The following is a 57,671-nucleotide window of genomic DNA, read 5'->3' as shown; positions in this document are numbered from 1 at the left end:
GATCTATCAACGCACGATTTGCCTGTTTTTGGCGTTAAGGGAAAAGAATCTAATCCAGAGCAAAAACCAGAAATGGAGCAACAGTTTCTGGTTTTTGCTGGTGGGATTGTGAGATCAGTTATCAAGGAGTTTTTGGAGCAACTCCCCATTGAGCATAGCGCGTTTTGTTAAGGCGAAGGCGCCGATTGCTGAGGTATGCACTAATTGTGAGGTAACTACCGGTAAGTTTTCACGGAACTCTTTGAGTGTTTGGGTATCGATACAACTTTGGATAGCTGGCAGTAAGACTTGCTCGGCTTCCGTAATATCACCTGCAATAACCACCTTTTCAGGGTTAAACAGGTTGATTGCGATAGCAATGGCTTTACCGATTTGGCGGCCGACATGCTGTATCACCTCTGTCGCCAGAGGGTCATTTTTATTTGCAGCTTGGCAGATATGCTGTATAGAGCAACGTTCTAGTGTGAGTGAGCTAGTAAAACCTTGTTCTAGGCGCTGTTGAACACGGTTTTCAATAGCTTGATTTGAGGCGATAGTTTCGAGGCAACCAAAATTACCGCAATGGCACAAATCACCTAGAGGGTCCACTTGGATATGACCGATTTCACCGAGGTTACCACGGTGATTTAGTAAGATTTCATTATCAATGACCAGTCCGGCACCTGCACCGCGGTGGATCCGAACAAGTAGTGAATCTTTGCAATCTTTTGTGGCTCCAAAGTAGCTTTCTGCTAAGGCAAGGCTACGGATGTCGTGCCCAACATAGCAGGTAATTTTGAAATGAGCCTGCAAATTATCAATAAGGTGCCAGTTATCCACTTTAATGTGTGGCATATAGTGAACAATGCCGCTGTGTGGGCTAACAAGGCCGGGTAAAATGACTGAGATGGCTATAAGCTCTTTAAGACGGCGTTGATTGAGCGCAATAAAGTCTTCTATCGCTTCAATCAGTTTTTGCTCTACCGCTTGCTGAGAAGGCGCTGAGATTGGATAGTGGGCATCGACAAGTAGCTTGCCGCTTAAATCATAAAGGGCGATAGTGGCATCATAACGACCTAAGCGCACACCTATCGTATGAAAGTTTTTATGCTCTGATACGATAGATATGGCACGTCGCCCCCCTGTAGAGGCTTGCTGGTCGACTTCTTTAATGAGGCCGCGCTCGAGTAGCTGACGAGTAATTTTAGTGACACTTGCGGGGGCAAGTTGGCTCTGCTCTGCAATTTGGATGCGAGATATAGGACCATGTTGGTCAATGAGGCTATATACCACGGCACCGTTGAGTTGTTTTACCAGATCAATATTACCAATTTGCTTTAGCGAGTGACTATGGTTCATCAGCTATATACTCATTTTTTGTAGACTTCCTCTCCGTTGACATAGGTTGAAAGGATTTGGAAGTCGTGGTTAAACGCAGTTAAGTTCGCAACTTTACCCGGCGCGATAGACCCTAAGTGGGATTCGACGCCAATCGCTCTAGCGGGGTAAAGTGTTGCCATTCTTAATGTTTCATCTAATGCGATACCGACATGTTCTACCGTATTTTTAACTGCTTCAATCATGGTTAGTGACGATCCACTGAGGGTTCCGTTCTCATCAACACATAATCCATTCCGGTAGTATATGGTTTTGCCTGCAAAGATAAAATGATCCATTTCACCAGTTTGAGGATCAATACCAGCAGGCGCGGTAGCGTCCGTAACTAAAACTAATTTATCACCTTTCAACCGTTTACTGTTACGAATATTTGCCCATTGTACATGAAGACCATCTGCGATAATGCCAGCGTACACTTCTGGAGTATCATAAATTGCCCCTACTAAACCAGGTCCGCGACCTGAAATATATGGCATGGCATTAAAGAGATGGGTTGAGAAACGGATACCCGCTTTAAAGCCGAGGCGCGCTTCTTCGTAAGTTGAATTTGAATGGCCCGCAGAAACGATAATGCCAGCATTGGTCAATTGGCGAATATAAGACTCACCCACGATTTCCGGTGCTAAGGTGACCTTGGTAATCGCATCTGCATGAGCGGCTAAATAATCAATCATTTGCGCAGAAGGCTGACGAATGAATTCAGGATTATGCGTGCCTTTTTTCACGATGTTGATGTAAGGGCCTTCTAAGTGTAGGCCGAGCGCTTGATGACGATGTGTTTTTAAGTACTCCATCATCACTTCTACCCCATGCTTCATCAGTTCATCGGAACAGGTAATTAAGGTTGGTAGAAAACTTGTGCACCCAGAACGCTCATTGGCTTTTTGCATTATCTCCAGATGCTTCAATGTCACATTTTCTTTGTTATCATTGAATTGGACGCCACCACAGCCATTGACTTGTAAATCAATAAAGCCGGGAGAAAGAATAGCACCTTGTAAATCGTGCTGCTCGATATCAGAGGGAAGTTCATCTAATGGGCAGATATCTTTAATAAGAGCACCATCTATGATGACAGCATGGTTATCTAATCTTTCATGACCTGTATAAATAATACAATGGGTTAATGCGTACATGGTATTTGGCTCCTGACTTCTGGAGAGATAAAACATCGGGTCACCGACCTGCTTCCACAGGTCGGGTGATCGAATGATTATGAGTTAAATTTTTCGATAATGTCAGATTCTAGCTGCGTAAAATATTTGAGTGTTTTTACTTTTAGCTCAAGCGTTGCGGGTTCATCACAGACGATCAATGCTTTTTGGTGCATTTGCACACAACTGATAGTCCATAAATGATTAACTGAACCTTCAACCGCAGCTTGAACGGCGTTGGCTTTGTTGGCGCCCGTTGCCAATACCATCAGCTCTTCCGCATCCATTAATGTTGCGACACCTACAGTAAGGGCAAACTTCGGTACTTGATTGACATCATTATCAAAGAAACGTGAGTTAGCGATGCGCGTCTCGGGGGTTAATGTTTTGATACGAGTACGAGAGCGTAATGATGAGCCGGGTTCATTAAAGGCAATATGACCATCATTACCGACACCACCCATAAATAGATTAATTTTGCCATAAGACTTAATTTTATCTTCGTAGCGTTGGCATTCAGCATCCACATCCGATGCGTTACCATTTAGCAAATTGATATTTTCTTTTTGAATATCAATATGGTTAAAGAAGTTTTCATGCATAAAAGTATGGTAACTTTGCGGATGATCTTCTGGGATACCCACATATTCGTCCATGTTGAACGTTACAACATGTTTAAAGCTCACTTTGCCTGCTTGATACAACGCGATAAGCGCTTTGTATGTCGCAAGCGGAGTTCCACCGGTCGGCAAACCTAAAACAAAAGGGCGCTCGGCTGTTGGGTTAAAAGCGTTGATTTTATCTGCAATATATTGTGCAGACCAAATCCCAACGTCGTGAGCAGTTTTTAGTGGGAGAAGCCTCATGATACTTTACCTCTAGTAACAGTCTGTTAATTCTATGAAATCTGAAAGATCGCCATACTCTTTATGGCTTAAGTTACATGACATTTGTTGCAAATCAGCGATTGTACTCAATCGCCAGCATGTAACTTTGCTATTTTGAGTTGCTATGCCCCTGACTTTTTATTAACTAACTATAGGAAATTTCAGGGAGTATCGATTCTCTATTAGCTATACAGCTAAATCCAGTAGATAAGTTATTTTTAATCATAAAATAAGTTTTCAATAATAGCCACTAATTTAGGTGGATAATGAAAATTATCATTGACATTTATCACAAATCGAACCTATTTATTTTGTATCGCGAAAAAATTCATCTAGACTATGAAATTGCTACACTCAGACACCTAAATTATTATTATGGTGTATGAACAATAAGATCCTGTGAATGGGGCAATAATAGGGCTTTAAAGGGGGAGTTCGTGAATATTCTTAGCTACTTACAGCGGATCGGCAGGGCATTGATGGTGCCTGTGGCTGTACTGCCAGCCGCCGCAATCCTTATGGGGATTGGATATTGGATTGACCCAGATGGGTGGGGCGCCAATAGTGCAATCGCAGCGTTACTTATTAAATCAGGCGCAGCTATTATTGATAATATGTCTGTGCTGTTTGCCATTGGTATTGCCTATGGTATGTCGAAAGATAAAGATGGTGCAGCGGCGCTGACAGGGTTTGTGGGGTTCTTAGTGGTGACAACGCTGTGTTCACCAGCTTCTTACTCCATGATTATGAATGTTCCGCTTGAAAACGTTCCTGCTGCCTTCAATAAGATTAATAACCAGTTTGTGGGTATTCTGGTCGGTGTGCTCTCGGCTGAGCTGTATAACCGTTATAGCGGGGTGGAATTACCTAAAGCGTTATCATTCTTTAGTGGACGTCGTCTGGTTCCAATCCTGACTTCTTTCTTAATGATTATCCTTGCTTTCATTCTAATGTACGTATGGCCAGTCGTTTATAATGCATTAGTCTCATTCGGTGAAAGTATCAAAGATTTAGGTTCAGTGGGCGCAGGTATCTATGCCTTCTTTAACCGTTTATTAATCCCAGTTGGTCTGCACCATGCCTTGAACTCTGTATTCTGGTTTGACGTTGCAGGTATTAACGATATTCCTAACTTCCTCGGTGGCGCGAAGTCAATTGAAGAAGGTTTAGCGACGCCAGGCATCACAGGACGTTATCAAGCTGGTTTCTTCCCTATTATGATGTTTGGTCTACCAGGCGCTGCTTTGGCTATCTACCATTGCGCTCGTCCTGAAAATAAAGCCAAAGTTGCAGGTATTATGCTTGCGGGTGCTTTTGCTGCCTTCTTTACAGGTATTACAGAGCCACTTGAATTCTCATTCATGTTTGTGGCGCCTGTACTGTATGTGATCCACGCCTTATTAACCGGTATTTCTATCTATATCTCTGCCACAATGGAGTGGATCTCAGGATTCGGCTTTAGTGCAGGTTTAGTGGATATGTTACTGCAATCACGTAACCCTCTTGCGCTGCAATGGTGGATGTTGATTGTTCAAGGTCTCGTTTTCTTCTGTATTTACTATGTTGTTTTCCGTTTTATGATCACCAAGTTCAAACTGTTAACGCCAGGTCGCGAAGTGAGTGCAGGTGATGAAACAATTGACGGTTATGATGAAAACTTGAGCTCAGCTGATAGCACAGATAGTGATATTCAGAAAGAAGCCCGTCAATATGTCGCAGCTGTCGGCGGAAGTGACAATATTACAGGTATCGACGCATGTATTACTCGTCTTCGCTTGAATGTGAAAGATTCCAGTATTGTTAATGATGCGATGGCTAAACGCCTTGGTGCCTCAGGGGTTATTCGTTTGAATAAACAAAGCGTGCAAGTCATTGTAGGTACACGTGCTGAACTGGTCGCATCGGCGATGAAAGAAGTGATTGCGAAAGGCCCAATTGCAGCTTCTGCTTCAGCAACAGAAACTGAAAAAGCCAAGATAGCCGAGCCTGTGAAAACAAAAGGTGAAACAATTCTTTCACTGGTAGCACCTGTCAGTGGTGAAGTGTACTCCCTTGATGATGTGCCAGATGAAGCTTTTTCTAGTCGTATCGTTGGCGATGGTATTGCCATTAAACCAACCAGTGATGAGGTGCTTGCACCAGCATCAGGAACCGTCGTGAAAATTTTCGAAACTAATCATGCGTTCTGTTTAGAAACAGAAAATGGTGTTGAGTTAATTGTTCACATGGGTATCGATACTGTCGCTCTAAAAGGTGAAGGTTGTGCGCGTTTAGTGGAAGAAGGCAGTGAAGTGAAAGCCGGTACACCGATTCTGAAGTTGGATATCGCTTTCCTAGAAGCTAACGCTAAATCGATGATCAGCCCTGTTATTATCAGCAATATCGATGATTTTGCTGGTGTTGAAATTTTAGCTAACGGAAATGTGACCGCGGGTGAAACCGTGATCTACAACGTGCTAAAATAGTGGTTTGCTAATCAGTTATTGACAGAGTCAAAGGGAGGCGTAAGTCTCCCTTTTTTATTTATATACTCAGGGCTATATAAGGGTTGCCATTATACTTCGTCGTTGTCTTACTGAAGGGGCGATACTCACCGCGCAAAGTCGCTATTATGCGTATGCGATTTCGGATTTAAAGAAAAGTTTTGATTACAGTATCGCAATAAACACAGAAGAATCGATAACAGAAGCATTGAGCTATTTTTCAATGCTCCATGCAAAACATCATCGCAAAGTGGCCTTATGGTCATTAATTCAAGATAAAATCACTAAGTTATGGATAATTAAAAACTAATTTATCTATAACAATAAAGTATAGCCGAAACCATACTGCAAATTGGCGGCTTGATTTGGCATAAGAATAATATCCCAACTATTCTTATGCTCTTCACGTGACAATGAGACTACTCATGACAGTCAGCATCGCAGTGACAAACCGGAAAGAAACATTTTTCACATATAAAATAGGTATCAACCATTAAATTTCCTTATGTTACCTTTCTAATTGATAACATACAACACAGCCTTGAATGCGCCAACATGGCTTCTTAAGTCCGTCTTCACTCCAAATTATTTCATTCTGTTACCTTACAATATATTTTATGTCTAATTCGGCTAGTGAATAATGCTCATTATGCGTATTTGTGACTACATAAGAGAAATTGATGAAAATAATTGCTGACTTAATCCTTAATTCCTATAATTTGAGCACTATATTTAGGATATGGACGTTTAGATTCAAGCGGTCCATCAATTGCATTCATCATTTGATGGGCCACGGGTTATTTTTAAGTGCCATTTTTTATTAATTTGGATTGATTTGTCAGGACAGTATTAGCGTATTTTAACCTTATGAGCCTTGGGTGACGGCTAAGGGCGGTAGCGTATCAAAACATCAGAAATGCTTTACTTTCCAAATTTGAGTGAATACATCACCTCGCCGCCGAATTGTTTCGGGAAAATGAATCATAATGCCAATTGCCTTTGCTTAAATAAAAGGCTCATCGAATGAAAATTTACCGCCCATTATGGAATGAAGGCGCATTGCTCTCTCCGCAACAATTTCAACAGCAAGCGCAATGGGAGGCTTTCACTAACCAAGGTGTTTCCGGTTTATTCTCTCCCTTTAACTGGGGAGTGAAAAGTTGAACTGGATGAGTCATTTTTGTCGTCCGGTCGTTTACAAGTTCATCAACTAAGGGCATGGTTGCCGGATGGGGCGTTAATAGATACCCAAGTCAGTGATATCACTCCAGAGCCCCGAGAGTTAAATTCCACCGCGTTATCTCAAACTGACAGCATTGTGCTGGTGCTGGCCTTGCCACTCCTTCAACAAGGGATCATCAATGTTCAGAAAAAAGGGGGCTTTTCTGAACGTTCCCTTCGTTATCAGGAAGAGTGGGTGAATGTGCCGGATGTGTTTGGTTAGGATGATGAATCCATGGCAGTTGCCCGTTTTAATATTGCTGTCCGTTTTCAGCATGAAAATAATGATGCGTGGCAAACGAGTCCTATTGCACGCCTAACTCGTGATGGTCAAGGTGGCTGGGCAATAGATAGAACATTTATTCCCCTCCATGACGCAATTTTCAGCAAGCCGAGAATTACAGGAACGGTTAGCGTTGCTGAATCGCCAAATACGCTCCCGTTGCCAACGACTGATGTCCATGCGCCGTGAGAGCAATGAACGTTTAGCTGATTTTGCCGTCGCCGATGTTTCCTTATTTTGGTTGTTAAACGCCTTAAACTCCCATGCTAATGTCCTCATGAGTTATGAACGCTACCCACAGCGCCACCCTGAAATCATTTGGGCTGAGTTGACGCGTCTGGCGGGGAGTTTATTAACCTTTTCGTTAGAGCATGATCTCGCGACCATTCCTGCCTATGTCCATGACGACCTCGAAAATACGTTTCCACCGTTGTTTGACTTGCTGAGCACCTTGTTAGAAACCAGCTTGCCGTCTCGTGTGATTGCACTTGAAATGACGCGCCCAGATCCACAAACTTGGCGAGCTTCATTGCATGACCTCCGACTCAGAGAGGAAGCGGACTTTTACCTGTCTGTCCGTTCAGATAAAACGGCGTGGGAAATTGCCGAAAAATTCCCAACGCTATGCAAAATTGGTGCGCCCGATACTGTTAACACACTTTACAGCAAAGCCTTAAATGGTATCCCACTCACCCCAGTTGATCGCGTGCCTGCGGCACTGCCTGTGCGCATGGAAAACCAATACTTTGCGCTGGATATGGAGGCGCCGGAGATGCGTGAAATGTTGGAAGAAGGCGTCTGTATGCTGTATGTGCCATCTTTATTTGGTTTCTTAGAGTTAGAACTGTTTGCGGTATTACGCTCATGAGCCAATACATTGATATCGATAAACTCATGGCAAAAACCTGGCTGATGGTGACCCAGCTAAAATACGGTCGGTATGACCACGATTCAGAGTCCCTTTACGATACGTGTTGTCAACAAATTGAGGTCGTAAAAAGTGCATTGGGACAAACAAAGTTGGCTCCCGAAGATGTTGAACACATTATTTACGCGCAATGTGCATTATTGGATAAAACGGCGATGGAACTATTGGCTCAAGGTGATGAAGAGGGGGAAGCATTCTACGCTTGGCGAGTTGCGCCCTTGCAAACGCGCTATTTTTCATCGCTGGATGCAGGGGAAGCGTTATGGGATCGTATCCGGTCAGTGTTGGGACAGTCTCAACCGGACGATACCGTATTAACCTGTTTTCACCGCGTCTTGATGCTCGGTTTTAGCGCCCATGAGGCAACAACTGAAACGCTAAGTTCCGAGCAGAAAGTATTGATGGATAAACTCTTTGCACAGATTTCACCGCCGGAGTCTACTTTGCCATTAGTTATCCAACATCAGCAAAAATCCAGCCTGAAATTAATACGCTCTTTCGGGTTTTGGAGCGCGTTGTTGCTTATTGGTATTGCCGTCATCACTTGGGGCGGTCAAACATGGCTCAATCAATTGCTTTCTGTGATGTAACCGCTTCGTCCATCGATTTCACTTCTTATCCATTTCTGAGGGAATAGAATATGCCTAATTCAGTCATCAATGCATTAACACAAACTGTGAAGAACGCAGTTTCTCATGCCCGTTATCACTTAACGGTTCAAGACTGTCCTGATTTCTTAGATGTACTCAGCTTTGAGTCTGAAGAGGCCCTCAGCCAACCTTGGCGATATGAAGTGACATTAACGTGTATAAATGCGCATATCACTCCCGAGCAGATGCTACTGAAGTCGGGAACATTTACCTATCAAACGCCATTATTGCCCGGTTTTCCTAATCAATCGATACGAACGGTGTATGGAGTTATCTGTGAATTCAAACACTTGAAAACGTCTGCGGATGAAACTTGGTACAGCTTGATATTAGTTCCGCGTGTTGCCTTACTTCAGTACACCAAACGCAGTGAAGTGTATTTAAATCAATCGGTGACAGAAGTGGTTGAAAAGGTACTGCGCCGTCATGGTTTGGAAGGGGCCGACTTTGAGTTTCAGCTTTCTCGTGAATATCCAGTTAGAGAACTGATTACGCAGTGGCGGGAAACGGATTTAGCCTTTATTCAACGGCTTCTCGCCGAAATTGGTATCTATTGGCGAATGGAAATGGACACTCAATTAGAGTTGGATAAAGTGATATTCCATGACGCACAAGAGCACTATCAGTTTGGGGTCTCACTTCCTTATCGCCATGAGTCTGGCATGAGTGACAGTGGTCAAGATAGTGTGTGGGGATTGCAAATTTCGCATCAGGTGGTCAGTAAGGGCGTCGCAACCCGTGATTATAACTACCGTCAGGCATTAACACCACAGGACAGTACCGAAGCGATTTCAGGGTTTGAAGGAGTCACTACAGGGGAAGTGTACCACTACGCGGAACCTTTCTTGAATGTCGGTGATATTGATACCCCAGAGAGTGGGGCCTTTTTTGCCCAGCTACGCCATGAACGCCTACTCAATAGCCAATCTTTGGTATCTGGGCAATCGACCTGCCCGATACTGGGTCCAGGGCAAGTCTTAGAAATGAGTGGAGGTTTTCCTCAGCTGGCGAAAGGCGGTGTGTTAATCACCCATGTTCACCATCGTGGCGCTCGGGATTCTAGCCTTCAGGTGCAATTTACCGGGCAACTCTACCGTGAAACCTTCTGTTTCAGACCCCCTTTACTCCCTCGACCTATCATTGCCGGTACGTTGCCCGCACGAGTGGAAAGCAGTGAAAAAGGCGATACCTATGCGTGGCTCGATGAATTCGGACGCTATCGTGTGAAGTTGGATTTTGATAGAGAGTCGTCTGAGGCCGGTTTCGCCTATTTATGGCTACGTTTAGCAAAGCCCTATGCCGGGGAGACTTACGGTTGGCATGCACCACTGCTGGATGGAACTGAAGTTTCGGTGCAATTTGACGGTGGTGACCTTGACCGACCATATATTGCTTATGCGCAGCATGACTCTGAACATCCCGATCACGTGACACGAGATAACCATACCCGAAATGTGTTGCGTACGCCTGCCAATAATAAGCTGCGCATGGAAGATAAGCGTCAGGAAGAGCACATCAAGTTAGCGACGGAGTATGGCAAAACTCAACTCAATCTAGGTCACTTGGTTAACGCACAACGAGAACAGCGTGGCGCAGGGTTTGAATTGCGGACGGATGAGCATGGGGCTATTCGAGCAGGAAAAGGTTTGTTTATCAGTGCTGATGAACAACTAAAAGCGCAAGGCGAGGTATTAGATATGGCTCCAGCCGTGCAGCAAATCCAGCAAGCTAACCAACAGATGCAAACGCTGTCTCAAACGGCGGAAAAAGCCGGTGCACTCGCAGCTGATATTCAATCGCAAATTGAGCTCTTAGACTTTCGCTTACAGCAGTTGCAATCTGCCGTGTTACTTGCCAGTGCGCCGCAAGGGATTGCATTAACGTCCGGTGAACACCTTCAATTAAATAGTTTAGGTAACACGATGGTTAACGCAGGGCAACATCTTGATATGGGCGCGATGCAAAACTTATCCGTCGCTGTTGAAAAAGCCTTAGGGTTATTTGCACACAAAGACGAAGTGAAAGTGATAGCGAATCAAGGTGCTGTCGAAATCAGTGCTCAACATAATACGATGGATTTATTTGCCCAGCAGCAAATCACTATCACCAGCAGCGAAGATGAAATTGTGATATCAACACCCCACACGCTGACCCTTAACGGCGGCGGCTCATACCTAAAACTGAGCGGACAAGGTGTTGAACATGGTTCATCAGGCGATTACATCATCAAAGCCGCAAATTATGTGGTGCCAGGCTCGGGGGCCGATATCGCATGCGAAACGTTGCAGTTCGATGTGACGGATATTGAAACACAGAAGTTAGTGTCTAATCGTGCATTGCATGATTAAAGATAGGAATATTAATGTGAACAAACATATCAGCAACTTATTGATAATAATGATTTCTATTTTCTTTGTTTCTACCGTGCAAGGAAAAAGCAGTACGTCTCCAGAGAGTACAGTTTTTGAGTTTTACTCTAAATATCTAGCAGGTAATAGTGGTAGCCTATTCAAACTACAAAAAGAATATATGACATCAGAGTTGGAAATGAAACTGACGGATTCGACTGATTGTAATTATGATTCAGATAGATCTAAAGATGAATTAAAAAAAATATGTAAAAAAGACAGAGAATGTAAGGTGAATAATGGAAATACTATTTGTAACTGGCAGGGAACGTGGATTGAAACTGATGTTAACTATTTTTTAAAGTCACAGGACGATTCTTTATCGTGGCAGAAGAATATTAATGTGTTCCCTATTTCAGAAAATAAAAATCTAGCTTATGTTTTCTCTATTTTAGGCGATGGTTCAGATGAGAATAGATACCTTCTTATTGAACTAAAGAAGGATAAAAATGAATGGAAAATAAATAAAGTAATAAATACATATGATCAGGGGGATAAGTAATTGCTATGTGGGATCAAAATAAATCAGTTGAGTACATCAAGAATAATGCAGAACCCTCAAGCCTTGGCCAATGCGCATCTTATGTAAAAAAAGCACTAATTCATGGAGGGGCATCAATAAAAAATTCAGGTATAAACTCAGCTAAAGACTACGGCCCTTGGTTAATTGAAAATGGGTTTACCCCTGTTCCCGGCGCTGAAGCACAAAAAGAAGGCATAAGTTATTCAGTTTTAGGTCAGCAAAAAGGTGATGTTGTTATTATTGAGCGGCTTAAAAACCCAAAAAATGCTAGAAGCATCCATGGACACATGGCTATGTTTGATGGAAAACATTGGGTTTCTGATTTTGTGCAACAAAGAGGCTTTTATCCAAACCAAGAGTATCGAGATGAGAGTACTCCATTTGTATTATATCGCTACGCTGGCAATCAACCCGCAGACGAAAAAAAAGAAGAAAAAACAGGTGCCAAGTTAATTAAAATTGTGTATCCCATTCCTAAAAATGAGCGTGGTCAAGAATTCTCAAATTTAGATGACATTATGGCGCATCTCAATGGTGAATCAACGGGGAGTTATTTACTGGGCCGTAATGGAATGTGGCATAGCGGTATCCATATTACCAATGCGACGACCCCTTGGTGTGCCTTAAGTGCTAAAAAATTTGAAGAACGCAGTGTGTTTGCGGGAGCCTATACAGGAGAACAATCGATACGTTGTATGGCTGACGGTGAAATTATTGCTTATCGAATCAATAAAGAGTATCAAACAATCCCATGGAAAAACTTTATACTTCAATTATCTGCTTCGTTTGTACTGGTTCGTCATACGCTTCAGTTAGGGGATAGTGAACGTAGCCGATTGCGATTTTATACGTTGTATATGCACTTAGCGCCTCATAGTGCGTATCAAAAAGAAGAAACAACGCCAGTTTGGAAGCTACAAAATACTCTTAATGCCTACCCAGCTGTCTGGCGAGAACAACCTAAAACACCGCGTTCAACTACGTTAGCGAAAGGCTCACTGGTAGAGTGGTCGCCAGAAAAAAGTGAAACCAAATTAACCATTACGAAAAAAAATCAATCACGAGAGTATGGACTCGTTACCGTTAAATCGAATGAAGGCAGTCGTCAGCAAGTCTGGATTTTAGTGGATAACAACAACATTGCTCGTCATGATGAAAATGATATTACGCCGTCTTGGTGGAAGGGTTTTCGTTTGGCACCCGCACAGGATGTGATGGAATTTGATAAAGTCGTCAGTTTGAACACACCGATAGCAATTAAAGCGGGGGACAGTATCGGTCATATGGGCTTTTATCAAGCACCCAAAGAGCAGGGGATTGAGTCACGCTATCAAGTGCATATTGAATGTATTAGTCATGATGACAATCTCCCGCAGTTTTTAAAAAATCCTGACGCCGTTGGTATTAATGACCCATACTATTTAAAATGCTTACCTGGATTAATGTTGTGGGAAAAAAAAGGTGAAAATGAATTTGTTAAAACAGAACGGATAACAAAATGGGAAAGTCTGCATAAATTAAGTGAATTAAAAATAGAAACAGACAAACAACAGCAAAAATACTATTTTTTACCTGAGCATCTAGGGTATTTTCCCAAACAGATTGATATCAGTGACACAGATAAAGATAAAATCGGCTCACTGATAAAGCGTGTTGAAGAAATTCAAGCCGATGAAACAAAACGAGCGGAATACCAAAATATTACCCAACATGCGCTTTTTCTGTCGCGTTATGATTTAGAGAAAATAGGCTTTAGGGCCTTAACCAGTGAAACAACAACGTTTGATTATTTAAACGGGTACATTCAACCCAAAGCCACTTATATCAGTGCGATATTTGATACTATTTTGGCTGAAGCTAAAGTATCACCACGCCCTGAAAAAGGGATTATTGCCCATAATTATCAACGTTTAATTAATAAAATCAAAGGCAGTGCAACGGAGCACTACAATCCAGAAGAATACCGTCGCGCTTTCCATAACCCGATGTTTTCCCATATCGTCAATAAAACCATAGTCAAACACCCTAGTGATTGGTATTACAAAAAAAGCGATAGTGTATGGCAAAAATTTTTAAATATACTCAGTGAAGAAGCTCCATTATGGCGCTCTTACAGCGAAGAGTTTCTTGATGGTATGGTTTGGATGCAGGATGTAACTAGTGAAAAATTAGGTCCTGAAGTGTGGCATATGCATCCGCTGGTGTTTTTAGCACCTTTCCTAATGCAAAATTATCCTGTAACTCCAATTGAAAATACATTGACACCTTTAGAGTTTTTACATTTCTATAATGGCGATATTATTGATGACAATGATTACTTAGCTGCGGCTGAAATTTTGGAGTGTGAAGTCGCTGCAATCAAAGCGGTAGCAATGACAGAAACTGGAAGTTATGGCAGCTACTTTAAATTTCAAAATGACGATGATTACGTTCCTACAATCTTATTTGAAAGGCACCACTTTAGAAAATATACAGCAGGTAGATTTGATCAGTACGCAGATATCTCTAATGGCAAAGCTGGTGGCTATGGTGGTATATCAACACAATATTCTAAATTATTAAAAGCATATAATTTGGATAAAACTGCCGCTTTGAAATCAGCATCATGGGGAAAATTCCAAATATTGGGTTCAAATTATTCATCAGCGGGTTATTCAACACCGGAAGATTTTGTTTTTGCTATGTCTGAATCAGAAAAAAACCAATTAAATGCATTTGTTAATTTCATAAAATCAAATAATAAATTACTTAAATCAATAAGAGAGAAGGATTGGTTGACTTTTGCAAAAACATATAATGGCCCTTTGCAAAAAGGATATGATAAAAAAATGGAGAAAAATTATGAGATTTTTAAATGAACTTAAAGAAATAATTTTCATTACACTTATATCTTCAAACACTTTTGCAAGTAATCAGATGTTTTTTCATTGCACCACGAAGGATGGTGTAATTAGTGTGTATTCAATTGATGATGAACTAATGCTGACAATGAAAAAAAATGATTCCATTGTCATTAACTACTCTTCAAGCTTATCAAAAAATAGCAATTTTAAGTACAGTTATTACTCTAGATTTAACACTGAATACTATAGGGTTACTTATTCAAGTGGTGATGCTAATTATTCATTATATAAAAATATTGAAGGTGAAAATAATGACGGCGGCCTGCAAGTCACACATTTAACGAATAATAAAGAATATCAATATGAATGTATTAAAACACAGACTGATAAACTTGATGATTTACTCAACATCCTTGAGTGTGATAAAGGAAGTGCTCTAGGTTGCATAGATTAATTCATTAATATTACAGAGTAATAAAGAAAAAGTCGAATAATCATGATGAGCAATGCTATATACCATCACCAAAATTTACGCTAATAAAAAAGATTATATGATGATTGTTGATGAAAGTTAAATTATAACCAAGGAGTAATTGAAATTGTCTAATTAAGTGTGGAGGTGGAATACTTTTGATTTATTGTTAAAAAATTTTCTGATTATTTTTATATTAAATTTCCATTACAAGCTTTCGCTAATAATCATAATGTTGAAACAAAGCAACTTCAATCAAAGAATGCAACATTTTCATCCTATTGCCGACAGTTAGACGAAGGAAAGGAATATGACGGTACTTTAGAATATACCTATTATTTTCCTAGCCAAACCCTATCACAAGCTTATAACACATTAATAAACCTCGATGATTATCGACATGCTAGACTTAAAAATAAATTGCCCACTAAAAATCTAAGCTATCTAAATCGAGAGTAAAACGAAAGGCGATGAAACCTTCGATTATCAATGGATGACTGATAAGAGAGTTAAAATAGTTGCGGAAAAAGAGATGGAGTCATCAACCTATTTATTTGAAGAAATGAAGATACAAACGCACTTATTACTTATTGAAGAAACGGGCTATTAACCAGCTGAAATCTTAAAGGACTAAAACCATGCAACAAATTATTCGTAAAGGCGATAAAACCACCCACGGTGGCACCGTGCTGACAGGCTCTGATACCATGAAATTCGGGGGGATTGGGGTGGATCGCAAAGGTGATCAGGTTTCTTGCCCGAAAAAAGGGCACGGTCCGACCACCATCATTGAAGGTAATCCTAACTACCTCGATAACGGTATCCCTGTCGCTTTTCAGGGGCATAAATGCGGTTGTGGCTGTACCTTAATCAGCTCCTTTTCGCCCGCCAAGGTAGGCTGACATGCCTGTTTGGCTCAATACCATTCCGCCTGTTGCCGCAAAAGTGCCACGTCCCAATACGCGTCGCTGGTTAGTGGTGTTATTGATTATCTTGTTTATGGGGTTTGCGCTGACTTTATGGTTTTGGACAAAAGACAGAACGGGGTTTATTTTTTGATGGAGCTGGGCGAGTAAGGGTTTTCACTGAATGAAAAAGCAAATATTTATTATTTAGCTCAATATGAAATTATTGATTTAACTAACAAGCATATTGCAATAAAATTAAATATAGGAGAAAAACATGACATGGATTCAACAAAATCACGAAAGGCTACTGAGGTTCAAGTTGTATTTATTTGCATTTTTAATTGGGCTATCTGTTTTGTTTGCATCAAAGTCAAGTGCAAATGATGCATTAGATAATAAAGAGGTCGCTTTAGTTACTCATAATTGGCAAAACAGGCCCATTTCATGGTTTAGTTTAAATAACATTATGGGGGGGAATGCACCCGCTTATAAATACAATCCCTATGCCTATGGTTCAGGTGCAATGACATGCTGCGGAATAATAAAAGGAAAAATAGCTGTAATAAAGTGGCGATTAGGTGTCAAAGGTTCACAATATGACGCAGGAATGCGTTCTGAAAATTATCAAATTAAGGTACCATTACCTGAGCGTAAAGAAGGGGACGATACATTACATGTTCATTTTTTACCAGAAAATACAATTAAACTAGAATGGAATAATAAAAACTCATCTTCATATAACCCTTTTAGCTCAAGTAAAGAAATTGAGGGTACACATAATGAATAATGATAAACGAGCTAGTACTGATTCGATCATTGCAGCAACAAACAAAGCAAAGCAAGCACAAGAATGTAAATTGGGGAATTGTTCACGGACTTTACATATAGGCTTATTTTTTGATGGTGTTGGCCGGAACTTAGAAAAAGATAAATAAGATGAAAAATTGAGCAATATAGCAAAACTATATGCAATATATAAAAATAATGATTTCAATACAGAAACCGATACCTATAGTAGAATTTATATTTCCGGTCTAGGGACTCCTTATCAAGCTCTAGCGGGTAAAAAAGCCAGTCAAGTCGCATCGGAAATCTATAGTGATTTTAAAGATGAGGCATTGGATGAAATTATCAGTGCTGAGATTGATGCGTTTAAAGATATTGGCATTGATTCTTTATTTGGGGAAGGTGGTGTTAAAGATATTGAAGAATTATTGTCTCCCAAAGGTCAAATGAAATTGATGGGAGAGACTCTTATCGATTATACAGCCAAAATAAGCAAAAAAGGCATTGAGGAACACCTTTTTTAAGAGATAACGAGTTTATTGCTTATAATTTTGTGACTGGTGTTGAAACGCGGATTAATGATTTAAAAGAGGTCATAAAAAGGGCTTACCAAGAAGCGAAAAATACTGGTGACATTCCACTTCATCGCATATCAGTTTCTGTGTTTGGCTTTGATATGGGCGCGACATTAGCGCGATACTTTATTGGCGTTTTAATTAACCAAATTTGCCAAAAAGATTATGATACGGGTCTCTATTTTTACGGGGGCGTTCACGGTGGTGCTTGGGTTGACATTCCTTTTGTGGGACTATTCGATTGCTCTCGTGACACGCCTGAAAGTGAGGATAACGGATTAGATTATGGATTAAATATACTAACACTTCCGGCAAAAAGTAATAAGGTAACGGAAGTTGCTATTGACTCATTAATTACTATGGTTTCAGGGCGTAAATATATTGACCATATGACTCCACTTCCCACTCAGGTTAAAAAATCTTTACATTTGGTAGCTGCCCATGAAAAACGCAAATGGCGTTGTCTCTATTTAACGGGCAGAAGTGGGGAGCATCATCAAGAAGAACTATTACCTGGTTGTAGCGAGGATATTGGCGGGGGATTAAGAAATAATGAACAAAAGCCCAATGAAGAACTCGCTAAAGTCGCCTTAAATAAAATGCATTTAGCCGCATTTCCTGAACTCGATGCATTGCGCGAGATGGATTTTGATACGTGGCTTTATTTCCAAGATGAACAAAAGGTGGAAGGAAAAAAGGCAACAGAGTGGGTAGATTATTATCAATCAGGCATTCCATTAAAAAAATTGACATTTACGGCCTTGAATGCTCACCTCGACAGTTATTTTGCGTGGTTAGGTCAGAAGCATTATGAATATAAAAATGAGCTACGAAAATTAGAGGAGCAAGAGAAAGCCGAATTATTATCCGCAGGTTCACATCAAGGTGGTTTTAATATTTCAGCTAAGTCTAGACAAGCTGCGTTCGGTGCTTCTGAAAAAATGGCGTTATTGAAGAAAGATTGGGGGTGGTTATCTGAAGTAGCAAAAATGGCATGGCAAGTCAAAACACGAAAGCTTAGCCCTGTTCCACCTGAAATTTTTGATAAAATATACTGGCCCGCTAAACGTCGGGCACAATACTATATCGACTGTGGCACGGCGGGATATGATAATATGCCATTTCCGATATCATATGTTCCTGTTTCAAATGAGCTCTATAGTTGGTTTGTCCACGATATACAGCGCGCAGAGGGAATAAATTATCACTATTTTTATATTCGTTTAATGGAACCACTCTCTGGGGATTTTCCGCCAGATGAACCTGAAGTAAATACGCCTCCAGAGCCACCACTGTATGTTGGTAATGATTTTATATTCACTGGGTGGCCTAAATTTTAAAATTTCACACTCAATCAATATTATAAGGAAGTTATGACTGAAGGAAAAATAGGTACCGCATTTTTATATACTAAAAGAAAGTCACTTTCATTTTTTTGTTATTATATTTTAACTGCAATTTTATTGACATTATCAATTAAGGTGGTTAATTCTTTATTTGTAAGCGCTAATTATCGATACACTCATGAGGCCCTATCAAAAAGTATTGACTTGGATTTGGGGTTTTCTATTTCATTTGCCTATGGTTTGGTTATTCTGATCATTTATGGTCTCTCTTATTGTACTTTTTCATTACTGGAAATCCAGCGATTGCGCAGTATTGGCTATCGGTATCCTATCGCTATCTGTTTCATTATGTTCTTACTGAATAGAGTATCTAATTACTTTTATACACTAGTTGGATTAAATTGGATTTCGATTGTTATCGGTGTTATTTCATTCATTTATTTTATTGTATTGATTTTTCTTTCAGAAAAGGAAATGTATATAAACCAGAAAACCAATGTAACGAAGCCATAGTGTGAGTCTGAATCTAAAACCATTGAGGATTTTGGACTCACATAAAAACATTTAGAAGTATTCAAATTATTGTGAATTCTCAATTTTTGTAAATATCACAGTCAAATTTATTTCCTTTTAATGAATTAAGCGTATTCGCTACATTTGCCTGAATAAAATATTGTCCTGATATTCCGAGGTTACGCTTTACGCCAATTCCTTCTTGATAAATATATCCCAACCGTGAATAAGCTTGTGAAGTGACTTGCTTGGCATACGCAACAGGCGGCATATCGTTCAGTGAACTATGTGGGCGAACATGGTTGTAGTGTTCACGCCATAGCTCGATTTCGTATCTGGCTTCGTCTAAGGTTCTGAACCCATGCGGGTTCAGACATTTATTTCTGAATTTACCATTCAGGCTTTCCACAAAGGCGTTTTGCGTGGGGTTTTCTGGCTGGATAAAGCCCAATGTTATACCGGTTTCCTTGCTCCAAAAAAACATCGCTTTGCTGGTAAATTCGGTCCCATTATCGCAGGTAACCTTGTTGGGTTTGCCTCGTTCTTCCATCAATTGGTCCAAGGATCTGGCGACCTGCCTGCCACTGATGGCCACAGAGACTAATTGACCGACCATTTCCCGCGAATAATCATCCACGACATTCAGTACCCGAAAGCACCGACCATTGCTGAGTTGGTCTGAAACAAAGGCTATAGACCAACGTTAATTGGGAGCCGTTGGTACTTCCATGGGCTGCTTTGACTGGGTTAGCTTCTTGCGCTTCTTCGTCCTGACCTGCAAGCCTTCCTCGATGTAGAGGCGATATGTACGTTTACGGTTCTGGACTCGGCCTTCACCTCTGAGCAAACCATGCAGCATCAGATACCCATAGCGGGGATCTGGTATCCGCCATAATGTGCCATCGACAGCCATCAAGGTTAATCCGTTCCAGTGTGATAATGGCAGTTTATCAAGCCAGAGCTGGCTTGTTTTTTCAAATACTTTGCGAACGGCATCTTCCCCTAACCGTTGCCGAGCCTGAACAACGGCACTTGGTGCAACGTAAGGTCGGTTGCTCGGTAAAACAATATCGAGATGAAAAACGAGTTGAGCCATGGAAAGAGAACGAAAAAGAGACATTCGTCAATGAGTTCTGCGGAAAGGAGGTCAGAAAGGGCTGTAAATTCTTTTGGCGAGAAAGCCAGAACAGTCTCGAAAGCTTGGCTAAGTAACATAAAAAATCTGTAATCTTCGGATGATTACGTATTTTTGCAGAACTGTAGGATCATTCAATCCATTATTTAGTTCTTAACTGATCAACATTAAGGCGTAAGCCTCCCTTTTTTATTCCCTTAAATTTGGCGAAATTTCAAAACACATTGTCCGTTATGCGTAAGTTAATCACGGCTCTTCACAATAAGATAACAACGTTATCTTGAATGGAGATGTATTGGTGACTCTACTACTTTGTCTTTTTGGTTTTATTTCTGGGATCACGACAGCACTTTTTGGTTTCGGTGGGGGCTTTATTACGGTTCCTCTACTCTATGCGCTCATTACCTTGGTGTGGGGGCCAGAGAGCGAAGCAAGTGCAGTTGCGATGCAAATTGCCGTCGCAACTTCAACCTGCGTGATGATTTTCTCTGCCTCACTATCAAGTAGGGCGCATTATCGGAAAGGTCATTTAAATTGGAGCATTATTCGCCCGTTTATTATTCCTATCTCTTTAGGCGGTATTTTGGGGGCTTTTATTGCGCTCTCTGTTGATAGTGAATGGATCCGTTGGCTCTTTATTGGCTATCTTGTTATTACGATTTTAGATTGCCTGATAAGACCCGGGTTTATGAAAACACACACTGAGGGCATAACGCCTTCAGGCGGCGGTGTTTTTGCTGATATACCTATTGGTTTAGTCATAGGGGCGGTTGCTGCATTTCTCGGTGTGGGGGGGAGTGTGATGACGGTGCCACTAATGCGACGTCGTGGGGCGACGATGATCCAAGCTGCTGCGTTTGCGAACCCACTAACATTACCGATGGCGATAACAGGAACGTTGACCTACTTTTATTTTGCGTTAACGGAACATGTTCAATTAGGTGCTGGCTTTATTGGGATGGTTTATATCAAGGGGGCATTAATTCTGATTGTGACATCATGGCTAGGAATTCGTTTTGCCAGTTTATTGATGCCATACTTGAGCGATAAGCGCCATGCTCAAAGTTATCCACTGCTCCTTCTTATTGTGTTAAGTGTTATGCTATTAACCTAATGTATTGCTTTAATATCATTGTTTCAGGTGCGAAATACAGGGCAATATGTGTTTAATCAATACATAGTTGATCAAACGGTTGTTTCTTGACAGATTATGGTAGAATATATTTTGCTATTACGCGCTTTTGGCATTGAGGAATGATGACAATGAATGAGGCAGAGACTCGCCCAACAAATTTTATCCGTCAGATCATTGATGAAGATCTGGCGAGCGGGAAACACACTTCGGTGCATACACGTTTCCCACCTGAACCGAATGGCTATTTACACATTGGTCATGCAAAATCAATTTGCCTGAATTTTGGTATAGCGCAGGATTATCAGGGTCAGTGTAACTTACGTTTTGACGACACCAACCCAGTCAAAGAAGATGTTGAATATGTCAACTCGATTCAAGAAGACGTTCAGTGGCTAGGTTTCCAATGGAGCGGTAAGGTTCACTACTCTTCTGATTATTTCGATATTCTATATCAATATGCTATTGAGCTTATCAACAAAGGCTTAGCGTATGTGGATGAACTGAGCCCAGAGCAAATTCGTGAATATCGTGGCACTCTAAAAGAGCCGGGTAAAAATAGCCCTTATCGTGACCGTAGTATTGAAGAGAACTTAGCGCTATTTGAAAAAATGCGTGCGGGTGGCTTTGAAGAAGGTAAAGCTTGCTTACGTGCAAAAATCGATATGGCATCACCTTTTATCGTTATGCGTGATCCCGTTTTGTATCGTATTAAATTTGCAGAGCACCACCAGTCAGGTAATAAATGGTGTATTTACCCAATGTATGACTTCACGCATTGTATTTCCGATGCATTAGAAGGCATTACACATTCACTGTGTACATTGGAATTCCAAGACAACCGCCGTTTATATGATTGGGTGCTTGATAACATCACGATTGACTGTCATCCACGTCAATATGAGTTTTCACGCTTAAACCTTGAATATACGGTCATGTCTAAGCGTAAGTTGAACCAATTAGTGACAGATAAATTAGTTGATGGTTGGGATGACCCGCGTATGCCGACAATTTCGGGTTTGCGTCGCCGTGGTTACACCGCTGCATCTATTCGCGAATTCTGTCAGCGTATTGGCGTGACTAAGCAAGACAATAACGTGGAAATGGCGTCGCTGGAATCATGTATTCGTGATGATCTTAACGAAAACGCGCCGCGTGCGATGGCGGTGATCGATCCTGTACGCCTAGTCATTGAAAATATGCCAGAAGGCGAAGAGATCTTGACCGCACCTAACCATCCAAATAAACCTGAGATGGGAACTCGTGAAGTGCCGTTTAGCAACGAGTTATATATTGATCGCGCAGATTTTCGCGAAGAGGCTAACCGTCAATACAAACGTTTAGTGTTAGGTAAAGAAGTTCGCCTACGTAATGCTTATATTATTAAAGCAGAGCGCGTGGAAAAAGATGCAGAAGGGAACATCACAACGATTTACTGCACCTATGATCCACAAACCCTAAATAAAGACCCTGCCGATGGTCGTAAGGTGAAAGGCGTTATTCATTGGGTTAGCGCAGCGCACGCACTACCTGCTGAAATTCGTTTATATGACCGTTTATTCACCGTACCAAACCCAGCGGCGGAAGAAGATTTCTTATCGGTCATTAACCCAGAATCATTGGTTATTCGACACGGGTTTGTTGAGCCGAGCTTGCGTGAAGCTGCAACAGATAAGCCATATCAGTTTGAACGAGAAGGCTATTTCTGTGCAGATAACCGTTTAAGCAGCGCAGATAAACTGGTGTTTAACCGTACGGTAGGCTTGCGCGATACTTGGGCGAAGATAGAGAAACAATAATTGCCCCCTTGTGTGTGTCGAGTCTATAGGGTTTTCCTATGGCTCGATGCGAGAACACGTTAGGTATAATAAAAAAGCTTCAGGGCTATATTCAGCCACTGAAGCTTTTTTTATGGGAGAATAGCCGATATCACCAAGACTAAGGCTTTTGGGTATCCACTTTTTCTTTTAGTAATTGATGTAAATATTGATTCGCGGAAGTGACTTTCCCTTCGCTGTCTTTGACCTGATACTCTTCACCTGTGATAGAGGATTTGGACGCGACGTTATCAATAAATTGTTCAGTGGTGCTCAAGCGTTTGTGTGTTTTGCTTAACTTTAAGCGTAGATGAGACTCCGCATCGGTTGCACTGTGCTCAGAGCCATTACGGGTAAAGGTTAAATTCTGCTGTTTACCTAGTTCAGTTAACAGTGCTTCTGTGCGCGTGCGTTCTTCAGGGCTTAGTGCCAGTGCTTGTGTGGCCACAAACAGACCTAATAATAAAACGAAAACAGTAGAAAAACGGCGGACTAGATAAGTCATGTTTGATTGCAAAATTTGCTCTCCTTAATTTGATATAAGGAAGATTATAGCGAGTCACTTTACAGCAGCTAGAGGAAATAATCTGAGAATAAGAGGTTATGGCATAAATCGGTAGCCAATCCCCGTTTCCGTTAATAAATGAATAGGGCGAGCGGGATCATTTTCCAGTTTTTGGCGTAAATGCCCCATATAAATACGTAAGTAATGATTATGTTCAACATAATTAGGCCCCCAAACTTGTAACAATAGGTGGCGTTGCGTTAGAACTTTGCCACTGTTTGCTACGAGTTCACTGAGCAAGCGAAACTCAATAGGGGTGAGATGTAACTCTTCATTTTGTTTGGTGACGAGACGATTGATAAAATCAATTGTGACATCACCAAATTGGAATATTGCGTTTTCTTGAGTGACTTTACCGAAGCGACGTAAAGCGACTCTGACCCTTGCAAGTAATTCGCTAACACCAAAAGGTTTAGTCAGGTAATCATCTGCTCCGGCATCTAATGCCGCGACTTTCTGTGACTCCTCTTCGCGAGCGGAGAGAACGATGATCGGGATACTACTCCATTGGCGCAGATCACGGATCAGATCTAAGCCATCACCATCCGGTAAGCCAAGATCCAGTATTAACAGATCAGGTTGGCGAGTTCCCGCTTCAATTAACCCCCGATGACGGTTTTCCGCCTCAAAAACTTTCCAGCCTTCCCCCTCCAAAGCTAATCGGACAAAGCGACGGATCTCTTTTTCATCTTCAATGATCAGTATTTGATGGGGATTCACAATAATTATCTAGCTCTTCAATATCTGGAAGTTGTTTAAAAGGTAGAACAAAGTGGAAGCTAGCTCCACCTTTTTTATTATTTTCGGCCCAAATGTTGCCATCATGCAATTGAATAATGGCTCGACAAATTGCTAACCCAAGGCCTACACCGGGAATAGCCGACTCTTTTTGGGCGCGAGAAAATTTATCGAAAATGATTTTTTCCTGCCCATCAGGGATAGCGTTGCTCGCATCCCAAACTTCAATATGTACTTGATTATCCTCTATTTGAGCACAAATTCCCATCGGGGTATCTTTATCACTGTATTTAGTCGCATTCTCCAGTAAGTTAATTAATACGCGCTCGATTAAATTGCCATCGCAATAGAGCAATAAGTTGGCAGGAATATCAATAGATAGAGGGTGGCTATGCAAGGTGTAATCAAGGGTTCTAACCGCACTGCCTGTGATCTCTTGCAGTGATTGCCACTCAAAATTAGGTTGAATACTGCCGGATTGCAGCCGTGCCATATCTAATAAATTGTTAACTAAACGTGAGGTGCTCAGTATCTGCTGGCGCATTTGATTCACTTGCTCAGTATAAGGAGAATTTTCAGCGCTCAGATTCAAGGTCAAAATTTCCGCCTGGCCAAACAACACCGTCAAGGGGGTTTTAAGATCATGAGATAATGCGGCTAATAACGAATTTCGTAACTGCTCACGCTCAATATCTAATTTTGCACTTTCCGCTTGCTTTGACAATTGCAAACGCGCTAAAGCGCTAGCAATCAGCCCTGTAAAAGTTTGCAACATGCGCTGCTGTTCAGGGATCAGCAACTGACGGAGATTGTTGGGTTCAATGGCGAGTACAGCCAGTGTTTGATCGGCGGTTGTAATGGGTTGTAATTGATAAGGTACACTTGGGAGGGTATCTGTCCCCGCACCAGCAGGTTGCCGCTTCTCGAAACTCCATTTAGCAATAGCCTGATCAATTTGCATAGGGCTATGACCTTCACATAACAAAGGGGAGAGCTGATTGTTTTCATCTGGTAACAATAAACAGGTTTTTGCTTGAAAGGCGTTATTGATAAAGTGATAGCCAGTTTTACCAATATCTTGCTCTGTGAGTGCTCGGCTTAATTCTTTTGTCATTTCATATAGATGACGAGTTCGTTGCTCACGGTAGCGCGCGATCCTCGCTTGATATCGCATACCCGCAGTTAGATTCCCGACCACGACACCAACAATTAGCATGACGGTAAAGGTGACCAAGTACTGCATATCCATAATGGCGAGTGAAAAATGGGGTTGTACAAAAAAGAGGTCAAAGCTAATTACATTGATTAGCGCAGCAAAGATGGATGGGCGACGCCCATAAAAAAGCGCGACTAATACAACACCCAGTAAATACAGCGTAACAAGGTTGGCTTTATCGAGGGCCAGCAAAAAAGTACGTGAAAACAGGGTAATCACCGTACAGATAGCGATAGCCACTAAAAACCCATTAACATCACTCCGCCATTTTTCAGAAAAAGGCTTACGTTCAGGCTCCTTGACCCAATCATTTCTCTCCTCGAGTGCAACAATAACTAAATCAAGATCTGGGCCTAATGCGCCTAAACGTTCAGCAAAGTTTGTATGAGTACCAAAGTCTAGCCAGCGGCGACGCTTCGTGCGCCGACCTACCAATATTTTGCCTAGATTGTGTTCGCGCGCATAGCGTAAAACCGCTTTTTCTTCGTAAGGATCGGATAACGTTGCTGTCTCGGCTCCCAAGTCCTGAGCCAAGCGGAGCGCTTTAAGGATAGCCCTACGGTGCCCTTCAGGAAGGCGATGTAACTTTGGTGTTTCGACATAAATGGCGTGCCAAACAGAGCCTAGTTTTGCCGCTAACCTTGCCGCCGCTCGCACCAGTTTTTCGTTGCCATTATGGTGACCAATACATAACAGTAAACCATCTCGAGTATGCCAAACAGGAACGTGCCCTTTACCATCGCGAAACTCTCGCATTTGGTCATCGACTCGGTCGGCAGTACGGCGTAAAGCCAACTCTCTAAGGGCTATCAAATTACCTTTACGGAAAAAATGTTCGATCGCACGCTCGGCTTGTGCGGGGATATAGACTTTACCTTCTTTTAGGCGCTGGCGGAGATCGTCTGGGGGAAGGTCGACTAAAACGATTTCATCGGCGGCATCGAATATGTGATCGGGAACCGTTTCACGTACGTGGATCCCTGTAATGCTACCCACAATATCATTCAAACTTTCAATATGTTGCACATTGATAGTCGTTAAAACATCAATACCCGCATCAAGAAGCTCTTCAACGTCTTGCCACCGTTTCGGATGGCGGCTACCTGCTGGGTTACTAAATGCCAACTCATCCATCAAAATGATAGCAGGGTGCCTTGCAATAGCAGCATCAATATCAAAAGCACTCATACGACGGCCTCGATGATTTAAGCGGCGCGGCGGTAACTGAGATAAACCATCAAGGAGCGCGGCGGTTTCTTCCCTTTCATGGGTTTCGACGACCCCCACTAAGACATCTAGGCCTTGCGCCCGCAGGCGCTGTGCCTCTTGTAGCATCGCATAAGTTTTTCCGACGCCTGCACAGGCGCCGAAAAATATTTTGAGTTTGCCACGACCACTTTCATTGGCTTTTGCCAGCAATTCATCTGGATTTGGACGTACAGGATCTTGATTGTCCATAACTAACCTCAGTAAGTAGGGAGATTGGCCTGCTGCTTAAACTCATCCAATGCCACGTTCAGTTGCAACACGTTCACAACGGGTTCCCCCATAAAGGCAAGGAGTGGCTTTTCTGTTTGTGCCGCTATCAATGATTCTACTGCTTTTAGTGGGATCTGTCTGTTCTTTGCGATACGCGGTGCTTGATAGAGTGCTGCCGCAACAGAAATTTGTGGATCTAAACCACTGGCAGAGGCGGTAAGTAGATCGACAGGGATAGCTTGTCCCGCATCTGGGTTTTGCATCCTCAACTGTTGACTACGCTGTGCGAAATCTTCGTTTAAAAGTGGGTTACTTATTGCAAGATTACTCCCACTTGAGGCTAACGCATTGTAAGGATAATCAGCCGTCGCTGAAGGTCGGCCGAAAAAATAGCGGTCAGATTGGTAATTTTGACCAATCAAAGTAGATCCAATAACACGCTCTTCTTGCTGGATGAGCGAACCTTGGGCTTGCCAAGGAAATAGAACATTCGCGAGTCCAGTAACCAATAGAGGATAAGCGACACCCGTTATAATCGCCAATAAAATTAATACCACAATGGATGAACGGATCGTGTTCATAATTGATTCCTTATAAACCAAAGAGGCTAATGACCATGTCAATAAGTTTGATGCCAACAAAAGGAACGATCAGACCGCCAAGGCCGTAAATACCAAGGTTGCGTTGTAATAACGATTGTGAGCTCATAGGGCGATAATTGACCCCTTTTAATGCCAATGGGATCAGAAACACAATGATCAAGGCATTAAAGATCACCGCCGATAATAATGCGGAAGCTGGTGAATGGAGCTGCATGACGTTGAGGGCATTAAGTTGTGGCCAAGTTACCGCAAAGGCGGCTGGAATAATGGCAAAATATTTGGCAATGTCGTTTGCAATACTAAATGTGGTGAGCGATCCCCGAGTCATCAACATCTGTTTGCCTATGTGCACCACTTCAATCAGTTTGGTTGGGTTTGAATCTAAATCCACCATGTTACCCGCTTCTTTCGCGGCCTGTGTACCAGAGTTCATGGCAACGGCGACATCGGCTTGGGCAAGGGCAGGGGCATCATTGGTGCCGTCGCCTGTCATGGCAACCAAACGGCCTTCCGATTGATATTGTCGAATTAATGCTAATTTGGCTTCTGGCGTCGCTTCTGCTAAGAAATCATCAACACCCGCTTCTGCAGCGATAGCGGCTGCCGTTAGGTGGTTATCCCCAGTGATCATTACCGTTTTGATCCCCATGCTACGCATTTGAGCAAAACGCTCTTTGATGCCACCTTTTACAATATCTTTTAAGGCGACGACACCAAGAACAGTTTGGTTATCTACGACGACCAATGGAGTTCCCCCTTGATGAGCAACTTGTTCGACTAACTTGTCTGCTTCGAGTGGGAATTTACCATGATTAGCTTCAACATAACGGCGAATGGCATCGGCTGAACCTTTGCGGATCATCCTGTCACCAACATTGACGCCGCTCATACGGGTCATTGCCGAAAAAGGAACAAAAGTGGCATTTAAGGCGTGAATATCTCTTTCACGTAAATTAAATTTTTGTTTCGCGAGTACTACAATGCTGCGACCTTCAGGTGTTTCATCGGCTAACGATGAGAGTTGAGCTGCGTCAGCTAATTGTTGTTCAGTGACACCTGATAACGGTAAAAAGGCAGAGGCTTGGCGATTACCTAATGTGATTGTGCCTGTTTTATCCAGTAATAGCACATCAACATCCCCAGCAGCTTCAACCGCACGCCCGCTGGTGGCGATGACATTCGCACCTAACATGCGGCTCATCCCTGCAACACCAATAGAGGAGAGTAATCCACCAATGGTGGTTGGGATCAAACAAATTAATAGCGCAATCAGCACTAAAATAGAAACTGCATTGCCAGCACCTGCATATTCTGCTGCAAAGAGAGTAAAGGGATACAGGGTTGCGCAGGCGAGCAAGAAAATAATGGTAAGCGCGGTCAATAGAATAGTCAGTGCGATTTCATTAGGTGTTTTGCGACGTTGCGCTCCCTCAACCATGGAGATCATTCGGTCAAGAAAAGTTTCACCGGGATTAACGGTACACTCAACGATCAGCCAGTCTGACAATACACGGGTGCCCCCCGTCACTGAGGAGAAATCCCCACCAGATTCACGGATCACGGGTGCTGATTCCCCCGTAATTGCACTTTCATCGACGGAGGCACCGCCTTCAAGCACTTCACCGTCACAAGGAATGGTTTCACCCGCACGGATCAAAACGATATCACCTTTGCGTAGCTGGTCTGAATTGACGGTTTCTTGCGGGGCATCCAAGCTAGGGTTAGCAAGACGTACCGCACTGCTGAGTTTCTTAACCCCTTTGAGACTAGCCGCTTGTGCTTTGCTGCGCCCTTCTGCGAGCGCTTCAGCAAAATTAGCAAATAAGACAGTAAACCATAACCATAAGGTTATCATGCCACTAAACCAAGCATCCCCAGTACTATAATGGGTGAGCATCGCTAGCCATAACAGCGTGGTAATAAGACTACCGATATAGACCACAAACATGACGGGGTTTCGCCATTGAGCTTGCGGTGTACATTTTTTTATCGCATCAATAATCGATTGACGAACGAGTTTACGGTCAAAAAGCTGAGTTTTTTTACTGTTCATTTTATTTCCCTCATTATGCTGCTAACCCAATTTGCAAATGTTCTGCTATCGGACCCAGCGCAAGTGCGGGCACGAAAGTTAGAGCACCGATGAGTAAAATGGTTAAAATTAATAAGCCAATAAAAACAGGCCCATACGTCGGTAAACTGGCGGTACTTGCCATTTGAGGTTTTTTCATTGCTAATGAACCCGCGATAGCAAGAACAGGGAAGATGACACCAAAGCGGCCTAAGAACATGGTGATTGCCAGTGCAACATTGTAGAACGGTGTGTTTGCACTAAGCCCTGCAAAAGCACTTCCGTTGTTGTTGGCAGCAGAAGAGAAAGCGTATAGCACTTCACTAAAACCATGAGCACCAGGGTTAAAAATGGCAGCGCGGCCCACATCTGTCATTAAAGCGAGTGTAGTACCGCAAAGTACTAATGTCGGTGTAACTAAAATAGCAATAGCCACCATTTTCATTTCTCTCACTTCAATTTTTTTACCCAAATATTCGGGAGTACGGCCAATCATTAAACCGGCAATAAATACGGCAAGTAAAACAAAGAGCAACATGCCATACAGACCGGAGCCGACGCCACCAAATACCACTTCACCAATCTGCATTAGCCACATTGGCACCATACCACCTAACGCAGTAAAAGAGTCATGCATGGCATTGACGGCACCGCATGACGCTGCGGTAGTCACAACGGCGTATAATGCTGAGCCAAGGATCCCAAATCGGCTCTCTTTTCCTTCCATATTGATTGAGCTATTTGCCGCAAAATCAGCTAAAAAAGGGTTGCCAACATACTCGGCATAAATCACCGTTGTAGCCGCGATGACAAAAATAATCGCCATGACCCATAACAGGGCATTTCCTTGTTTGTTATCTCCCACGGAGCGACCAAAGGCAAAACATAAGGCTGTTGGGATCAAAAAGATCGCTAACATCTGTACGAAGTTAGTCAACGCCGTTGGATTCTCAAAGGGATGAGAAGAGTTTGCGGCGAAAAATCCGCCTCCATTTGTGCCCAAGAGTTTTATCGCTTCTTGAGATGCCACAGGCCCCATTGGAATGAGTTGAGCTGAACTATCTAGATTATTGCTTAAGACATAAGGCGAGAAATTCTGGATCACACCTTGGCTAACAAAAAAGAGCGCAAAAATAACCGCTAACGGTAAGAGTAAATAGAGCGTAATACGCGTGAGATCCACCCAAGCATTACCCAGCGTCTTACTGCTGTGGCGTGCAAAAGCACGGATCAGAGCGAACACGACTGCGATGCCTGTTGCTGCGGATAAGAAGTTTTGTACGGTTAATCCAGCCATTTGGCTCAGGTAACTTAAGCTGCTTTCACCACTGTAAGATTGCCAGTTGGTATTGGTTACAAAACTAATTGCAGTATTAAAAGCGAGATCCCAATTCATCCCTTGAAATTTTTGTGGGTTAAGAGGGAGGTTGCCTTGAAATAGCAGCAGAATAAAAAGTAACGCAAAGCCCAATGCGTTAAACAGCAAAATGGCGAATGCGTAACGTGACCAATTCATCTCTGCCATTTCTCGACCTGGCTGTTTTAGCCCACTGAAACGCCAAATGATCGTCTCAGTTTTGGCGATAAAGTGTGGCATATCGCCTTCTATTAATCGGGCAATAAATAGTCCGAGTGGTTTCGCGAGTACAAATAGCACCAGTAAAAAACTGGCAATAAGTAGTAATGCACTTGTGGCCATCTTAGAAATCCTCCGCGTTAAGCAGGGCATAAATGAGATAAACCAGCAGTAAAACAACGAAAACTGCCCCAATAATGGAAAGTAATGACACAGTCGTTTCTCCTTATTATTTCCATAGGAGTAGGGTAAGGATTACGTTGTAAAGAAGCTGATAAAAAGTCAGTTAGGGGTGTAAAAAAAGTATAAAAATCGCGATAAAAAGCGGCAGTGTGACGCTTTGTTAATCGATGTTGTTAATTTATTGTGATCGTTTTGTTGTTTTTATTCATTTTGCTGTTAATTATTGTAATAAACCTACATTTTTTCTCAAAATTGACGATTTTTTTATCTTTTAAGTGGTCAGATCAGTAGTAAAATTACCAATAGAAGAGTATTATTAAGGCAGTTAATTTATCTTTCATACTATCTGTACGATTTTGGTCACTCTTGAATGGGTACTATGTGTAAGTTAGGGGCAAACTAAAATCGGCAAATAATGTGGCTACTGACAGGAGGATATCGATGTCCGCATATCACGAATACTCCCGGAATCAGGTGCTTTTACGCCGCACAGCAGCGTTAACCGCTGGCATACTTGCATTTCCGGTTATGGTTTTTCATCCACAACGCGCAAAGTTTTATAGCTACCTTTATAAAGTGTGGGCTAAAACAAGTGATAAACCCGTTTGGCTTGAGCGCTCAGAAATGACCATGAATACTCATCGCTAATTGGTGATCCTGCTCCCCGCAACACTAGGTTGTGGGGGGAATATTAATTTCAAATGCTAGATTATTTAACCTGACCTATCTCCACCATTCCCTCTTTTTCTATGCCGATGAGGCGCTCATTAGCGCATAACTTTTCCTTTTTCATGGACCAAAGTATAATGCCGACTATGAAGCGACGGCGCGCCTTTAAATTTCAATTAAGACTCAATAGTCAGTAATGGCATGACATAGCGCACTTTGCAGGGCTTGTTGCTTTTTTCAACCACGCCTCCTTAGCGCTCCAAAATGAAAACCATGAGGCAGGAAAAACGATATCCTGTATACAAAAATGGCTTCATGGCTGATCCTCACGACCATTATGAATATAGTAGGGATCTTACCCTTTAGGGCGGGGAGGATGTCAAAAGCTAGACACTCTAGATAGCTTGTCACAAAACCAACCATTTTTGCTAGAACAGGCAAAACCGATGCAGTAAAAGGACAATATTATGCGTAACTTAGCGTTGGAAGAACTTATTAATAATGAGCTGAAAGTCAGCGAATTCCAAGACTATGCGCCGAACGGTTTACAAGTCGAAGGGCGTTCACATGTACAAAAGATTGTAACGGGAGTCACTGCCTGCCAAGCATTACTTGATAAAGCCGTTGAAATGAATGCGGATGCTGTCATTGTTCATCATGGTTACTTTTGGAAAAATGAACCCGTTGTGATCAAAGGGATGAAAAGAAAGCGTCTAAAAACGCTCCTCGAAAACGATATTAACTTATATGGCTATCATTTGCCTTTAGACGCACATCCTCACTTAGGAAATAATACCCAGTTGGCGCATATCATGGGGGTTAAAATTGATGGTCATATTGAGCCATTAATGCCATTTGGTTACTTTGATCAGCCGATTACGCCTGCTGAATTAACTGAACGACTGGAAACGCACCTTGGGCGTAAAGCACTCCATTGTGGTGATACGGGGAAACAAGAAATTCGCCAAATTGCATGGTGCACAGGGGGTGGACAAGGCTTTATTTTGCAAGCCGCGGAATTTGGTGTAGATGCTTTTGTAACAGGGGAAGTATCTGAGCAGACGATCCACATTGCAAGAGAAATGGGGATCCATTTTTACTCTGCGGGGCATCATGCGACTGAGCGTTATGGGATCAAAGCACTTACTCAGTGGCTGGTAGATAACCACGGGCTAGATGCGGTATTCATTGATATTGATAATCCTGCTTAAGCGTTATTTAAAATAAACATGTGCAGCCCAATCAATATTGGCGCTGCACATAGACAGTGAGTTGAATTTACTGTGTGCGATAGCGAAGGGATGATAGGCTGAGAATAATGCTGCCTATTACCAAAACCCCACCTAAATGTTGGCTCCAGCCTGCCACCATCAAACCTACCGCAAGCCCTATATAATAAAATAGCCCTAAAATGGCACCCGCAGTGCCTTTATTGTCGGAATAGCGGCTAAGTGCATGAGCTAGAATATTAGGGATTGCAATACCATAGCCAATGACGACCCCTATTACAGGCGCGATAAACCACACTGAATGCATTAGGATAAAAACTAGGCAACCACTTATTAGTGAAACAAAGCTTGATAGCTTAACTAATTTTTCTGGTGACCAATTTTTACCCAATAAATGGCGATTTAACGTCGAACCAATTCCTACACCTAACGCTAATAAGATCCCAGTTAGGCCAAATTGTTGTTGAGATAGCCCTAATTGTTCAAAATGAAAGGGCGCCAGTTGGTAATAACTGAATAAATTAATGTTGAAAAATGCTATCAATATCACATTTCTGACAATTTCTTTATCCCTAATCATGGTGAATAAAGTGGTTAAAAATGGGCTGTGTATCACATTTGCTGGTCGAGTTTCTGGAAGTCGATAACAAGACCACAACAATAACCCAATAGCTAAAACCGCTAAGCCAATAAAAACGGCTTGATAACCGCCACTACTGACTAATAATGAACCTGCTAACATACCCATTGCTGGGCTAATGGCTAGAGCGATCCCCATAATAGAGAATACTTTAGATAATTCATGGCCTTGATAACAATCACGCATGGCTGTTTGGGTGCCAATAGAGCCTACAGCTGCACCAAAAGCGGATAACATGCGCATAAGCAATAATAAATAAAAATGCGTTACAAATAAGGCTCCAATCGAGGCAACTCCATACAATAAAAGCCCTGCAAGTATTGTTGGACGGCGGCCTAGTGTGTCACACATTCTTCCCCAAAATACGACGCCGAATGCAAATGCAAAGAAATAGAGTGAAAGCGTCTGTGAAGCTTGTTCTGCATTAACATGGAAAGCGATAGCAATCCCCGTTAATGCTGGGCTGTATATGGTTTCAACGATTTGTGGAAACATCATTAAGGCAACAGCCAGCCATAATGAAAGAGGGCGTTTCATATTAATAATCCTATATCTGTCACTGATGGCGAGCAGTTTAGTTGTATTTTTACTGTCTTATTACAATAATAAAGACAATAAACATCAAAAATAGGACATGTTATGGCATGGCTTAATCAGCAAGATAAGTTTGAGACACATTGGTATCAAGCTCCGATATTAGGGATTGCAGCGGAGATGGGGCAACACGACTCAGGTTTTCATGCTCACGATATGGGGCAATTACTGTTTACGCAGCAAGGTTGTATCCGTATTTCATTGGAAAACCGCTTATCATTACTCCCTCCTGGTAGAGTGGCTTGGATCCCCGCACAGGTTGTTCATCGTGCGCAAATGCGGGCGTCTGTTGGCTATCGCTCCGTTTATCTAAGCCAACAGTTTGCTCAGCAAATTGGTAGTGAAGTCATGGTGTTAACGGTAACACCGCTATTGAGAGAGCTTCTTGAACGTATTGCTATTGCACCTTTTGATAGCCAGTGGCAAACAGGGCGGTTAGCCAATTTATTACCTGTGTTTATCGATGAATTGCAAAATGCGAGTAAAGAGCCGATGTTTATCGCTATACCGCAAGATCGCAGACTGAAACATGTCAATATGGAGCAGCTTCCTCCACCATTAGTCGCGCTGGCCCAAACTGTTGGAGCAAGTGAAAAAACGATTACACGTATTTTTTTGCGTGAAACAGGCATGAGTTATCAGGTTTGGCGCCAACAGTGGCGTTTTATAAAGGCTGTAGAGCTTCTTGCTCAAGGGAAGCCCTACCATTTTATCACTCAAGAATTAGGGCTAACGAGTGATAGCGCATTTATTAGTTTTTTTAAAAAAATGAGTGGTGTTACACCAAAAGAATACCAATCAACTAGCTAAATCATGCGATAGAAAAGCCCCGATTTTCGGGGCTTTGGTATGTAGGGAATCGAATCGTTTTAGTGAGAATATTATTTTTTTGATAGGTTAGAGTTAAACTCACGTTTCCCGTAGCCAGTATATAGCTGGCGAGGACGTGCGATTTTCAGACCATCATCATGCATTTCGTTCCAGTGTGCAATCCAGCCGATAGTCCGTGCAATAGCAAAGATCACGGTGAACATAGATGATGGAATACCCATTGCTTTCAGGATGATACCTGAATAGAAGTCAACGTTAGGATACAGTTTTTTCTCAATGAAGTATGGGTCGTTTAGTGCAATACGCTCCAGTTCCATCGCCACTTCGAGTAGGCTATCGTTCAGGCCAAGCTCATTTAGAACTTCATGGCAGGTTTCACGCATAACAGTCGCGCGTGGGTCATGGTTTTTATAAACACGGTGACCAAAGCCCATCAGACGGAAAGAGTCATTTTTATCTTTCGCACGCTCAATAAATGCTGGAATGTGTTCAACAGTTTGGATCTCTTCCAACATACGTAGACAAGCTTCGTTAGCACCACCATGAGCAGGTCCCCATAGCGAAGCGATACCCGCAGCAATACATGCAAATGGGTTTGCACCGGAAGAGCCAGCAGTACGTACGGTTGACGTTGAAGCGTTTTGTTCGTGGTCGGCGTGTAGGATTAAAATACGATCCATTGCGCGCTCAAGCACTGGGTTAACCACATACTCTTCACATGGTGTAGAGAACATCATGTACAAGAAATTACCTGCATAAGACAGGTCATTACGAGGGTAGACGAAAGGTTGACCGATGGAGTACTTGTAGCACATCGCCGCAACCGTTGGCATCTTAGATAGCAGACGATATGCAGTGATTTCACGGTGGCGAGGGTTGTTAACATCCAGCGCATCGTGATAGAAGGCTGCTAGCGCACCTGTCACACCACACAATACTGCCATAGGGTGTGAGTCGCGGCGGAAGCCTGTAAGCATACGGGTAATTTGCTCATGGATCATGGTATGGCGAGTTACCGTATTCTTAAAGGTATTGTATTGTTCTTGCGTTGGCGCTTCGCCGTATAACAGGATGTAGCAAACCTCTAAGTAAGAGGCTTCGGTTGCCAATTGGTCAATTGGAAAACCGCGGTGCAGCAGAATGCCTTTATCACCATCAATGTAAGTGATTTTTGATTCACATGAAGCAGTAGAGGTAAATCCAGGGTCGTAGGTGAAATACCCTTTTGAACCTAAAGTTCGGACATCGATAACGTCTTGACCGAGAGTTGGGGTTAGAATGTCTAGTTCAATTGTACTTGCACTCTCAGTCGTTAGCTTAGCTTTGTTATCAGCCATTTACGGTCTCCTTAGCGCTTGATAATCAACACCCAACAACCAGAACTCAGCGTTATACTGCGTCTTTACACATTGTTCTACCGGTGTGTTGTGGAAATCAGCTAGCTATCACATTAAATCCTGAAATCTGACTACCGATGACAATGTCTTTTAGGTTGTTTACGAGTGTGTAGATGTTATGTTCTTTTTGTTGTTTTCCCTACAATATCATTATTTTTAGTAAGGGAAACTAGTTTCATAACTTTTCAGTTTTCTTTCACGCCGATTGAGATATTGGCGACGTTCAGATAATTCTACCAGCCATATATGTAAGATAAATGTTGAATCATTGTCAAATAAGATAAGCACATTTATATAAAATGTTTAAATCGTGATCCCTCTCACTGTTCGGGCTAAATGTCACCAAACATTTTGTGTGGGAATTGTAATAGCAATGTGAAGACTTTATACTGGCAGCAGGTCTCCGGATTACCCTGATGTAGGAGTTCCAGCGTAATCAGTATGCAACTCTACTTGAACATGATGGACTAACGTTTAGCTTAAGTTGCATTTTGTACCCCTGTCGCTGTCCATTTCCGCCCCAGGTCCGGAGGAAGGAAAATAATAAAGAGCTGTGTGGGCAAAATTGTGAAAAAACAAAGACCTGTCAATCTTGATCTGCAGACGATCCACTTCCCGATCACTGCAATCTCTTCGATCTTGCACCGTGTCTCTGGCGTCATTACTTTCATCGCAGTTGGTATTCTGCTTTGGTTGTTAGGGACATCTCTCTCCTCTCCAGAAGGCTTTCAATACGTATCCGAAATAATGACCGGCTTTTTTGCTAAGTTCATTCTTTGGGGAATTCTAACAGCATTGGCTTACCACATTTGTGGTGGTATTCGTCATATGCTGATGGACTTCGGCTGGGTTGATGAAACACTAGCCGCAGGTAACTCATCTGCAAAAATCACGTTTGTTATTACTGTCGTTCTGGCAATTCTGGCGGGGATATTAGTATGGTAAGTAATGCTTCAGCTTTAGGCCGCACTGGTATTCAGGACTGGCTGTTAATCCGTGGTTCAGCGATCGTTATCGTACTCTACGTACTGTATCTTGTTGGCTTTATTGCCATCAACGATATCACTTATGAAACATGGCGTGGTTTCTTCGCATCTTCTGTGACGAAAGTATTTACTATCCTCACATTGTTCTCGATTTTAGTGCATGCCTGGATTGGTTTATGGCAGGTGCTCACTGACTATGTTAAGCCATTGGCACTACGTTTAGTGTTGCAGCTTGTTATTGTTGTTGCGCTGCTGGCTTACTTAATTTACGGAACAATTGTGGTGTGGGGTGCATAAATGAATCTGCCAATAAGAGAATTTGACGCTATCGTTATCGGTGCAGGTGGCGCAGGTATGCGCGCTGCATTGCAAATTTCGCAACTTGGCTTATCTTGCGCCTTGTTGTCAAAAGTTTTTCCAACCCGTTCTCATACGGTATCAGCGCAAGGTGGTATCACTGTTGCACTAGGTAACACTCACCCAGATAACTGGGAGTGGCACATGTATGACACCGTAAAAGGGTCTGACTATATCGGTGACCAAGATGCCATCGAATACATGTGTAAAACGGGTCCAGAAGCGATTCTTGAATTAGAACATATGGGCTTACCATTCTCTCGTTTGGACGACGGTCGTATTTATCAGCGTCCATTCGGTGGTCAGTCTAAAAACTTCGGTGGTGAGCAAGCGGCTCGTACCGCTGCTGCTGCTGACCGTACTGGTCATGCTCTGTTGCATACGTTGTATCAACAAAACCTGAAAAACCACACCACTATTTTTTCTGAGTGGTATGCCCTTGATTTAGTTAAAAACCAAGATGGCGATATCGTTGGTTGTACGGCAATTTGTATGGAAACTGGCGAGCTAGTTTACTTCAAAGCTAAAGCAACGATCCTTGCAACAGGTGGTGCAGGCCGCATCTATCAATCCACAACAAACGCTCACATCAATACGGGTGACGGTGTTGGTATGGCTGCCCGTGCGGGTGTGCCACTACAAGATATGGAAATGTGGCAATTCCACCCAACAGGTATCGCAGGTGCAGGGGTTCTGGTAACAGAAGGCTGCCGTGGTGAAGGTGGATACCTATTGAATAAAGACGGCGAGCGTTTCATGGAGCGTTATGCGCCTAACGCGAAAGACCTTGCTGGTCGTGACGTTGTTGCTCGTTCAATTATGATTGAAATCCGTGAAGGCCGTGGCTGTGATGGCCCTTGGGGACCTCACGCGAAATTGAAATTGGATCACTTGGGTAAAGAAGTTCTGGAATCACGCCTACCGGGTATTCTTGAGTTATCTCGTACCTTTGCTCACGTTGACCCAATCAAAGAGCCAATCCCAGTTATCCCAACGTGTCACTATATGATGGGAGGTATCCCAACTAAGGTTACAGGTCAAGCGATTCGTTATAACGAAAAAGGCGAGGATGAAGTCATTCCAGGTCTGTTCGCTGTGGGTGAAATTGCGTGTGTATCTGTACACGGTGCTAACCGCCTTGGTGGTAACTCATTGCTCGACTTAGTGGTATTTGGTCGTTCTGCGGGTCTACACCTGAAAGAGTCACTGATGGAGCAAGGTTCAATGCGTGAAGCATCTGAATCTGACATTGATGCTGCAATGGCTCGCTTTAACCGCTGGGAAAATGCACGTACGGGTGAAGATCCTGTTGAAATCCGTAAAGCGCTGCAAACCTGCATGCAACATAACTTCTCGGTATTCCGTGAAGGTGATGCAATGGCGAAAGGTTTAGAAGAGCTGAAAGTTATCCGCGAGCGTTTGAAAAATGCACGTCTTGATGACACATCGACCGAGTTCAACACTCAACGTATTGAATGTTTAGAGCTGGATAACTTGATGGAAACAGCTTATGCAACAGCACAAGCTGCAAACTTCCGTACTGAAAGTCGCGGAGCGCATAGCCGTTTCGACTATCCAGATCGTGATGACGTTAATTGGCTGTGTCACTCATTGTATTTACCGCAATCTGAAACGATGACGCGTCGTGAAGTGAACATGCAACCTAAGTTGCGTGAACCCTTCCCGCCGAAAGTACGTACTTATTAATGCGTGGTGTTAATCCAGTTGCGGAGAAATGAACTATGAAACTTGAATTTTCGATTTATCGCTATAATCCGGACGTAGATAACGCGCCACGTATGCAAGATTACACGCTCGAAGTGCCTGAAGGGCGTGACATGATGTTGCTGGATGCGTTGATCCAACTGAAAGAGAAAGATCCAACATTGTCATTCCGTCGTTCTTGCCGTGAAGGTGTATGTGGCTCTGACGGCGTTAACATGAATGGTAAAAATGGTCTGGCTTGTATCACACCCCTGTCTGCGTTGACTCGTAGCGGAAAGAAAATTGTGATCCGTCCATTACCAGGTCTGCCTGTTATTCGTGACCTGATTATCGACATGAGCCAGTTCTATACTCAATACGAAAAAATTCGTCCGTATCTTATTAATGATAATAAGAACCCACCGGCGCGTGAGAATTTACAGTCACCGGCACAGCGTGAAAAACTCGATGGATTATATGAGTGTATTTTGTGTGCATGTTGCTCAACTTCTTGCCCATCGTTCTGGTGGAACCCGGACAAATTTATTGGTCCAGCAGGTCTTTTAGCTGCATACAGGTTCCTAATTGATAGTAGAGATACTGAAACAGATGCTCGATTAGATGATCTGAACGACGCTTTTAGTGTTTTCCGCTGTCATAGCATCATGAATTGTGTCAATGTATGTCCTAAAGGACTAAATCCAACGAAAGCTATCGGGCATATTAAATCTATGTTACTAAAACATAGTGCATAAAACCGATTTAACCTGCGGTACGAAAGTACCGTAGGTTATTAAATAGTAAAAAGTAAAAGCAAAAAAGTGAAAGTAATAAGCCAAACTGCAAATGATGAAGACGCGAGCAAACTCGAGGAACCTTTAAAAACTGCAGTCAGTTTTTAAAGGTTCCTTAAAAGGGGAGCCCGGAGTGATAAAGGGAAACCCAAAGTGAGAACATGCATAAAGCACGTCCAGAAGAACCTTTATCGAGGCCGCTTAAACGCGGCAATTAGTTAACCACGGCGAAAACTAAAGCTGTAAAAGCTTAAGGGATCACAATGCAGAACGGCGTAATGAAGGACTGGCTGGATTCGAGCTTTCTGGCAGGCGCGAACCAGACTTACATAGAACAACTCTATGAAGATTATCTAACTGACCCCAATTCTGTTGATGCTGGCTGGAGAGAAATCTTCCAGCAACTGCCTGGAGCAGGCACCAACGCTGAGCAATTCCACTCACAAGCACGCGAATATTTCCGTCGCTTAGCAAAAGACTCGACTCGTTATCATACCTCTGTTAGCGATCCTGCAATCGACGCAAAACAAGTAAAAGTTTTGCAGTTGATTAACGCATTCCGCTTCCGCGGGCATCAAAATGCAAATCTTGACCCATTAGGTTTATGGAAACGTGAATCTGTTCCCGATTTAGATCCAGCATTCCATAATCTAACGAAAGAAGATTTCGACGAAACATTCAATGTGGGTTCTTTTGCGATTGGCAAAGAGACCATGAAACTTAGCGACCTGTATGATGCACTGAAACGTATTTATTGCGGTTCTATTGGTGCTGAATACATGCATATCACAAATACTGAGGAAAAACGCTGGATCCAGCAACGCCTCGAGTCTGTGAATGTCGCTGAGCAATTTACGAAAGAAGAAAAACGTCGCTTCTTAGCTGAATTAACAGCAGCAGAAGGACTAGAGCGTTATTTAGGCGCTAAATTCCCAGGTGCAAAACGTTTCTCATTGGAAGGTGGTGATTCACTGATCCCAATGCTGAAAGATTTGATTCACCATGCGGGTAAACAAGATACGCGTGAAGTTGTACTAGGTATGGCTCACCGTGGTCGCCTTAACGTTCTTATCAACATTTTAGGTAAAAAACCGGCTGAACTATTCGATGAGTTCGCAGGTAAACACAAAGACCACTCAAGTGCTGGTGACGTTAAATATCACCAAGGCTTCTCTTCTGATTTCCAAACCGAAGGCTCACGTGTTCACTTAGCATTGGCATTTAACCCATCTCACCTTGAGATAGTTAGCCCAGTTGTTATTGGCTCTGTCCGTGCTCGTCGTGACCGTCTTGATGAAGGCCGTAGCAATATGGTGCTACCAATCACCATCCATGGTGACTCTGCGGTAGCAGGCCAAGGCGTTGTTCAAGAAACACTGAACATGTCTCAAGCGCGTGGTTATGAAGTTGGTGGTACTGTACGTATCGTCATTAACAACCAAATCGGTTTCACAACGTCTAACCCGAAAGATACTCGTTCAACAGAGTATTGTACTGACATCGCGAAGATGGTCCAAGCACCTATCTTCCACGTGAACGCTGATGATCCAGAAGCGGTAGCATTTGTCACTCGCTTAGCACTAGATTTCCGTAATACCTTTAAACGTGATGTGATGATTGACCTCGTTTGTTATCGTCGTCATGGTCATAACGAAGCTGATGAGCCAAATGCAACTCAGCCAATTATGTATCAAAAAATCAAAAAACATCCGACCCCACGTAAAATCTATGCTGACCGTCTAATTGAAAGTGGTGTTGTGACTGCTGATGAAGTCACTGAGATGGTTAATTTGTACCGTGACGCGCTAGATAGAGGCGACTGTGTCGTTGAAGAGTGGCGTGAAATGGGGCTACATTCTTATACATGGGAACCGTACCTGAACCATGAATGGAATGAAGAATACAAATCCACATTTGATTTAAAACGCTTGCAAGAGCTTGCGGTTAAAACCAGTACTATCCCTGCTGAAGTTGTCACTCAGTCTCGTGTTGAGAAAATTTACTCTGACCGTGCTGAAATGGCAAAAGGCGAAAAACCTCTTGATTGGGGTGCAGCAGAAACATTGGCATATGCAACCTTGGTTGATGAAGGTATTCCTGTTCGTCTATCTGGTGAAGATGCTGGCCGTGGTACGTTCTTCCACCGTCATGCTGTTGTTCATAATCAAACGAACGGTTCAGTATATGTACCGCTGCAAAATATCCATAACGGGCAAGGCGTGTTTAATGTTTGGGACTCAGTTCTGACAGAAAACGCGGTGTTGGCATTCGAATATGGCTACGCGACGACAGAACCACGCGCTCTGACGATTTGGGAAGCTCAATTTGGTGACTTTGCAAACTGTGCGCAAGTGGTTATCGACCAATTTATTAGCTCAGGTGAGCAAAAATGGGGTCGTATGTGTGGCTTGGTAATGCTTTTACCACACGGTTATGAAGGCCAAGGCCCAGAGCACTCCTCTGCACGTTTAGAGCGTTATCTGCAACTGTGCGCAGACCAAAACATGCAAGTGTGTGTGCCGTCAACGCCTGCTCAGGTTTATCACATGTTACGCCGTCAGGCACTACGCGATATGCGTCGTCCTCTGATTGTGATGTCACCTAAATCACTGCTGCGTCATCCATTAGCGGTATCAAGCATGGAAGAGCTGGCGAATGGTAAATTCCTGCCAGTAATCGGTGAAATAGATGAAATCAATCCGAAAAACGTGAAACGCGTCATTCTGTGTTCAGGTAAAGTTTATTACGATCTGTTAGAACAGCGTCGTAAGAATGAACAAACAGATGTTGCTATCGTGCGTATTGAGCAGCTATATCCGTTCCCACACGAAGATATTCAGCAAGCGCTGGCGCAATATGCGCATGTTAAGGATTTCGTATGGTGTCAAGAAGAGCCATTGAACCAAGGCGCTTGGTATTGCAGCCAACACAACTTCCGTGAAGCTATCCCAGCAGGGGCGACTTTACGTTATGCAGGTCGTGCTGCTTCTTCATCTCCAGCAGTTGGTTATACGTCCGTTCACCAAGAGCAGCAACAAGCTCTGGTTAATGACGCGTTGAACATTGAATAATTAAAGGATAGAAAATGAGTAGTGTAGAAATTCTTGTTCCAGATCTTCCTGAATCCGTTGCTGATGCTACGGTTGCCACATGGCATAAAAAACCAGGTGATAGCGTTGAACGTGACGAAGTGCTGGTTGAAATCGAAACGGATAAAGTTGTACTAGAAGTTCCTGCAAGTGAAGCGGGTGTACTAGAAGCTATCGTTGAAGACGAAGGTGCAACAGTGTTATCTAAACAACTGTTAGGCCGTATTCGTTTGGGTGATAGCACTGGCATGCCAGCGGATGTGAAACCTGCTCAAGAAGCTGCACCTGCACAACGTCAAACGGCGAGCTTGGAAGAAGAGAGCAATGATGCACTGTCTCCAGCGATCCGTCGCTTAGTTGCAGAGCATGATCTTAACCCAGCAGATATTAAAGGCACGGGTGTTGGTGGTCGTCTGACTCGCGAAGATGTTGAAAAACATTTAGCAGCGAACAAATCAGCGCCTGCTGCTAAAGCACAAGCACCTGCTGCTCCACAAGCGCCACTGGCACATCGTAGCGAAAAACGTGTACCAATGACACGTCTGCGTAAACGTATTGCTGAGCGTCTGTTGGAAGCGAAAAACAGCACTGCGATGTTAACAACCTTTAACGAAGTTAACATGCAGCCAATCAAAGATCTGCGTAAGCAATATGGTGAAGCGTTCGAAAAACGTCACGGTGTGCGTTTAGGCTTTATGTCTTTCTACATTAAAGCAGCGGTCGAAGCACTGAAACGTTATCCAGAAGTGAATGCTTCTATTGACGGTACAGATGTGGTTTACCACAACTATTTCGACATCAGTATTGCGGTATCGACACCTCGTGGTCTGGTAACACCAGTATTGCGTGACGTTGATGCGATGAGCATGGCTGATATCGAGAAGACAATTAAAGAACTGGCTGTTAAAGGTCGCGACGGTAAATTAACGGTTGAAGACTTAACTGGTGGTAACTTCACTATCACTAATGGCGGCGTATTTGGTTCTCTCATGTCCACACCTATCATTAACCCACCACAAAGTGCAATCTTAGGCATGCATGCTATTAAAGATCGCCCTATGGCGGTTAATGGTAAGGTCGAAATTCTTCCAATGATGTACCTTGCATTATCTTATGACCACCGCCTAATTGATGGTAAAGAGTCAGTTGGCTTCTTAGTGGCTATCAAAGATATGCTGGAAGATCCAACTCGTTTACTGCTGGACGTATAGCAACATAACAGGGCAGGGGCATACCTGTCCGGTCTGAAGTAACCGATGCAACCGGCTCCCGCCGGTTGCTAAATCAGTAACAATTGCAGGAGGCGAATAAACGCCTCTTCAGACTCAATTATGGATAGAACATCATGAATTTACACGAGTATCAGGCAAAACAGCTTTTTACACGCTACGGTTTGCCAGCACCAACGGGTTATGCCTGCTCATCAGCAGATGAAGCTGTAGAAGCGGCTAAAAAAATCGGAAACGGCCCATGGGTTGTTAAATGCCAAGTTCACGCAGGTGGACGTGGTAAAGCTGGCGGCGTTAAAGTCACAAGCAATATCAACGATATCAAAGAATTTGCTGAAAAATGGTTAGGTAAAAACCTTGTTACTTACCAAACAGATGCAAATGGTCAGCCTGTTAACCAAATCCTTGTTGAACATGCGACAGATATTGCTAAAGAGCTGTATTTGGGTGCAGTAGTTGACCGTGGCACACGTCGTGTTGTGTTTATGGCTTCTACCGAAGGTGGTGTTGAGATTGAGAAAGTTGCTGAAGAAACGCCAGAACTGATCCACAAAGCAGTTATCGACCCATTAACAGGTCCTATGCCTTTCCAAGGCCGTGAATTAGCATTTAAATTAGGCTTAACGGGTAAACAAGTTAGCCAATTCGCTAAGATCTTCATGGGCCTAGCGACTATGTTCTTAGAGCGTGACCTTGCTCTAATCGAAGTCAACCCATTAGTTATCAATACTGAAGGCGACCTAGTTTGTTTGGATGGTAAATTAGGTGTTGATAGCAACGCACTATATCGCCAAGCAGAAATGCGTGAAATGCATGACCCATCTCAAGAAGATGCGCGCGAAGCACAAGCTGCACAGTGGGAACTGAACTATGTTGCACTTGATGGCAACATCGGTTGTATGGTTAACGGTGCAGGTCTTGCAATGGGAACCATGGATATCGTTAAACTGCACGGCGGTGCACCAGCTAACTTCTTAGACGTTGGTGGTGGCGCAACTAAAGAACGCGTAACTGAAGCATTTAAAATTATCCTTTCAGATAAGAGCGTTAAAGCTGTTTTCGTTAACATTTTTGGTGGTATCGTTCGCTGTGACCTGATTGCAGACGGCATCATTGGTGCAGTAGAAGAAGTTGGCGTGAATGTACCAGTAGTGGTTCGTTTAGAAGGTAACAATGCAGAGTTAGGTGCGAAGAAACTGGCTGATAGCGGTCTGAATATTATCGCAGCAAACAGCCTGACGGATGCAGCTAAGAAAGCAGTAGCAGCGGCGGAGGCCAAATAATGTCTATTTTAATCGATAAAAACACCAAAGTAATTTGCCAAGGTTTCACTGGCGGTCAAGGTACTTTCCACTCCGAACAAGCGATTGCTTACGGTACTAAAATGGTTGGTGGTGTGACTCCGGGTAAAGGTGGCACAACTCACTTAGGCCTACCTGTATTTAATACTGTTCGTGAAGCTGTAGAAGCGACAGGCGCAACCGCTTCTGTTATCTATGTTCCAGCACCATTTTGTAAAGATTCTATCTTAGAAGCAATTGATGCAGGCATTAAACTGATTATCACTATTACTGAAGGTATCCCAACGCTGGATATGCTGACTGTGAAAGTGAAATTAGATGAAGCTGGCGTACGCATGATCGGTCCAAACTGCCCAGGTGTTATCACGCCGGGTGAATGTAAAATTGGTATCCAACCAGGTCATATCCATATGCCAGGTAAAGTCGGTATCGTTTCACGTTCAGGTACGCTGACTTATGAAGCGGTAAAACAAACGACAGATGCAGGTCTTGGCCAATCAACTTGTGTTGGTATCGGTGGTGACCCAATCCCAGGTTCAAACTTCATTGACATCCTGAAGATGTTCCAAGAAGACCCACAAACCGAAGCAATCGTCATGATCGGTGAAATCGGTGGTAACGCAGAAGAAGAAGCGGCTGCTTACATCAAAGAGCACGTAACTAAGCCAGTTGTTGGTTACATTGCAGGTGTAACAGCGCCTAAAGGTAAGCGTATGGGCCACGCTGGTGCGATTATCGCTGGCGGTAAAGGTACAGCTGACGAGAAATTTGCTGCATTAGAAGCTGCGGGCGTGAAAACAGTACGTAGCTTGGCAGACATTGGCGATGCTGTGAAATCAATGTTGGCAAAATAAGCTCTCGCTTAGCATAAACATTTAAAACAGTGAGGCTCGTATTCCAAAAGAATACGGGCCTTTTTTGTTGTGCGTGGAGCACTAAATACAGAGGGATAACACAGGTGCTGTTATCGATAAATTAGCGGATTATCGCAGTGTGGATACGTGAGATGGAGTGTCGTACTCTTTTTAGCGGCCTAGTTTTTTTAGATTTAATTGTACTATGCAACTACCCTTTAACGGGTTCCAATTATCGCCGTTTGACGGTTATTTATACTGCTTAAATGTTGTACTTTAGTCTTAAATTGGGTGTTTTTCACTCAATATGATTAAATATACTACTAAAGTGCCATTTTTAATAACGGATGCTTAGTCTTAATTAATAAATCTAAAATAGTCAAATAAGCAGAGATTATTTAGTAATTAATAAAATTCATAATAAAAACCAAATAGGCTAATATTATAAATTAAATTATCTTTTTATGAAGTTTTAAATAAAAAGTTAATTTTTTAGGCTCTCTTTTAGAAAATTAAGAATATTTGTACTATTATCAATAACAGACAATTAACATTTAAATAACCATTAATTGATGATAAGGATAATCGCTTAACAACAATCAAAAAAGTTGACGTAAATCAATTCATTAGTACTAGCATTATTTTTATAATTTGCTTAAATTGGTGTGCGATCAAATACTCATTTTTCTATTATAGGGTATAATTATTGATATATATTCAGAATTCAAATCTGAATCACGCAAAAGAAGTTTATTGTATGTGAAGATAAGCGTACTATTATTATAGTGTCGTTAGAGTTTTTGATTTTGTTAATTATTTGTTGTTTTGAGGCATTTTTTGCTGGTAGTTAAGAGGCTTTCTTTAATTGTATTGGAAGCTGGGTTGCCGCAAGTCGGTGTCTTCCTGCTAGGAGCAAGGAGTCAAGATGTTTGATATTGTCGAACTGTCAAGATTACAGTTTGCCTTAACTGCGATGTATCACTTCCTGTTCGTACCACTAACGCTTGGTATGGCGTTTTTGCTTGCGATCATGGAAACGGTATATGTGCTGTCTGGTAAGCAAATTTATAAAGATATGACTAAATTCTGGGGCAAGTTATTTGGTATTAACTTTGCTCTAGGTGTTGCCACTGGTTTGACTATGGAGTTCCAATTCGGGACTAACTGGTCTTACTATGCCCACTATGTTGGAGATATCTTCGGTGCACCACTGGCAATCGAAGGTTTGATGGCATTCTTCCTTGAATCAACGTTTGTTGGTTTGTTCTTCTTTGGTTGGGATCGCTTAAGCAAAACTCAACACCTTGCGGTGACTTGGTTAGTTGCTTTAGGTTCTAACTTCTCTGCGCTGTGGATCCTCGTTGCGAACGGTTGGATGCAAAACCCTATCGCTGCAGACTTTAACTTCGAAACAATGCGTATGGAAATGGTCAGCTTCTCTGAGCTGGTCCTGAACCCTGTTGCACAAGTTAAATTCGTTCACACAGTTGCTGCTGGTTATTGTACTGGTGCGATGTTTGTTCTGGGTATCAGCTCTTACTATATGCTTAAGGGCCGTGACCTTGCGTTTGCTAAACGTTCATTTGCAATCGCTGCAAGCTTCGGTATTGCCGCTGTACTATCTGTTATCGTTCTTGGTGATGAATCAGGCTACGAAATGGGTGACGTGCAGAAGACCAAGTTAGCCGCGGTAGAAGCTGAGTGGGAAACGCATGCTCCACCTGCAGCGTTTAACCTGATCGCTTGGCCTGACACCGAAAAAATGGAAAACAAATTTGCAATTGAAATTCCATGGGTGATGGGTCTTATCACAACGCGTTCACTGGATACACCAGTTCTAGGTCTGAAAGATCTGATGAAGCAACACGAAGTTCGTATTCGTAACGGTATGATTGCATACGGTGAGTTACAACAACTTCTTGCGGGTAATAAAGACCCTGAGTTGCGTAAATCTTTCGAAGCGAACAAGAAAGATTTAGGTTATGGTCTTCTGCTGAAACAATACGCACCAAATATTGTTGATGCAACAGAAGCACAGATCCAAAAAGCGGTTAAAGATAGTATCCCGAATGTAGGTCCATTGTTCTGGGCATTCCGTATCATGGTTGGCGTAGGCTTCCTGCTGCTGATTATCATCGGTCTATCCTTCCTGTCAGTGGTACGCAACCGTATTGGTCAAAACAAATGGTTACTACGTACCGCATTGTTCGGTATTCCATTACCGTGGATTGCGATTGAATCAGGCTGGTTCGTTGCAGAATATGGTCGTCAGCCGTGGGCTATCGGTGAGGTTCTCCCTGTTTCCGTTGCACACTCAAACTTGACAACCCATGATCTGATTTTCTCTCTAGCTCTGATCTGTGGTCTGTATACACTGTTCTTAATTGCTGAATTGTTCCTGATGTTCAAATTCGCTCGTAAAGGGCCAAGCAGCCTGAAAACTGGCCGCTACCACTTTGAACAGAAAAACAACTCTGCACAAGACGTTCAGTAAACAGGAGTCCACTTATGTTTGATTATGAAGTTCTTCGATTTGTGTGGTGGATTCTAATCGGCGTTCTGCTGATTGGCTTCGCTGTCACGGATGGCTTTGACATGGGCGTCGGCTTCTTATTACCAATTCTAGGTAAAACAGATACTGATCGCCGTATCATGATTAACTCAGTTGCGCCGCACTGGGATGGTAACCAAGTTTGGTTGATCACCGCAGGTGGTGCGATGTTTGCAGCATGGCCACAAGTGTATGCTGCGGCATTCTCAGGTTTCTATGTCGCGATGATTTTAGTGCTTGCAGCACTGTTCTTCCGCCCAGTCGGTTTTGACTACCGTTCTAAGTTGGAGAATCCAAAATGGCGCAACATGTGGGACTGGGGTCTATTTATCGGTGGTTTCGTTCCACCATTAGTTATCGGTGTTGCGTTTGGTAACCTGCTTTTAGGTGTTCCATTCCAAATCGATAGCCAACAATATCTGACTTATACAGGTAACTTGTTCGGCCTACTGAACCCATATGGTCTGTTAGCTGGTGTTGTTAGCTTAATGATGATTGTGACTCAAGGTGCAACATACTTACAAATGCGTACGACTGGTGAACTACACCTACGTGTTCGTAAAGCAACTTATGTAACAGCATTATTAACTCTGCTGGCTTTCGCAGGTGCAGGTGCTTGGTTGGTTATGGGTATCGATGGCTACGTTGTGACTTCAACTATCGATACATTAAGCGTATCTAACCCACTGAACAAAACTGTCGAAGTTGCTTCAGGTGCGTGGTTGACTAATTTCAACAACTATCCTGTGCTGTGGGCATTACCTGCTCTAGGTGTGGTACTGCCACTGTTGACTATGCTGTTTAGTAAAGCAGACAAAAATGCGTTAGCGTTTGTGAGTTCATCTCTCACTATCGCTTGTATCATTTTAACTTGTGGTGTTGCAATGTTCCCATTCATCATGCCATCAAACATCATGCCAAATGCAAGTTTGACCATGTGGGATGCAACATCTAGCCTGTTTACTCTGCAAGTTATGACGGTTGTTGCGATTATTTTTGTTCCAATTGTATTGGCTTACACTGCGTGGTGTTACTACAAAATGTTTGGCCGTTTGGACAAAAACTTCATCGAAGGCAACAAGCATTCACTGTATTAAGGAGCATAACATATGTGGTATTTTGCCTGGATTCTTGGCACGCTGTTAGCTTGTAGTTTTGCAGTGATTGCAGCTCTAGCTTTAGAGAATGCGGAAGATAAAGCTGCTGCTAAAGATGGCGAGTAATAAATAATGCTGGTGGATAAAAGCTATCAGCTATTGGATAAGGGTCCGGTACGGATCCTTATCCTTATATTAGCGTTAGGGATTGCTGGGAGTGTCATGTGGGATCCAACCCAATTTGCGGCTAAAACCAGCTCATTTCTTATCTGGCAAGGGTTATTACTTATTTGGGCAACCTGTAGTGGCATGATTTTTGGTGTCGGATTTCGACCTAATAAATTGATTTGGCGACTACTTTTCCATCCTTTACCTGCCATCATTATCCTTATCTGGGGCTTGGTTAAAGTCTTCAGCTAATCTAATTGTCAATTATGGGTCTGCGGATCCATAATTTTTTTTTGATAACTTTACCCCTAGGTCATTCCAAAGCGCCACCGTCTTGAGTATAGTGGCACCGTTAATTAATTTAACCTAGGATGGAGTGATTGTTATGTTATTTCGTTGGCCTGTTCGCGTCTATTATGAAGATACGGATGCGGGCGGTGTGGTTTATCATGCACGTTATCTCGCTTTTTTTGAACGGGCTAGGACCGAGATGCTACGGGATAAAGGTATCAATCAACAAAGTTTACTGGCTGAGAATATCGGGTTTGTTGTCAGGAGTATGACAACGGACTTTGTCAGAGCGGCTCGGCTGGACGATTTATTGGAAATTGAGACACAAATCATTGAGATGAAGCGTGCCTCTTTAACCTTTCAACAAAGGTTAATTGATTCACAAGGTAACCTGCTTTGCGGGGCTACGGCCCTGATTGCTTGTGTGGACACATCAAAAATGAAGCCGACAGCGCTTCCTAAGTCTATTGTCGCGGAGTTTAAACAGTGACTGACATGAATATCGTGGATTTATTCCTAAAAGCGAGCCTATTGGTTCAGATCATTATGTTCGTTTTGATTGGTTTCTCTATTGCTTCTTGGGCCATCATTATTCAGAGAACAAAAATTTTAAATGCGGCAGCTCGAGAAGCGGAAGCGTTTGAAGATAAGTTTTGGTCTGGTATTGAGTTATCTCGCTTATACAAAGAAAGTCAGGCTCGCCGTGACTCGCTAAGTGGAGCAGAACAAATTTTCCATGCAGGTTTCAAAGAGTTTGTTCGTTTACACCAAGCGAATATTCATGCACCGGATGCTGTTGTCACTGGGGCATCTCGTGCTATGCGCATTTCGATGAACCGTGAGCTTGAATCCGTAGAAGCGCACATCCCATTTTTAGGGACGGTTGGTTCTATTAGCCCTTATATTGGTCTTTTTGGTACGGTATGGGGAATTATGCATGCCTTTATTGCATTAGGTGCGGTTAAACAAGCAACACTACAAATGGTAGCGCCGGGTATCGCTGAAGCGTTGATTGCAACAGCAATTGGTTTGTTTGCAGCAATCCCAGCGGTAATGGCATATAACCGATTAAATCAGCGAGTCAATAAGCTAGAACAGAGCTACGATAACTTTATGGAAGAGTTTCTGGCTATCTTACATCGCCAAGCATTCTCTGCTGATAAGAAATAATACGGGGAGATAAGCGAATGGCGCGCAATAGTCGCAGACGTGAGCTAAAATCCGAAATCAACATTGTTCCATTGCTGGATGTTTTGTTGGTACTGTTGCTAATTTTTATGGCGACAGCACCGATTATTTCACAAAGCGTGGAGGTTGATCTGCCGGATGCCGCTGAAAGCCAGACCGTATCATCAAGCGATAATCCACCGATTATTTTAGAGGTTGCGGGAGTTGGTCAATACAATATGTTAATTGATGGTGAGCGCTTAGAGCTACTACCACCAGAACAGATTGCGGCTGAAGCGAAAGCTCAGCTAGATAAAAATCCAAAGGCGATTTTCCTTATCGGTGGTGCAAAAGAAGTGCCCTATGATGAAGTGATTAAGGCATTGAATATTTTGCATCAAGCTGGGATCAAATCGGTCGGTTTAATGACTCAACCCATGTAATTGAGTGAGTAATGATTCTTTTTTTGGAAACCAATTGTGGGAAAGACAAAAGAGAAAAAAGATAATTTAAGGCTTTCTCTTCTAACGTCGCTTGCGTTGCACGTTTTATTGATAGGCCTAATTATAATTGGTTCCTTAGTTTCCGTTGTCAAACTTGGCGGCGGAGGGGAGGAGGGGACTGTCATCGATGCGGTGATGGTCGATCCCGGCGCGGTTGTTCAGCAATATAACCAAATGCAACAACAAGAAAATAGCGCTAAACAAGCAGCTAAAGAGCGTAAAGAGAAAGAGCGTAAACAAGAAGCTGAGCTAAGGGAAAAGCAAGAGCAGGAACAAAAGCGTCTGCAACAGCTTGAGCAAGAGCGTATTCAAAGTGAACGAGAAGCGCAGGAGCGGCAAAAACAAGTTGAGCAGCAACAAAAACAAGCAGCTGAAGCGGCAAGAAAAGCGAAGGAAGAGCAAAAAATAGCGGAAGAAGCGGCGGCAAAAGCCAAAGCAGAAAAAGAACGCTTGATTAAAGAACAAGCTGCCGCGAAGGAAAAAGCAGAGGCTGAAGCGAAAAAAGAAGCTGAAGCGATAAAAGCGAAAGCAGCGGCTGATGCTAAGGCGAAAGCGGAGAAAGAAGCGAAAGCTAAAGCGGAAAAAGAGGCGAAAGAGAAAGCGGAGAAAGAAGCGAAAGCTAAAGCAGCTAAAGAAGCTAAGGCCAAAGCCGATAAGGAAGCAAAAGCCAAAGCAGCTAAAGAGAAAGCAGAGGCTGCAAAAAATTCCGCTGAGATTGATAATCTACTCGGTGATTTGACCTCTACAGGGCCAAGTCGTGAAGGTGGAGCGGCTTCCGCAGGCCAAGGTGGCGGTAAACGTTCTGGGGCATCCAATGCAGACGTTGAAAATTATGCAAGTAAAATAAAAGCCGCGATTCAGAGTAAGTTTTATGATTCAGATACTTACCGTGGACGTACGTGTGAACTTAAGTTACAAATTGCACCTGATGGCTTATTAGTAAGTATTACCCCTAAAAATAATGCTTCTAATGACCCAGCACTGTGTAGTGCAGCAATCAGAGCTGCAAACCTTGCAACGTTACCACGCCCACCGGCGGATGTGTATGAAGCATTTAAAAAACAAGGAAGTACAGTTGTATTTAGCCCAAAATAAGATAAGTCGGAGCTGTCTGTATTGAATTTATGTCTGCTATAGCATAAATAGTTCTTACAATATCTAGTTTTGTTAGTATACCTTTGTTAAAATTCAGCGAATTATTGTGGCAGTGAATACCACAGTAAGGGAGATAAGGATGAAGCAGGCTTTTAAAGTAGTTCTCGGGTTCCTCATGTTATGGGCAACAGTTGCTCAGGCTGAAATCCGTATTGAGATCACGGAAGGTGTTAATAGTGCTCAGCCAATAGGGGTTGTTCCTTTTAAATGGTCTGGCTCAGGTACACCTCCACAAGAAATCGGGCAAATTGTTGGTGCTGATTTACGCAATAGTGGCAAATTTAACCCTATTGAGCCTAGTCGTATGCCTCAACAACCTGCGACCGCTTCTGAAGTAGTTCCTGAGGCTTGGACAGCATTGGGGATTAATGCCGTTGTTGTCGGTCAAATCCAACCCGCGGCTGATGGCAGCTATGTGGTTAGCTACCAATTAGTTGATGTTGCTGGTAGCCCAGGCACGGTCTTATCTCAAAACCAGTATAAGGTCACTAAAGAGTGGTTACGTTATGCCGCCCATACCGCAAGCGATGAAGTTTTTGAAAAGCTGACCGGTATTCGTGGTGCATTCCGTACACGTATCGCCTATGTTGTGACTAATAAAGGGGGTCAATACCCTTATGAATTACGTGTTTCTGATTACGATGGCTATAACCAATTTACGGTTCATCGTTCTCCGGAACCTTTGATGTCGCCAACTTGGTCACCTGATGGTGAGCGTTTGGCGTATGTGACGTTTGAAAGTGGCAGTTCAGCACTGGTGATTCAGACGCTATCAACTGGCGCCGTTCGTCAGGTTGCATCATTCCCTCGTCATAATGGTGCTCCAGCGTTTTCTCCAGATGGGACTAAACTGGCTTTTGCTTTGTCAAAAACAGGTAGCTTAAATCTTTATATTATGGATTTAGCGAGCGGCCAAATTCGTCAAGTGACTGATGGTCGTAGTAATAATACAGAGCCAAGCTGGATGCCAGATAGTCAAACATTGGTCTATACATCTGACCAAGCGGGTCGTCCGCAAATTTACAAGATTAATATTAATGGCGGTAGCCCTGAACGTGTGACCTGGGAAGGTACACAAAATCAGGACGCTGATGTTAGCCCGGATGGATCTTTCATTGTAATGGTCAGCTCCGGCGGTGGTCAGCAGCATATCGCCAAACAGGATCTGGCGACGGGTAACGTTGAATATTTAACGAAAACGTTTCTAGATGAAACGCCGAGTATCGCACCTAACGGCACTATGGTTATTTATAGCTCCTCTCAAGGCTTGGGGACTATATTGCAGCTAGTTTCGACCGACGGGCGTTTCAAAGCGCGTCTTCCGGCAACCGATGGACAGGTTAAATTTCCTGCTTGGTCGCCGTATCTGTGATGCATAATAATAATGTGTGGCAAACTATTAAGGATCAAAACGATGCAACTGAATAAAGTGCTTAAAGGGCTGATGATCGCATTACCAATCATGGCTGTCGCAGCTTGTAGCTCTAACAAAAACAATGACCAAAATGGCGCGGATTCTTCAATGAACCAAACTAACAGCGGTCTGTCTGCGGAAGAGCTGGCACGTCAGCAAATGCAAGAACTGCAAAATAACAATATCGTTTACTTCGGTTTCGATAAATACAACGTATCTCCAGAATACGCTGATATGTTAGATGCTCATGCAGCTTTCCTACGTAACAACCCATCTGTTAAAGTTGTTGTTGAAGGTCATGCGGATGAGCGTGGTACTCCTGAGTACAACATCGCACTGGGTGAACGTCGTGCTAATGCAGTTAAAATGTACCTGCAAAGCAAAGGTGTAGCGGGTGATCAAGTTTCTCTGGTTTCTTACGGTAAAGAAAAACCAGCTGTGTTAGGTCACACAGAAGCTGATTACGCTAAAAACCGTCGTGCAGTTATTGCATACTAATCGATAAGCGAAATTATCTCTTATGAACAGTAACTTCAGACATTTATTTGTAGGTCTGTCGTTATTGGTTGGCGTAGCGGCCCCTTGGGCCGCTATTGCCCAAGCGCCAATCATTAATGTCGGATCCGGTTCATCCGGTGATCGTCTTACTCAGCTTGAGACGGCAGTTAACTCTCAAGGCCAGATCTTATATCAAATCCAGCAACAGATTGCTGACAACCAACGCGATATCGATACATTGCGTGGTCAGATTCAGGAAAATCAATATAAACTGAATCAAATTGTTGAGCGCCAAAAAGATTTGTATATGCAATTAGGTCAGGTGAGTGGCGGTACTACAGAATCATCAAATTCATCGGCAGCAGCGGACTCCTCCACTTCAGCACCTGCACCAGAAGCCTCTGGTGGTGGCGAAAAGGAAGATTATAATGCTGCAGTTGCGCTTGCGATGAAAAGCAAATCTAAAGCGCAAATCGATGAGGCCATCGGTGCATTACAAAGCTTTATTAAAAGCTATCCCAAATCCAGCTATCAATCTAATGCTAACTATTGGTTAGGGCAACTTAACTATAATAAAGGTAGCAAAGATGATGCGGCATTCTACTTTGCAACTGTTGTGAAAGAATATCCTAAATCCCAAAAAAGCAGTGAGGCTCTGTATAAAGTCGGCCTGATCATGCAAGACAAAGGGCAGAAGGATAAAGCAAAAGCGGTTTATCAACAGGTGCTGAAACAGTATCCGAATAGCGCTGGTGCTAAACTTGCAGAGAAAAAGCTTAGCTCACTTTAAGGATTAACCCCGAAGAAGTAATTACCGAATATTTCGGGGTTAACCGTATGATAAGTGTGCATTCAATCGTTTTTTTCAAAAAAATCATTGCACCATCGTCAGAAATGAGTAATATAAGCCGCCGTTGACGCAAGAATAAGTTGTTAAGTTTAATGGGTCGTTAGCTCAGTCGGTAGAGCAGTTGACTTTTAATCAATTGGTCGCAGGTTCGAATCCTGCACGACCCACCATTAACAGCCTCTATTTCGTTAATGTGCTTTAAGATGTGTGAGTTAATTTAGTCGGTAGAACAAGAGCTCATTGAACGCTTGTTCGTATTAGGCCTCAAACACAATGAGTCACCCTGCACGACCGCCATCTTAAAATAAAAAAATCAGTTATATCAGATGGGTCGTTAGCTCAGTCGGTAGAGCAGTTGACTTTTAATCAATTGGTCGCAGGTTCGAATCCTGCACGACCCACCATCTTAAGATAACAAAATCCAGTCATATT

Annotated in this window: 49 protein-coding genes, 2 tRNA genes and 3 pseudogenes; 40 read left to right on the top strand and 14 right to left on the bottom strand. The window is 42.8% G+C overall.

Annotation, left to right across the window (positions count from 1 at the left end; all coding sequences use genetic code 11):
• Positions 1-114: 114 nt before the first annotated feature.
• The 3 genes from PR699_RS08150 to nagB all read right to left on the bottom strand — a co-directional run bounded on the left by PR699_RS08150 (position 115) and on the right by nagB (position 3,397).
• Positions 115-1,338: an ROK family protein gene (locus PR699_RS08150; RefSeq protein ID WP_004917681.1), complete on the bottom strand. Its 1,224-nt coding sequence runs from the start codon at positions 1,336-1,338 to the stop codon at positions 115-117.
• An 11-nt stretch (positions 1,339-1,349) separates the two neighbouring features.
• The gene (nagA, locus tag PR699_RS08145) at positions 1,350-2,513 is read right to left on the bottom strand and encodes an N-acetylglucosamine-6-phosphate deacetylase (protein WP_014657736.1); all 1,164 of its coding nucleotides are present in this window, start codon (positions 2,511-2,513) and stop codon (positions 1,350-1,352) included.
• Positions 2,514-2,590: 77 nt separating this feature from the next.
• Entirely contained in the window at positions 2,591-3,397 is an 807-nt protein-coding gene (gene nagB, locus PR699_RS08140; RefSeq protein WP_004917685.1) for a glucosamine-6-phosphate deaminase, read from the bottom strand.
• A gap of 458 nt (positions 3,398-3,855) precedes the next feature.
• Between nagB and nagE the strand changes: the two genes are divergently transcribed.
• The 14 genes and pseudogenes from nagE (at position 3,856) to PR699_RS08070 (ending at position 19,357) form a co-directional block, all read left to right on the top strand.
• A complete protein-coding gene (gene nagE / locus PR699_RS08135; protein ID WP_014657737.1) occupies positions 3,856-5,883 on the top strand; it encodes an N-acetylglucosamine-specific PTS transporter subunit IIBC in 2,028 nt (675 codons plus the stop codon).
• A gap of 1,041 nt (positions 5,884-6,924) precedes the next feature.
• Positions 6,925-8,273: pseudogene (gene tssK, locus PR699_RS08130) on the top strand (type VI secretion system baseplate subunit TssK).
• On the top strand, positions 8,270-8,923 hold the full coding sequence (tssL, locus tag PR699_RS08125; RefSeq protein WP_014657738.1) for a type VI secretion system protein TssL, short form: 654 nt from the start codon (positions 8,270-8,272) through the stop codon (positions 8,921-8,923). The pseudogene tssK and the gene tssL overlap by 4 nt, the downstream one beginning before the upstream one ends.
• A gap of 50 nt (positions 8,924-8,973) precedes the next feature.
• Positions 8,974-11,331, top strand: a complete 2,358-nt coding sequence (locus PR699_RS08120; RefSeq protein ID WP_014657739.1) for a type VI secretion system Vgr family protein — start codon at positions 8,974-8,976, stop codon at positions 11,329-11,331.
• A gap of 16 nt (positions 11,332-11,347) precedes the next feature.
• Positions 11,348-11,893, top strand: a complete 546-nt coding sequence (locus PR699_RS08115; protein ID WP_158514054.1) for a DUF3828 domain-containing protein — start codon at positions 11,348-11,350, stop codon at positions 11,891-11,893.
• 5 nt (positions 11,894-11,898) lie between these two features.
• Positions 11,899-14,772, top strand: a complete 2,874-nt coding sequence (locus PR699_RS08110) for an N-acetylmuramidase family protein (RefSeq protein ID WP_272572882.1) — start codon at positions 11,899-11,901, stop codon at positions 14,770-14,772.
• Positions 14,756-15,211 carry a hypothetical protein gene (locus tag PR699_RS08105; RefSeq protein WP_014657743.1) on the top strand — a complete coding sequence of 152 codons (456 nt, stop codon included), beginning with the start codon at positions 14,756-14,758 and terminating at the stop codon, positions 15,209-15,211. The genes PR699_RS08110 and PR699_RS08105 overlap by 17 nt, the downstream gene beginning before the upstream one ends.
• A 656-nt stretch (positions 15,212-15,867) precedes the next feature.
• Positions 15,868-16,131, top strand: a complete 264-nt coding sequence (locus PR699_RS08100) for a PAAR domain-containing protein (protein WP_014657744.1) — start codon at positions 15,868-15,870, stop codon at positions 16,129-16,131.
• A gap of 1 nt (position 16,132) precedes the next feature.
• The gene (locus tag PR699_RS08095) at positions 16,133-16,288 is read left to right on the top strand and encodes a hypothetical protein (protein ID WP_014657745.1); all 156 of its coding nucleotides are present in this window, start codon (positions 16,133-16,135) and stop codon (positions 16,286-16,288) included.
• Positions 16,289-16,411: 123 nt separating this feature from the next.
• Positions 16,412-16,924 (top strand): DUF3304 domain-containing protein, encoded by a 513-nt coding sequence (locus tag PR699_RS08090; protein WP_014657746.1) that lies wholly within the window; start codon positions 16,412-16,414, stop codon positions 16,922-16,924.
• Positions 16,917-17,072 carry a hypothetical protein gene (locus PR699_RS08085; RefSeq protein WP_014657747.1) on the top strand — a complete coding sequence of 52 codons (156 nt, stop codon included), beginning with the start codon at positions 16,917-16,919 and terminating at the stop codon, positions 17,070-17,072. The genes PR699_RS08090 and PR699_RS08085 overlap by 8 nt, the downstream gene beginning before the upstream one ends.
• 9 nt (positions 17,073-17,081) lie before the next feature.
• Positions 17,082-17,447: a hypothetical protein gene (locus PR699_RS08080; protein WP_014657748.1), complete on the top strand. Its 366-nt coding sequence runs from the start codon at positions 17,082-17,084 to the stop codon at positions 17,445-17,447.
• Between the two features lie 29 nt (positions 17,448-17,476).
• On the top strand, positions 17,477-18,838 hold the full coding sequence (locus tag PR699_RS08075; protein WP_014657749.1) for a DUF2235 domain-containing protein: 1,362 nt from the start codon (positions 17,477-17,479) through the stop codon (positions 18,836-18,838).
• 33 nt (positions 18,839-18,871) lie between these two features.
• Entirely contained in the window at positions 18,872-19,357 is a 486-nt protein-coding gene (locus PR699_RS08070; RefSeq protein ID WP_014657750.1) for a hypothetical protein, read from the top strand.
• A gap of 241 nt (positions 19,358-19,598) precedes the next feature.
• On the opposite strand, the pseudogene PR699_RS08065 reads toward PR699_RS08070, so the two are convergent.
• Together PR699_RS08065 and PR699_RS08060 are read right to left on the bottom strand one after the other, a co-directional pair.
• Positions 19,599-20,234: pseudogene (locus tag PR699_RS08065) on the bottom strand (IS3 family transposase); the annotation flags it as partial.
• Between the two features lie 9 nt (positions 20,235-20,243).
• Positions 20,244-20,572, bottom strand: a pseudogene (locus PR699_RS08060) (transposase domain-containing protein); the annotation flags it as partial.
• A gap of 218 nt (positions 20,573-20,790) precedes the next feature.
• On the opposite strand from PR699_RS08060, the gene PR699_RS08055 reads away from it, so the two are divergent.
• Both PR699_RS08055 and glnS read left to right on the top strand, forming a co-directional pair.
• Positions 20,791-21,606 carry a sulfite exporter TauE/SafE family protein gene (locus PR699_RS08055; RefSeq protein WP_014657754.1) on the top strand — a complete coding sequence of 272 codons (816 nt, stop codon included), beginning with the start codon at positions 20,791-20,793 and terminating at the stop codon, positions 21,604-21,606.
• A gap of 149 nt (positions 21,607-21,755) precedes the next feature.
• Positions 21,756-23,423 (top strand): glutamine--tRNA ligase, encoded by a 1,668-nt coding sequence (gene glnS, locus PR699_RS08050; RefSeq protein WP_014657755.1) that lies wholly within the window; start codon positions 21,756-21,758, stop codon positions 23,421-23,423.
• 139 nt (positions 23,424-23,562) lie between these two features.
• Here the strand turns inward: glnS and PR699_RS08045 are convergent, their stop codons facing one another.
• From PR699_RS08045 to kdpF, 7 genes are all read right to left on the bottom strand, one after another.
• Complete coding sequence (locus tag PR699_RS08045; protein ID WP_223854703.1) at positions 23,563-23,958, bottom strand: DUF5329 family protein; 396 nt, start codon at positions 23,956-23,958, stop codon at positions 23,563-23,565.
• An 84-nt stretch (positions 23,959-24,042) separates the two neighbouring features.
• Positions 24,043-24,726 (bottom strand): two-component system response regulator KdpE, encoded by a 684-nt coding sequence (gene kdpE, locus PR699_RS08040; protein ID WP_004917729.1) that lies wholly within the window; start codon positions 24,724-24,726, stop codon positions 24,043-24,045.
• Positions 24,698-27,418, bottom strand: coding sequence for a two-component system sensor histidine kinase KdpD (gene kdpD / locus PR699_RS08035; protein WP_036943513.1), 2,721 nt, complete (start codon positions 27,416-27,418; stop codon positions 24,698-24,700). The genes kdpE and kdpD overlap by 29 nt, the downstream gene beginning before the upstream one ends.
• Positions 27,419-27,426: 8 nt before the next feature.
• On the bottom strand, positions 27,427-28,020 hold the full coding sequence (gene kdpC / locus PR699_RS08030; protein WP_014657757.1) for a potassium-transporting ATPase subunit KdpC: 594 nt from the start codon (positions 28,018-28,020) through the stop codon (positions 27,427-27,429).
• Between the two features lie 10 nt (positions 28,021-28,030).
• The gene (kdpB, locus tag PR699_RS08025) at positions 28,031-30,094 is read right to left on the bottom strand and encodes a potassium-transporting ATPase subunit KdpB (protein WP_004917733.1); all 2,064 of its coding nucleotides are present in this window, start codon (positions 30,092-30,094) and stop codon (positions 28,031-28,033) included.
• 13 nt (positions 30,095-30,107) lie between these two features.
• On the bottom strand, positions 30,108-31,811 hold the full coding sequence (gene kdpA / locus PR699_RS08020; RefSeq protein WP_004917735.1) for a potassium-transporting ATPase subunit KdpA: 1,704 nt from the start codon (positions 31,809-31,811) through the stop codon (positions 30,108-30,110).
• 1 nt (position 31,812) lies between these two features.
• The gene (gene kdpF / locus PR699_RS19685; protein ID WP_071243399.1) at positions 31,813-31,902 is read right to left on the bottom strand and encodes a K(+)-transporting ATPase subunit F; all 90 of its coding nucleotides are present in this window, start codon (positions 31,900-31,902) and stop codon (positions 31,813-31,815) included.
• A gap of 410 nt (positions 31,903-32,312) precedes the next feature.
• On the opposite strand from kdpF, the gene PR699_RS08015 reads away from it, so the two are divergent.
• Both PR699_RS08015 and PR699_RS08010 read left to right on the top strand, forming a co-directional pair.
• Positions 32,313-32,519 (top strand): YbfA family protein, encoded by a 207-nt coding sequence (locus PR699_RS08015; RefSeq protein WP_014657758.1) that lies wholly within the window; start codon positions 32,313-32,315, stop codon positions 32,517-32,519.
• A gap of 488 nt (positions 32,520-33,007) precedes the next feature.
• Entirely contained in the window at positions 33,008-33,751 is a 744-nt protein-coding gene (locus tag PR699_RS08010) for a type 2 GTP cyclohydrolase I (protein WP_004917742.1), read from the top strand.
• A gap of 67 nt (positions 33,752-33,818) precedes the next feature.
• Here PR699_RS08010 and PR699_RS08005 read toward each other — a convergent pair whose 3' ends face one another.
• On the bottom strand, positions 33,819-34,946 hold the full coding sequence (locus PR699_RS08005) for a multidrug effflux MFS transporter (protein ID WP_014657759.1): 1,128 nt from the start codon (positions 34,944-34,946) through the stop codon (positions 33,819-33,821).
• A gap of 102 nt (positions 34,947-35,048) precedes the next feature.
• Between PR699_RS08005 and PR699_RS08000 the strand changes: the two genes are divergently transcribed.
• Positions 35,049-35,813, top strand: a complete 765-nt coding sequence (locus PR699_RS08000) for a helix-turn-helix domain-containing protein (RefSeq protein ID WP_004917746.1) — start codon at positions 35,049-35,051, stop codon at positions 35,811-35,813.
• Between the two features lie 71 nt (positions 35,814-35,884).
• Here PR699_RS08000 and PR699_RS07995 read toward each other — a convergent pair whose 3' ends face one another.
• A complete protein-coding gene (locus PR699_RS07995) occupies positions 35,885-37,171 on the bottom strand; it encodes a citrate synthase (protein WP_004917748.1) in 1,287 nt (428 codons plus the stop codon).
• A 615-nt stretch (positions 37,172-37,786) separates the two neighbouring features.
• Between PR699_RS07995 and sdhC the strand changes: the two genes are divergently transcribed.
• The 21 genes from sdhC (at position 37,787) to PR699_RS07890 (ending at position 57,643) form a co-directional block, all read left to right on the top strand.
• On the top strand, positions 37,787-38,176 hold the full coding sequence (gene sdhC / locus PR699_RS07990; protein ID WP_004917750.1) for a succinate dehydrogenase cytochrome b556 subunit: 390 nt from the start codon (positions 37,787-37,789) through the stop codon (positions 38,174-38,176).
• Positions 38,170-38,514 carry a succinate dehydrogenase membrane anchor subunit gene (gene sdhD / locus PR699_RS07985; RefSeq protein WP_004917752.1) on the top strand — a complete coding sequence of 115 codons (345 nt, stop codon included), beginning with the start codon at positions 38,170-38,172 and terminating at the stop codon, positions 38,512-38,514. Before sdhC ends, sdhD begins: the two co-directional genes overlap by 7 nt.
• Positions 38,515-40,281, top strand: a complete 1,767-nt coding sequence (sdhA, locus tag PR699_RS07980) for a succinate dehydrogenase flavoprotein subunit (RefSeq protein ID WP_004917753.1) — start codon at positions 38,515-38,517, stop codon at positions 40,279-40,281.
• A 35-nt stretch (positions 40,282-40,316) separates the two neighbouring features.
• A complete protein-coding gene (locus tag PR699_RS07975) occupies positions 40,317-41,033 on the top strand; it encodes a succinate dehydrogenase iron-sulfur subunit (protein WP_004917754.1) in 717 nt (238 codons plus the stop codon).
• A gap of 302 nt (positions 41,034-41,335) precedes the next feature.
• Complete coding sequence (sucA, locus tag PR699_RS07970) at positions 41,336-44,143, top strand: 2-oxoglutarate dehydrogenase E1 component (RefSeq protein ID WP_004917756.1); 2,808 nt, start codon at positions 41,336-41,338, stop codon at positions 44,141-44,143.
• A gap of 14 nt (positions 44,144-44,157) precedes the next feature.
• The gene (odhB, locus tag PR699_RS07965; protein WP_004917758.1) at positions 44,158-45,372 is read left to right on the top strand and encodes a 2-oxoglutarate dehydrogenase complex dihydrolipoyllysine-residue succinyltransferase; all 1,215 of its coding nucleotides are present in this window, start codon (positions 44,158-44,160) and stop codon (positions 45,370-45,372) included.
• 134 nt (positions 45,373-45,506) lie between these two features.
• Complete coding sequence (gene sucC, locus PR699_RS07960) at positions 45,507-46,673, top strand: ADP-forming succinate--CoA ligase subunit beta (RefSeq protein ID WP_004917759.1); 1,167 nt, start codon at positions 45,507-45,509, stop codon at positions 46,671-46,673.
• Positions 46,673-47,545: a succinate--CoA ligase subunit alpha gene (gene sucD, locus PR699_RS07955; RefSeq protein ID WP_004917763.1), complete on the top strand. Its 873-nt coding sequence runs from the start codon at positions 46,673-46,675 to the stop codon at positions 47,543-47,545. Before sucC ends, sucD begins: the two co-directional genes overlap by 1 nt.
• 925 nt (positions 47,546-48,470) lie before the next feature.
• Positions 48,471-50,039 carry a cytochrome ubiquinol oxidase subunit I gene (gene cydA / locus PR699_RS07950; protein WP_004917765.1) on the top strand — a complete coding sequence of 523 codons (1,569 nt, stop codon included), beginning with the start codon at positions 48,471-48,473 and terminating at the stop codon, positions 50,037-50,039.
• 14 nt (positions 50,040-50,053) lie between these two features.
• On the top strand, positions 50,054-51,193 hold the full coding sequence (cydB, locus tag PR699_RS07945) for a cytochrome d ubiquinol oxidase subunit II (RefSeq protein ID WP_004917768.1): 1,140 nt from the start codon (positions 50,054-50,056) through the stop codon (positions 51,191-51,193).
• Positions 51,194-51,205: 12 nt separating this feature from the next.
• Positions 51,206-51,319 carry a cytochrome bd-I oxidase subunit CydX gene (cydX, locus tag PR699_RS07940; protein WP_272577834.1) on the top strand — a complete coding sequence of 38 codons (114 nt, stop codon included), beginning with the start codon at positions 51,206-51,208 and terminating at the stop codon, positions 51,317-51,319.
• A gap of 6 nt (positions 51,320-51,325) precedes the next feature.
• On the top strand, positions 51,326-51,613 hold the full coding sequence (gene ybgE, locus PR699_RS07935; RefSeq protein ID WP_004917770.1) for a cyd operon protein YbgE: 288 nt from the start codon (positions 51,326-51,328) through the stop codon (positions 51,611-51,613).
• 124 nt (positions 51,614-51,737) lie between these two features.
• The gene (gene ybgC / locus PR699_RS07930) at positions 51,738-52,142 is read left to right on the top strand and encodes a tol-pal system-associated acyl-CoA thioesterase (protein ID WP_169342104.1); all 405 of its coding nucleotides are present in this window, start codon (positions 51,738-51,740) and stop codon (positions 52,140-52,142) included.
• Complete coding sequence (gene tolQ, locus PR699_RS07925; RefSeq protein WP_004917773.1) at positions 52,139-52,822, top strand: Tol-Pal system protein TolQ; 684 nt, start codon at positions 52,139-52,141, stop codon at positions 52,820-52,822. The genes ybgC and tolQ overlap by 4 nt, the downstream gene beginning before the upstream one ends.
• Positions 52,823-52,839: 17 nt before the next feature.
• Complete coding sequence (gene tolR / locus PR699_RS07920) at positions 52,840-53,262, top strand: colicin uptake protein TolR (RefSeq protein ID WP_004917775.1); 423 nt, start codon at positions 52,840-52,842, stop codon at positions 53,260-53,262.
• A gap of 36 nt (positions 53,263-53,298) precedes the next feature.
• Entirely contained in the window at positions 53,299-54,417 is a 1,119-nt protein-coding gene (tolA, locus tag PR699_RS07915; protein WP_004917777.1) for a cell envelope integrity protein TolA, read from the top strand.
• A 139-nt stretch (positions 54,418-54,556) separates the two neighbouring features.
• Entirely contained in the window at positions 54,557-55,849 is a 1,293-nt protein-coding gene (gene tolB, locus PR699_RS07910; protein ID WP_004917780.1) for a Tol-Pal system beta propeller repeat protein TolB, read from the top strand.
• A 42-nt stretch (positions 55,850-55,891) separates the two neighbouring features.
• A complete protein-coding gene (gene pal / locus PR699_RS07905) occupies positions 55,892-56,389 on the top strand; it encodes a peptidoglycan-associated lipoprotein Pal (protein ID WP_014657760.1) in 498 nt (165 codons plus the stop codon).
• A gap of 22 nt (positions 56,390-56,411) precedes the next feature.
• The gene (gene cpoB, locus PR699_RS07900; protein ID WP_004917784.1) at positions 56,412-57,179 is read left to right on the top strand and encodes a cell division protein CpoB; all 768 of its coding nucleotides are present in this window, start codon (positions 56,412-56,414) and stop codon (positions 57,177-57,179) included.
• Positions 57,180-57,333: 154 nt separating this feature from the next.
• A tRNA-Lys gene (locus tag PR699_RS07895) sits at positions 57,334-57,409 on the top strand.
• Between the two features lie 158 nt (positions 57,410-57,567).
• Positions 57,568-57,643, top strand: a tRNA-Lys gene (locus PR699_RS07890).
• Positions 57,644-57,671 lie beyond the last annotated feature (28 nt).

The sequence above is a fragment of the Providencia sp. PROV268 genome (assembly GCF_028477805.1).
Taxonomy (GTDB): Bacteria; Pseudomonadota; Gammaproteobacteria; order Enterobacterales; family Enterobacteriaceae; genus Providencia; species Providencia stuartii.
This window is presented reverse-complemented; position numbering and strand designations above follow the sequence as displayed.

Bases quoted from the DNA above. Each gene is read 5' to 3' on its own strand.
- PR699_RS08150 (WP_004917681.1), bottom strand. From the start codon at position 1,338: ATGAACCATAGTCACTCGCTAAAGCAAATTGGTAATATTGATCTGGTA.
- nagA (WP_014657736.1), bottom strand. From the start codon at position 2,513: ATGTACGCATTAACCCATTGTATTATTTATACAGGTCATGAAAGATTA.
- nagB (WP_004917685.1), bottom strand. From the start codon at position 3,397: ATGAGGCTTCTCCCACTAAAAACTGCTCACGACGTTGGGATTTGGTCT.
- tssL (WP_014657738.1), top strand. From the start codon at position 8,270: ATGAGCCAATACATTGATATCGATAAACTCATGGCAAAAACCTGGCTG.
- PR699_RS08120 (WP_014657739.1), top strand. From the start codon at position 8,974: ATGCCTAATTCAGTCATCAATGCATTAACACAAACTGTGAAGAACGCA.
- PR699_RS08110 (WP_272572882.1), top strand. From the start codon at position 11,899: ATGTGGGATCAAAATAAATCAGTTGAGTACATCAAGAATAATGCAGAA.
- PR699_RS08105 (WP_014657743.1), top strand. From the start codon at position 14,756: ATGAGATTTTTAAATGAACTTAAAGAAATAATTTTCATTACACTTATA.
- PR699_RS08100 (WP_014657744.1), top strand. From the start codon at position 15,868: ATGCAACAAATTATTCGTAAAGGCGATAAAACCACCCACGGTGGCACC.
- PR699_RS08095 (WP_014657745.1), top strand. From the start codon at position 16,133: ATGCCTGTTTGGCTCAATACCATTCCGCCTGTTGCCGCAAAAGTGCCA.
- PR699_RS08090 (WP_014657746.1), top strand. From the start codon at position 16,412: ATGACATGGATTCAACAAAATCACGAAAGGCTACTGAGGTTCAAGTTG.
- PR699_RS08085 (WP_014657747.1), top strand. From the start codon at position 16,917: ATGAATAATGATAAACGAGCTAGTACTGATTCGATCATTGCAGCAACA.
- PR699_RS08070 (WP_014657750.1), top strand. From the start codon at position 18,872: ATGACTGAAGGAAAAATAGGTACCGCATTTTTATATACTAAAAGAAAG.
- glnS (WP_014657755.1), top strand. From the start codon at position 21,756: ATGAATGAGGCAGAGACTCGCCCAACAAATTTTATCCGTCAGATCATT.
- kdpD (WP_036943513.1), bottom strand. From the start codon at position 27,418: ATGGACAATCAAGATCCTGTACGTCCAAATCCAGATGAATTGCTGGCA.
- kdpC (WP_014657757.1), bottom strand. From the start codon at position 28,020: ATGAACACGATCCGTTCATCCATTGTGGTATTAATTTTATTGGCGATT.
- kdpB (WP_004917733.1), bottom strand. From the start codon at position 30,094: ATGAACAGTAAAAAAACTCAGCTTTTTGACCGTAAACTCGTTCGTCAA.
- kdpA (WP_004917735.1), bottom strand. From the start codon at position 31,811: ATGGCCACAAGTGCATTACTACTTATTGCCAGTTTTTTACTGGTGCTA.
- PR699_RS08015 (WP_014657758.1), top strand. From the start codon at position 32,313: ATGTCCGCATATCACGAATACTCCCGGAATCAGGTGCTTTTACGCCGC.
- PR699_RS08010 (WP_004917742.1), top strand. From the start codon at position 33,008: ATGCGTAACTTAGCGTTGGAAGAACTTATTAATAATGAGCTGAAAGTC.
- PR699_RS08005 (WP_014657759.1), bottom strand. From the start codon at position 34,946: ATGAAACGCCCTCTTTCATTATGGCTGGCTGTTGCCTTAATGATGTTT.
- PR699_RS08000 (WP_004917746.1), top strand. From the start codon at position 35,049: ATGGCATGGCTTAATCAGCAAGATAAGTTTGAGACACATTGGTATCAA.
- PR699_RS07995 (WP_004917748.1), bottom strand. From the start codon at position 37,171: ATGGCTGATAACAAAGCTAAGCTAACGACTGAGAGTGCAAGTACAATT.
- sdhD (WP_004917752.1), top strand. From the start codon at position 38,170: ATGGTAAGTAATGCTTCAGCTTTAGGCCGCACTGGTATTCAGGACTGG.
- sdhA (WP_004917753.1), top strand. From the start codon at position 38,515: ATGAATCTGCCAATAAGAGAATTTGACGCTATCGTTATCGGTGCAGGT.
- PR699_RS07975 (WP_004917754.1), top strand. From the start codon at position 40,317: ATGAAACTTGAATTTTCGATTTATCGCTATAATCCGGACGTAGATAAC.
- sucA (WP_004917756.1), top strand. From the start codon at position 41,336: ATGCAGAACGGCGTAATGAAGGACTGGCTGGATTCGAGCTTTCTGGCA.
- odhB (WP_004917758.1), top strand. From the start codon at position 44,158: ATGAGTAGTGTAGAAATTCTTGTTCCAGATCTTCCTGAATCCGTTGCT.
- sucC (WP_004917759.1), top strand. From the start codon at position 45,507: ATGAATTTACACGAGTATCAGGCAAAACAGCTTTTTACACGCTACGGT.
- sucD (WP_004917763.1), top strand. From the start codon at position 46,673: ATGTCTATTTTAATCGATAAAAACACCAAAGTAATTTGCCAAGGTTTC.
- cydA (WP_004917765.1), top strand. From the start codon at position 48,471: ATGTTTGATATTGTCGAACTGTCAAGATTACAGTTTGCCTTAACTGCG.
- cydB (WP_004917768.1), top strand. From the start codon at position 50,054: ATGTTTGATTATGAAGTTCTTCGATTTGTGTGGTGGATTCTAATCGGC.
- cydX (WP_272577834.1), top strand. From the start codon at position 51,206: ATGTGGTATTTTGCCTGGATTCTTGGCACGCTGTTAGCTTGTAGTTTT.
- ybgE (WP_004917770.1), top strand. From the start codon at position 51,326: ATGCTGGTGGATAAAAGCTATCAGCTATTGGATAAGGGTCCGGTACGG.
- tolR (WP_004917775.1), top strand. From the start codon at position 52,840: ATGGCGCGCAATAGTCGCAGACGTGAGCTAAAATCCGAAATCAACATT.
- tolB (WP_004917780.1), top strand. From the start codon at position 54,557: ATGAAGCAGGCTTTTAAAGTAGTTCTCGGGTTCCTCATGTTATGGGCA.
- pal (WP_014657760.1), top strand. From the start codon at position 55,892: ATGCAACTGAATAAAGTGCTTAAAGGGCTGATGATCGCATTACCAATC.
- cpoB (WP_004917784.1), top strand. From the start codon at position 56,412: ATGAACAGTAACTTCAGACATTTATTTGTAGGTCTGTCGTTATTGGTT.